Source organism: candidate division KSB1 bacterium (genome assembly GCA_022566355.1).
In the GTDB taxonomy this organism is placed as follows: domain Bacteria; phylum Zhuqueibacterota; class JdFR-76; order JdFR-76; family DREG01; genus JADFJB01.
Genome location: JADFJB010000004.1, coordinates 1 through 57,671 on the forward strand (window position 1 = coordinate 1; position 57,671 = coordinate 57,671).

Annotated in this window: 59 protein-coding genes and 1 tRNA gene; 54 read left to right on the top strand and 6 right to left on the bottom strand. The window is 36.7% G+C overall.

Going from position 1 to position 57,671, the window contains the following annotated elements:
- Positions 1–146: 146 nt before the first annotated feature.
- Positions 147–1,259 carry a tetratricopeptide repeat protein gene (locus tag IIC38_01430; protein MCH8124613.1) on the bottom strand — a complete coding sequence of 371 codons (1,113 nt, stop codon included), beginning with the start codon at positions 1,257–1,259 and terminating at the stop codon, positions 147–149.
- 420 nt (positions 1,260–1,679) lie between these two features.
- The gene (locus IIC38_01435; GenBank protein MCH8124614.1) at positions 1,680–2,975 is read right to left on the bottom strand and encodes a hypothetical protein; all 1,296 of its coding nucleotides are present in this window, start codon (positions 2,973–2,975) and stop codon (positions 1,680–1,682) included.
- Between the two features lie 232 nt (positions 2,976–3,207).
- Here IIC38_01435 and IIC38_01440 point away from each other — a divergent pair, with 232 nt between their 5' ends.
- Complete coding sequence (locus tag IIC38_01440; protein MCH8124615.1) at positions 3,208–4,590, top strand: PQQ-binding-like beta-propeller repeat protein; 1,383 nt, start codon at positions 3,208–3,210, stop codon at positions 4,588–4,590.
- Positions 4,591–4,751: 161 nt separating this feature from the next.
- On the opposite strand, the gene IIC38_01445 is transcribed toward IIC38_01440, so the two are convergent.
- Entirely contained in the window at positions 4,752–5,396 is a 645-nt protein-coding gene (locus IIC38_01445) for a hypothetical protein (protein ID MCH8124616.1), read from the bottom strand.
- A gap of 343 nt (positions 5,397–5,739) precedes the next feature.
- Between IIC38_01445 and IIC38_01450 the strand changes: the two genes are divergently transcribed.
- The 23 genes from IIC38_01450 (at position 5,740) to IIC38_01560 (ending at position 27,491) form a co-directional block, all read left to right on the top strand.
- Positions 5,740–6,786, top strand: a complete 1,047-nt coding sequence (locus IIC38_01450; protein ID MCH8124617.1) for a hypothetical protein — start codon at positions 5,740–5,742, stop codon at positions 6,784–6,786.
- A gap of 36 nt (positions 6,787–6,822) precedes the next feature.
- Positions 6,823–6,895 (top strand) — tRNA-Gly (locus IIC38_01455).
- A gap of 133 nt (positions 6,896–7,028) precedes the next feature.
- The gene (locus IIC38_01460; GenBank protein MCH8124618.1) at positions 7,029–7,940 is read left to right on the top strand and encodes a hypothetical protein; all 912 of its coding nucleotides are present in this window, start codon (positions 7,029–7,031) and stop codon (positions 7,938–7,940) included.
- 345 nt (positions 7,941–8,285) lie between these two features.
- Complete coding sequence (gene der / locus IIC38_01465) at positions 8,286–9,611, top strand: ribosome biogenesis GTPase Der (protein MCH8124619.1); 1,326 nt, start codon at positions 8,286–8,288, stop codon at positions 9,609–9,611.
- Positions 9,612–9,634: 23 nt separating this feature from the next.
- Positions 9,635–11,380, top strand: a complete 1,746-nt coding sequence (locus tag IIC38_01470; protein ID MCH8124620.1) for a hypothetical protein — start codon at positions 9,635–9,637, stop codon at positions 11,378–11,380.
- Between the two features lie 244 nt (positions 11,381–11,624).
- Positions 11,625–12,044 carry a flagellar basal body rod protein FlgB gene (gene flgB, locus IIC38_01475; protein ID MCH8124621.1) on the top strand — a complete coding sequence of 140 codons (420 nt, stop codon included), beginning with the start codon at positions 11,625–11,627 and terminating at the stop codon, positions 12,042–12,044.
- Positions 12,045–12,062: 18 nt separating this feature from the next.
- A complete protein-coding gene (gene flgC, locus IIC38_01480) occupies positions 12,063–12,563 on the top strand; it encodes a flagellar basal body rod protein FlgC (GenBank protein ID MCH8124622.1) in 501 nt (166 codons plus the stop codon).
- Between the two features lie 43 nt (positions 12,564–12,606).
- Positions 12,607–12,918, top strand: coding sequence for a hypothetical protein (locus IIC38_01485; protein MCH8124623.1), 312 nt, complete (start codon positions 12,607–12,609; stop codon positions 12,916–12,918).
- 5 nt (positions 12,919–12,923) lie between these two features.
- On the top strand, positions 12,924–13,226 hold the full coding sequence (gene fliE, locus IIC38_01490) for a flagellar hook-basal body complex protein FliE (GenBank protein ID MCH8124624.1): 303 nt from the start codon (positions 12,924–12,926) through the stop codon (positions 13,224–13,226).
- Positions 13,227–13,245: 19 nt separating this feature from the next.
- On the top strand, positions 13,246–14,790 hold the full coding sequence (gene fliF, locus IIC38_01495; GenBank protein MCH8124625.1) for a flagellar M-ring protein FliF: 1,545 nt from the start codon (positions 13,246–13,248) through the stop codon (positions 14,788–14,790).
- Positions 14,777–15,814 carry a flagellar motor switch protein FliG gene (gene fliG, locus IIC38_01500; protein ID MCH8124626.1) on the top strand — a complete coding sequence of 346 codons (1,038 nt, stop codon included), beginning with the start codon at positions 14,777–14,779 and terminating at the stop codon, positions 15,812–15,814. The genes fliF and fliG overlap by 14 nt, the downstream gene beginning before the upstream one ends.
- On the top strand, positions 15,801–16,499 hold the full coding sequence (locus IIC38_01505) for a hypothetical protein (protein MCH8124627.1): 699 nt from the start codon (positions 15,801–15,803) through the stop codon (positions 16,497–16,499). Before fliG ends, IIC38_01505 begins: the two co-directional genes overlap by 14 nt.
- On the top strand, positions 16,492–17,844 hold the full coding sequence (locus IIC38_01510) for a FliI/YscN family ATPase (GenBank protein ID MCH8124628.1): 1,353 nt from the start codon (positions 16,492–16,494) through the stop codon (positions 17,842–17,844). Before IIC38_01505 ends, IIC38_01510 begins: the two co-directional genes overlap by 8 nt.
- The gene (gene fliJ / locus IIC38_01515; GenBank protein ID MCH8124629.1) at positions 17,841–18,290 is read left to right on the top strand and encodes a flagellar export protein FliJ; all 450 of its coding nucleotides are present in this window, start codon (positions 17,841–17,843) and stop codon (positions 18,288–18,290) included. Before IIC38_01510 ends, fliJ begins: the two co-directional genes overlap by 4 nt.
- Positions 18,287–18,883 carry a hypothetical protein gene (locus tag IIC38_01520; protein ID MCH8124630.1) on the top strand — a complete coding sequence of 199 codons (597 nt, stop codon included), beginning with the start codon at positions 18,287–18,289 and terminating at the stop codon, positions 18,881–18,883. Before fliJ ends, IIC38_01520 begins: the two co-directional genes overlap by 4 nt.
- A gap of 122 nt (positions 18,884–19,005) precedes the next feature.
- The gene (locus tag IIC38_01525) at positions 19,006–21,837 is read left to right on the top strand and encodes a flagellar hook-length control protein FliK (protein ID MCH8124631.1); all 2,832 of its coding nucleotides are present in this window, start codon (positions 19,006–19,008) and stop codon (positions 21,835–21,837) included.
- Positions 21,838–21,858: 21 nt separating this feature from the next.
- Positions 21,859–22,539, top strand: coding sequence for a flagellar hook assembly protein FlgD (locus tag IIC38_01530; GenBank protein MCH8124632.1), 681 nt, complete (start codon positions 21,859–21,861; stop codon positions 22,537–22,539).
- Between the two features lie 10 nt (positions 22,540–22,549).
- Positions 22,550–22,957 (top strand): hypothetical protein, encoded by a 408-nt coding sequence (locus IIC38_01535; protein ID MCH8124633.1) that lies wholly within the window; start codon positions 22,550–22,552, stop codon positions 22,955–22,957.
- Between the two features lie 133 nt (positions 22,958–23,090).
- The gene (locus IIC38_01540) at positions 23,091–25,130 is read left to right on the top strand and encodes a flagellar hook-basal body complex protein (protein MCH8124634.1); all 2,040 of its coding nucleotides are present in this window, start codon (positions 23,091–23,093) and stop codon (positions 25,128–25,130) included.
- A gap of 51 nt (positions 25,131–25,181) precedes the next feature.
- Positions 25,182–25,403, top strand: coding sequence for a flagellar FlbD family protein (locus IIC38_01545; GenBank protein ID MCH8124635.1), 222 nt, complete (start codon positions 25,182–25,184; stop codon positions 25,401–25,403).
- An 18-nt stretch (positions 25,404–25,421) separates the two neighbouring features.
- Positions 25,422–26,198 (top strand): MotA/TolQ/ExbB proton channel family protein, encoded by a 777-nt coding sequence (locus IIC38_01550; GenBank protein ID MCH8124636.1) that lies wholly within the window; start codon positions 25,422–25,424, stop codon positions 26,196–26,198.
- Positions 26,199–26,225: 27 nt separating this feature from the next.
- The gene (locus IIC38_01555; protein MCH8124637.1) at positions 26,226–26,984 is read left to right on the top strand and encodes an OmpA family protein; all 759 of its coding nucleotides are present in this window, start codon (positions 26,226–26,228) and stop codon (positions 26,982–26,984) included.
- A 9-nt stretch (positions 26,985–26,993) separates the two neighbouring features.
- Positions 26,994–27,491, top strand: a complete 498-nt coding sequence (locus IIC38_01560) for a flagellar basal body-associated FliL family protein (GenBank protein ID MCH8124638.1) — start codon at positions 26,994–26,996, stop codon at positions 27,489–27,491.
- Positions 27,492–27,930: 439 nt separating this feature from the next.
- On the opposite strand, the gene IIC38_01565 is transcribed toward IIC38_01560, so the two are convergent.
- The 3 genes from IIC38_01565 to IIC38_01575 are packed head-to-tail and all read right to left on the bottom strand — an operon-like array spanning position 27,931 to position 29,865.
- Complete coding sequence (locus tag IIC38_01565; GenBank protein MCH8124639.1) at positions 27,931–28,956, bottom strand: hypothetical protein; 1,026 nt, start codon at positions 28,954–28,956, stop codon at positions 27,931–27,933.
- Positions 28,957–28,960: 4 nt separating this feature from the next.
- Positions 28,961–29,461 (bottom strand): chemotaxis protein CheX, encoded by a 501-nt coding sequence (locus tag IIC38_01570; GenBank protein ID MCH8124640.1) that lies wholly within the window; start codon positions 29,459–29,461, stop codon positions 28,961–28,963.
- A gap of 29 nt (positions 29,462–29,490) precedes the next feature.
- Entirely contained in the window at positions 29,491–29,865 is a 375-nt protein-coding gene (locus IIC38_01575; protein MCH8124641.1) for a response regulator, read from the bottom strand.
- 442 nt (positions 29,866–30,307) lie between these two features.
- On the opposite strand from IIC38_01575, the gene IIC38_01580 reads away from it, so the two are divergent.
- The 30 genes from IIC38_01580 to IIC38_01725 all read left to right on the top strand — a co-directional run bounded on the left by IIC38_01580 (position 30,308) and on the right by IIC38_01725 (position 57,372).
- On the top strand, positions 30,308–32,611 hold the full coding sequence (locus IIC38_01580; protein ID MCH8124642.1) for a chemotaxis protein CheA: 2,304 nt from the start codon (positions 30,308–30,310) through the stop codon (positions 32,609–32,611).
- Positions 32,612–33,112 carry a purine-binding chemotaxis protein CheW gene (locus IIC38_01585; GenBank protein MCH8124643.1) on the top strand — a complete coding sequence of 167 codons (501 nt, stop codon included), beginning with the start codon at positions 32,612–32,614 and terminating at the stop codon, positions 33,110–33,112.
- 90 nt (positions 33,113–33,202) lie between these two features.
- A complete protein-coding gene (locus IIC38_01590; GenBank protein MCH8124644.1) occupies positions 33,203–35,479 on the top strand; it encodes a HAMP domain-containing protein in 2,277 nt (758 codons plus the stop codon).
- A 90-nt stretch (positions 35,480–35,569) separates the two neighbouring features.
- Positions 35,570–36,385 (top strand): protein-glutamate O-methyltransferase CheR, encoded by an 816-nt coding sequence (locus IIC38_01595; protein MCH8124645.1) that lies wholly within the window; start codon positions 35,570–35,572, stop codon positions 36,383–36,385.
- A gap of 2 nt (positions 36,386–36,387) precedes the next feature.
- Positions 36,388–37,449, top strand: a complete 1,062-nt coding sequence (locus IIC38_01600) for a chemotaxis response regulator protein-glutamate methylesterase (protein ID MCH8124646.1) — start codon at positions 36,388–36,390, stop codon at positions 37,447–37,449.
- 1 nt (position 37,450) lies between these two features.
- Positions 37,451–37,927: a chemotaxis protein CheD gene (locus IIC38_01605; protein MCH8124647.1), complete on the top strand. Its 477-nt coding sequence runs from the start codon at positions 37,451–37,453 to the stop codon at positions 37,925–37,927.
- Complete coding sequence (locus IIC38_01610; GenBank protein ID MCH8124648.1) at positions 37,924–38,784, top strand: HDOD domain-containing protein; 861 nt, start codon at positions 37,924–37,926, stop codon at positions 38,782–38,784. Before IIC38_01605 ends, IIC38_01610 begins: the two co-directional genes overlap by 4 nt.
- A gap of 59 nt (positions 38,785–38,843) precedes the next feature.
- Positions 38,844–39,170 carry a response regulator gene (locus IIC38_01615; GenBank protein ID MCH8124649.1) on the top strand — a complete coding sequence of 109 codons (327 nt, stop codon included), beginning with the start codon at positions 38,844–38,846 and terminating at the stop codon, positions 39,168–39,170.
- Positions 39,171–39,219: 49 nt separating this feature from the next.
- A complete protein-coding gene (locus IIC38_01620) occupies positions 39,220–39,597 on the top strand; it encodes a chemotaxis protein CheX (protein MCH8124650.1) in 378 nt (125 codons plus the stop codon).
- A 307-nt stretch (positions 39,598–39,904) separates the two neighbouring features.
- Positions 39,905–40,858 (top strand): FliM/FliN family flagellar motor switch protein, encoded by a 954-nt coding sequence (locus IIC38_01625; GenBank protein ID MCH8124651.1) that lies wholly within the window; start codon positions 39,905–39,907, stop codon positions 40,856–40,858.
- A gap of 13 nt (positions 40,859–40,871) precedes the next feature.
- The gene (gene fliN, locus IIC38_01630) at positions 40,872–41,294 is read left to right on the top strand and encodes a flagellar motor switch protein FliN (protein ID MCH8124652.1); all 423 of its coding nucleotides are present in this window, start codon (positions 40,872–40,874) and stop codon (positions 41,292–41,294) included.
- The gene (fliO, locus tag IIC38_01635) at positions 41,294–41,785 is read left to right on the top strand and encodes a flagellar biosynthetic protein FliO (protein MCH8124653.1); all 492 of its coding nucleotides are present in this window, start codon (positions 41,294–41,296) and stop codon (positions 41,783–41,785) included. The genes fliN and fliO overlap by 1 nt, the downstream gene beginning before the upstream one ends.
- Positions 41,786–41,790: 5 nt before the next feature.
- Positions 41,791–42,561: a flagellar type III secretion system pore protein FliP gene (fliP, locus tag IIC38_01640; GenBank protein MCH8124654.1), complete on the top strand. Its 771-nt coding sequence runs from the start codon at positions 41,791–41,793 to the stop codon at positions 42,559–42,561.
- A 7-nt stretch (positions 42,562–42,568) separates the two neighbouring features.
- Positions 42,569–42,838, top strand: a complete 270-nt coding sequence (fliQ, locus tag IIC38_01645; protein MCH8124655.1) for a flagellar biosynthesis protein FliQ — start codon at positions 42,569–42,571, stop codon at positions 42,836–42,838.
- Positions 42,839–42,917: 79 nt separating this feature from the next.
- Positions 42,918–43,628 carry a flagellar biosynthetic protein FliR gene (fliR, locus tag IIC38_01650; GenBank protein ID MCH8124656.1) on the top strand — a complete coding sequence of 237 codons (711 nt, stop codon included), beginning with the start codon at positions 42,918–42,920 and terminating at the stop codon, positions 43,626–43,628.
- Positions 43,629–43,636: 8 nt separating this feature from the next.
- On the top strand, positions 43,637–44,701 hold the full coding sequence (gene flhB / locus IIC38_01655; protein ID MCH8124657.1) for a flagellar biosynthesis protein FlhB: 1,065 nt from the start codon (positions 43,637–43,639) through the stop codon (positions 44,699–44,701).
- A 3-nt stretch (positions 44,702–44,704) separates the two neighbouring features.
- Complete coding sequence (gene flhA, locus IIC38_01660; GenBank protein ID MCH8124658.1) at positions 44,705–46,774, top strand: flagellar biosynthesis protein FlhA; 2,070 nt, start codon at positions 44,705–44,707, stop codon at positions 46,772–46,774.
- Positions 46,764–47,975: a flagellar biosynthesis protein FlhF gene (flhF, locus tag IIC38_01665; GenBank protein ID MCH8124659.1), complete on the top strand. Its 1,212-nt coding sequence runs from the start codon at positions 46,764–46,766 to the stop codon at positions 47,973–47,975. Before flhA ends, flhF begins: the two co-directional genes overlap by 11 nt.
- Positions 47,972–48,829 (top strand): AAA family ATPase, encoded by an 858-nt coding sequence (locus tag IIC38_01670; GenBank protein ID MCH8124660.1) that lies wholly within the window; start codon positions 47,972–47,974, stop codon positions 48,827–48,829. The genes flhF and IIC38_01670 overlap by 4 nt, the downstream gene beginning before the upstream one ends.
- Positions 48,830–48,848: 19 nt before the next feature.
- A complete protein-coding gene (locus tag IIC38_01675; GenBank protein MCH8124661.1) occupies positions 48,849–49,655 on the top strand; it encodes a FliA/WhiG family RNA polymerase sigma factor in 807 nt (268 codons plus the stop codon).
- A gap of 20 nt (positions 49,656–49,675) precedes the next feature.
- Positions 49,676–49,987: a hypothetical protein gene (locus IIC38_01680; protein MCH8124662.1), complete on the top strand. Its 312-nt coding sequence runs from the start codon at positions 49,676–49,678 to the stop codon at positions 49,985–49,987.
- Between the two features lie 15 nt (positions 49,988–50,002).
- Positions 50,003–50,962, top strand: a complete 960-nt coding sequence (locus tag IIC38_01685; protein MCH8124663.1) for an HDOD domain-containing protein — start codon at positions 50,003–50,005, stop codon at positions 50,960–50,962.
- A complete protein-coding gene (locus IIC38_01690; protein ID MCH8124664.1) occupies positions 50,943–52,187 on the top strand; it encodes a HAMP domain-containing histidine kinase in 1,245 nt (414 codons plus the stop codon). Before IIC38_01685 ends, IIC38_01690 begins: the two co-directional genes overlap by 20 nt.
- Before the next feature lie 5 nt (positions 52,188–52,192).
- The gene (locus tag IIC38_01695) at positions 52,193–53,650 is read left to right on the top strand and encodes a hypothetical protein (protein ID MCH8124665.1); all 1,458 of its coding nucleotides are present in this window, start codon (positions 52,193–52,195) and stop codon (positions 53,648–53,650) included.
- A gap of 19 nt (positions 53,651–53,669) precedes the next feature.
- Positions 53,670–54,353 carry a hypothetical protein gene (locus IIC38_01700; protein ID MCH8124666.1) on the top strand — a complete coding sequence of 228 codons (684 nt, stop codon included), beginning with the start codon at positions 53,670–53,672 and terminating at the stop codon, positions 54,351–54,353.
- Between the two features lie 24 nt (positions 54,354–54,377).
- Positions 54,378–54,743 (top strand): response regulator, encoded by a 366-nt coding sequence (locus tag IIC38_01705; protein MCH8124667.1) that lies wholly within the window; start codon positions 54,378–54,380, stop codon positions 54,741–54,743.
- Positions 54,740–55,018 (top strand): EscU/YscU/HrcU family type III secretion system export apparatus switch protein, encoded by a 279-nt coding sequence (locus tag IIC38_01710; protein MCH8124668.1) that lies wholly within the window; start codon positions 54,740–54,742, stop codon positions 55,016–55,018. Before IIC38_01705 ends, IIC38_01710 begins: the two co-directional genes overlap by 4 nt.
- 136 nt (positions 55,019–55,154) lie before the next feature.
- Positions 55,155–55,646, top strand: a complete 492-nt coding sequence (locus tag IIC38_01715; GenBank protein ID MCH8124669.1) for a GAF domain-containing protein — start codon at positions 55,155–55,157, stop codon at positions 55,644–55,646.
- Positions 55,625–56,689: a response regulator gene (locus tag IIC38_01720; GenBank protein MCH8124670.1), complete on the top strand. Its 1,065-nt coding sequence runs from the start codon at positions 55,625–55,627 to the stop codon at positions 56,687–56,689. The genes IIC38_01715 and IIC38_01720 overlap by 22 nt, the downstream gene beginning before the upstream one ends.
- Positions 56,690–56,913: 224 nt before the next feature.
- Complete coding sequence (locus IIC38_01725; GenBank protein ID MCH8124671.1) at positions 56,914–57,372, top strand: dTDP-4-dehydrorhamnose 3,5-epimerase family protein; 459 nt, start codon at positions 56,914–56,916, stop codon at positions 57,370–57,372.
- Positions 57,373–57,671 lie beyond the last annotated feature (299 nt).

Consider the following 57,671-nt stretch of genomic DNA (forward strand, 5'->3'; position numbering starts at 1 on the left):
CTTTGTCATATCAAGTAGAATAACAAACCGGAATATTGAAAACGGATAAAAAATTTCAAATCATTTCTCAATAAAAAAAGGACAGAATTGCGAGATTATCCAATGCGGATAATTTCTATAATGTTTCCGGCAGAACGGGTAGAGCGCTAAATCTGTTTTTTAAGTTTTTTGATCTCTGTTTTTACGCTTAAGATTTGCCTTCTGTGTTGCTTAGGGGCGAGGTCCAAAAAGACCTCAAAAGCACGAATTGCTTGTTTGGATTGACGTAAACTTTTATGGCTAAAACCCTTTCGATAATAAGCCCAGAGATCCCGGTTATCAATCTTTATGACTCTATCAAAATGTTGAATTGCCTTGCTGTACTTGCCTGAGTAGAAATAACTCTCGCCTAATTTGAAATGCAGATCCTTATCCCCCGGATCTAATGTTAATGCCGATTGCAAATCTTGTTCAGCTTTAACGTAATTTCTGCGGCCATAGTGGATCATGGCCCGTTGATAGAAAGCTTCCATAGATTTAGGGTTTGTTTTTATAATGTAGCTAAAATCTTTAAGAGCTGTAGAATATTTTTTTAGATTTTTATAAGCACGGCCACGATTCAAATATGCGTTCAGGTAATCCGGGTTGATTTCAATGGCTCGATTGAAATCTTCCACAGCTTTATGATAGGCTTTCTTCTGTATTCTTTCGATACCACGATTGTGAAAGGCTTCGAAGACAATAGTGCTCTTTGCCCATTCCGGATTAAGCTGATTAACTATATCAAAATCTTGGATTGCTTCATCATAGTTTCTGTTTAAGGTGTTGATAAATCCCCTTTCAAAAAAACTGAGAGTGTAGGAAGAATCACGACTTATGGCTTCAGTAAAATCCAGGATAGCCAGATCTACTCGATCTGTTTTTGCGTAGAACTTTCCCCGGAAAACATTAGGCAAGGCTGAATGAACCTCCAGAGAAATTGCCTTTGTGAAAGCTTCTTCGGCCTCTTCATTTTTATCCCAGTTGGAAAAGATGTCTCCTTGAATAATGAAAGCAGGAAAATAGGCTTTGTTCTTTTTTGCGACCTTACTGATTGTCTTAGAAGCCTTTTTAGATTCACTTTTATTGACCTGCTCAATGGCTTTAAAAATATCCCTCGCTGTATTTTTTTTTAATTTATCCGCTTTGACGTCATCGAGTATAATTGTATACAACGATGTTATATGGTTGGATTGCCAATATCCGGAGGCCTCATTAAATTTCTCTATGGCTCGATCCAATTTTTTTTTCTTCCCTAAAGTTACACCCTCGCTTAAAATGGTTTTGGTGAGCAGCCAGATATCATCGCTGTTGTGCTCTGTCCGAAAACCGTGACAGTGGAAGTTAGAAAAAAAGCAGCTAGTAAAAGGTTGAGAATCGCTTTTATTTTCATTGCTATCCCTTGCAATTATTACTCATGACTAGAGAATCATTCAACTGACAAATCATAGAGAGATCCAAAAAAGTAAACCTCAAAAAAACGAACCTGAATGTAAAAATAATTAGAGTCCTGAGCAAGGAAAGATGGTAGTAATTTTTCTAAATTTTAAGGATCGATGAAAAAATGAAAAAAACTTGCTCTATTAAAAACGCCTATGGATACTAAATAACCAGTTAAATATTATGAACTTAAATCAGGATAGCGAATAAGAGTTTTTCTCTCATCTGCGTTTTGCCTTGATAAGGACATCGATATTTCCAGGCCTGTCGTTGACATAATAAAGGCGAATCTTACCATCATCTGTTTCACTTATTATGGCAGGAATGGAATTGGTCGTTACGTACCAACCTTCGGGAAGGATTACACTGTTTCTCGGCCGGCCAAAACTTCGATCCCAAATAAGCTCGTCTCCCAATAACAAGTAGCGATTTGGATCAGTGTAAGTTTCTGAAATCCGCAACCTGACGGACTGTCCTTTTTTTACCGGATCAAACCAGATGATAACAACCTCGGTCTCGAGATCGACTTCGCGTCCTATTTCAATGCCCTGTTCTTTGATCTGTTTTCCGGTATATTTTTCAACTTTAAGTTCTTGTCCGGTATCTAGAATGAATGCAGACGGCTCGGATGCTTTGCTGCCTTTGCGTACTATATTTAGATATTTGTCAACCCCTTGCCGGGATTCGGTATAATCATGATATAGAAAGAAAGAATGTGATTCGGGTTGTTTTAGAAAATAGACAATCTCACGATCCTGGAAGGCTCGTTCGCTGAAGGTGTAATCGAGTCTGGCAGATGAGGCAACTGACCTGGTTTGACTTATATTTGTAGCTGATTCTTGCCTGGTTTCGTGCTGAACTTCACTGACTTTATTTATTCGTCGAGGCAGGAGACGGGCACTTACGGTAAAAGGAACAGATGCCGGTCCCCGGTTCATAAAACTAATTCGAATCCGGCCATCTGATTCGGTGCGAACCTGGGAGGGATAGTTACAAGTAATCAATTCATAACCAGAAGGCAATACAACCGAATTACGCTTTATGCCCAAAGATCTGGAAAATACAATACTATTATTATTATCAATGTAATAACTTTTTTTATCCTTATAAGTCTTGTCTATCCGTAGTCGAACCTCTCCGCCTTCAGGAACCGGGCGAGGAAGTTTAATCCTGATATAATGCCTTTCCGGATTGGCTGTTTCGTGGCCGCTACTTTTAGCTGTTGCACCATCCACAACGTCCCATTTTAAATTTACTCCGGACATCAAATCAGAAACACCATGCACGATGGCTTCGCTGCCCTGGCGAATAGAATTGAAGTAATAATTTGCACCAGCTGTGGTTGCGCTTACATCATAATAAATTCGGAAGCTGTTGGATTCAGGATCCAGCAATTCATAGCGGGTATAGGAATCTTTCTGTGTTTGACGAAACGTCTGAGAAATAACGGTATTATTTGAACACAGAATCAAAATAATTACTACGATTACTATATTGAGATAGGATGGTTTTTGCATTCTACTGTTTACTCCTTTTGAGTTTTTGAATCATCAAAATCTATAAAACATTGCTTTTTTATTATTGCTTCACACCAATTATTGCCTTAATTTTTGGCAGAAGAATAATTTTTAATTGGAATGATTTTCTATAATACCAATTTGCTTTTATGAACGCAAGATAAAAAAATAACTTCAGACTCGTTTAGTACGTACCAATAAATATTTTCTCACCAGGTAAAAGGAGTTGATTGTGAGTAAAAAAATTGTGAATAACAAAATTTACTTTTTATTGTTTTTAACCACTATCCTTTTAGCAACTAATTTAATTGCCCAGGACACAAAAATCAGTTCGGATGGCGTCAATTGGCCGAGTTTCCGTGGTATGAATGCCAGTGGTATTGCCGAAAATTACTCGACTCCCACAACCTGGAATGTAGAGAAATCCGAAAATATTAAATGGAAAGTTCCGGTTGAAGGTCTCGGCCATTCCAGTCCTATTATTTGGGGAGATCAAATCTATGTCACAACAACAATTAGCGGGAAAGACAATCCACAATTAAAAGTTGGATTATATGGAAATATTGCCTCGGTTGAAGACGAAACGATTCACAAATGGAAAATTTATGCGATTAATAAAAATAGCGGGGAAATTGTCTGGCAGAATTTAGGATATGAAGGAGTGCCGAGAGTTAAGCGGCATACTAAAGCCACCCATTCAAATTCAACACCGGCAACAGATGGGCGCTATATTGTCACATTCTTTGGTTCCGAAGGTTTATTCTGTTACACGATGGATGGGAAACAGCTTTGGCACAAAGACCTTGGTTTGCTGGATTCCGGTTATTACAAATCTCCAAAAGCTCAATGGGGCTTTGCCAGTTCTCCTGTAATTTATAAAGATAGGGTGATTGTACAATGTGATGTTCAAAAAAATTCGTTTATTGCAGCATTTGATATAAAAACCGGCGACGAGCTTTGGCGCACCGGACGCGATGAGGTTCCTACCTGGGGAACTCCAACTATTCATATTTCACCACAACGATCACAGGTTATCGTGAACGGCTATAAGCATATCGGTGGTTATGATTTAAATAGTGGCAAAGAACTGTGGAAACTCGTCGGCGGTGGAGATATTCCGATACCGACACCCGTCATTGCCCATGACCTGATTTTTATCACCAATGCGCATGGGAGGGCAGCGCCAATGTATGCCATTCGGTTGAATGCAAGCGGCGATATCTCTTTAAATGACGATGCCAGCTCAAACGATTATATTGCCTGGAGTGTACAACGAAATGGCGCTTATATGCAAACGCCCCTGGTTTATGGAAATTATATTTACAGCAGCCGGAATAACGGAGTATTAAAATGCTACAACGCAAAAACAGGGGAGATGATTTATCAAGAACGTATTGGCAGTGGAAAAACCGGTTTTAGCGCTTCCCCGGTAGCAGCGAATGGTAAGCTCTATTTTACCAGTGAGTATGGCGATATTTACGTGCTCCAGGCAGGTCCTGAGTTCAAAGTGCTTGCGATAAATCCGATGGACGAGATATGCATGGCAACGCCGGCAATTTCGGCAGGCGTCCTATATTTCAGAACCCAGAATCATTTGGTTGCAGTGGGGGAGTGAGATTGTTTAACTGAAAATATTCAACGCAGGATCGCAGAGATTAAATAAAAACAAATAATTAAACGAAGATGTTAGTTTTAAATTGTTGATTTTCAATTCTCAATGCAGAAGGTTATTCAGACTGAATTACAAAATGCGAACCTGCATCCACATTCGCAAACTCACTTAACAATTGCTGATATTTTCTTTTTTTCTCGAACCCTTTCAATCTCTTCTTGCAAAGATTCTATCCGGTCTCTCATCACTTCAAAATGATCCCTTTGTGTTTCTTTTTCATCCCTGGCTTCTTCAAAATAGTCTCGATCAGTTTTGAATTTATCCCTGGCTTCTTCATAATAGTCTCGTAAAGATTCTTTTTCATCTCTGGCTTCTACAAACCGATCTCGAATAGTTTCGAATTTATCCCTGGCTTCTTCAAAATGGTCTCGTAAAGATTCTTCATGTTCATGAATTCTTTCCTGATGTTCACTCATACCTTCTTGGTGATCCCTGGCTCGTTCCATGTGTTCCAGGCTGGATTCTCGGTGATCCCTTGCTTGTTCCATTTGATCCCTTGGAGATTCTTCCTGGTCACGAAATTTATCCTTTGCTTCAATAGTGTTGAATTTATCCATCCAAAATGCATACTCTTCCGATCCATTTGAATAAGTATTGGTTTTACCATCCTGGATTACTTTTAAAAAATCTTTTTCGATTCTGAGTTCAAAAGAATCAGTCTTAAGAATTTGTTGAGCATAAATACCATTACTTGCGACAAACAAAAAACAAAGACACAACAATAAAGATAGGTATTTTCGGTTTTTCATGGCTGGATTTTCCTTTGATGATATTATTAGGGATTGATTTTTTCATTTTGAGTGATTAGACGAGCATTCCGGTTGGAAGGTTTACATTTAAAAAATAAAAAAATTTGAAGTGTCATGTTCATTTTGCTGTATTTTATCCCACAAATCGTCGAAAAACTTTGATTCAAATTCAAAGGCGGTATAATAATCCATAGTGCAATTCAACCGAAAAAATCACAGGTCTTAAATATTTTCAAAAATAATTTGCTCAGGAAAAATAATTGCTTACATTCATTTAGACATCCACGAAAATCAATATTTAATAGAGCAAACTCAATCAATTTTATAAAGAAGGAGATATACTATGAAAAAGCTTTTATTCATATTCATTATCTTTTCAATCTTCACTGGATACTCTTTTGCAGATGTAAAGAAGAAGACTAAATCCAAAGTTGAATTTAATAAGTTTGGTACCTATACAATTGAAGTGAAGGCTAAAATCTCCAAAACCATAAAACGAACAGATACTAAAAGTAATTTTAAGGGAAAGGGTATAGCCGGAAAGCTGGTTGGTAAATTCATCAAAAAAGGCAATTCGGGAGAAATTCTAAACTTGTCTGAATTATTGCGATACAGCTTGAATCACAAAAAAAAGGAATACACCGTTAGCCCTATCGAAAAAATAGAGTGGCCGGTAGTAGCGGGAGGAGAGAAGGGGAATATGGATAAAAATAAACCAGAGAGTATGGAATACAAGAGTAACGACCAGGTAAAGATCATCCGCAGCGAATTTCGGGTGGATGATACCGGTGAGAAAAAGGAAATAAACAAATTTCCGTGTCAGAAATTTATTCTCCTTGTGCTGACAGAATGGGAAGATACTCGAACCGGCCAAAGAGGAATAGACAGCTTATCTACGATTTTATGGATGACAGAATTCACCGATGAGCTAAATCAAGCAAAAGAAGAAGAAATGGAATTCACCAAAGCTCATTTGAAAGCTATGGGAATGGATGCCGACCAGATGTATGATGATATTCTGGGCACCAACTGGCTTTCTCTCTTAGGCAAATTTAAGAAAGAGGAGAAAGAATCCAAACCGCCAAATCCAAAACTAGTCAAAGAAATGGAAAAATTAAAAGGATATCCTGTTATAATCGATGGAAAATACTTTAATATTCGCCCAAAACTCGAGGGCGAAAACCAAAATATGGATAATCAGGAAACAGATGACACCGATGTAAAGAAATCCCTGGGCCGATTTGCCAGGGGTCTTTTAAAGAAAAAGAACAAAGGACCGAAAGGACCACAGCCATCGTTTTCTTATCGGACGGAATTAATTGAATATTCTTTAACTAATTTTAGGGACGATGATTTGCAAGTGGATAAGAAGTACAAAGAGAAAAAATAGTTATACAAATCATAAATAAAATTAGCAATTACTTAAGCGAGCGTAACTCAGTTGGTAGAGTACTAGCTTCCCAAGCTAGATGTCGCGGGTTCGATCCCCGTCGCTCGCTCTAACAAATCATCGAAAGTTTTTCCTTTCAATTCCTCTCTCTTTTGATTAAATTAGTTTGATTGTCGCTTCAAAATTGTCTTAATAATAAACTGTTCATAAATTAATGATCAAAAAATAAAACAATAATAATCATGAAATCATACAAAATATTCTTTATTGCCATTGGATTTGTCCTTATTGCTGCTACTTTCTTAACCGCTCAAGATGTTGAAGAAATCATTTCGCAGATGGGGACCATTAATTGGTCAGATCAAATTATTCGTGCAAAAGGCAAAGCTTTTCCCGATACGTCTCACGGCCTTTCCGTAAGGCGAGCACAGACCATCGAAAAGGCGAAAAAAGATGCCTACCAAAATTTACTCAGGATTATCCGGGTTGTCAGGATCCATGGCGAGTTGAAAGCCAGTGATCTTCTAGCAGAAAGTGACAAGCTTAAGAAGAGATTGGAACTTATTGTCAGACATTATACGGTTGAGGATATTCAAAGTCTGGAAACAGGAGAAATCGAGGTTAGTATTAGTTTTCCGATGTACGGCGCTTTATCAGACTTGCTTCTGGTTAATAAATCTGAAAAGGGTGAGATTATTGTTCCGGATAAACCACTTTGTCCGGTTTGTGGGCAATACTGGCCGGAGGGTAAACCTGTTCCGGATGGCATTCAATTAATAGCGCCATGGAGCGGTTTGGAAAATAATGAAAGGTATTCATACACCGGTTTAATTATCGATGTTCGTGGTTATGGATTTAATCCTGCTTTGGCTCCACGGATTTTCAATCAAGCTGGGCAGGAGATTTACAACATAGGATTCGCAAACCGCAGGTATGCTGTTGAAATTGGATTGGTTGGTTATACTTTAAATGAATCTGATTTAAAAGAAGATAACAGGGTTAAAGATAATCCATTGTTCGTTACAGCTACCGGAGTGGAGGGGAATTATGGTTCCGATATTATACTTTCAAATGAAGATGCAAGAATCATTCATGGGTCAGCCCTAAATAAAAATTTCTTTGAAAGATGCAGAGTTTTATTGTTGATTGATTAACCTGGATAATTCATGAATTGCAGTTTTAAGCATAAATTCATCTTAGTTGTCATCCTGAAAGTATCTTGTTTGATATGATCGAAAAAGCTCAAAAGTAAGTATAGAATAAAGGGTTAAATAGATCCATCCTGGATGACAGTGATAAGGTTTATGAATAGATCAGGTTAAATAAATAGGGCGTATTCATTAAGAAGAAAATTATGTTTAAAAAAAATAACTATTTTGCTAATCCTAATAAGGCCTGATAAAGGGCCTTTTGTATATGTGTAAAAAGATTAATTTGTTATGAATGAACTTTATCTATAAATTAAGCGTTTTGAGAACAGTTTTGGATGATAGTGTTAAATGTCTAAATCGAACAAAAAAATAGCAAGAGTAGTCATTGTCGGCCGCCCCAATGTTGGGAAATCTACGCTATTTAACCGATTGATAAAAAAGCGATTGGCAATAGTAGATGACCAACCGGGTATTACAAGAGATCGAAATGAAAGCTTAGTCGAATGGAATGGCGCCTCTTTTATGGTCGAAGATACCGGTGGCTACCTCCCCGGGGACGGTGATGTGTATATTGAAGGGATTCGGGAACACGTCCAACAAGCGGTTGTGGATGCGGACGTGCTGGTGTTTGTCACAGATGCCATTTCCGGCATTACACCGGTAGACCAAGAGATTGCCCGCTTATTGATCAAAGCCGATCGAAAAACGATTCTGGTCGTTAATAAAGCCGACAATGAAAAATTGGAATATTCTATTTACGATTTTTATAGCCTGGGATTTGGAGACCCATTGCCGGTATCGGCGGAAAGCGGGCGTCGAACCGGAGATTTATTAGATATGATGGTTGAATTACTTCCTGACAAAACTGTTAGTGCAAAAGAAAAAGAAACAATTCACCTAGCAATTGTTGGCAAGCCAAATGTCGGTAAATCTACCTTCGTGAATGCTTTGTTGAATAAAGAGAAACTCCTGGTTTCCGATATACCAGGAACCACCAGGGATTCGATTGACTCTTATTATACATATTTTGGTTCAGAGGTTGTGTTAATAGATACAGCCGGTCTTCGAAAAAAAGCTCAGGTCAGCGACAATATAGAATATTACAGCGTTGTCCGGGCATTGAGGAGCATTGACCGCAGCGACGTTACAATTGTCTTGATAGATGCCATGGATGGGATTACGCACCAGGATAAATTGATCATTAATGAAGCAATAACCAGGAAGAAAGGGTTGGTTCTGGCGGTTAATAAGTGGGACTTAAAAGAAAAGGGCAATAATGATGGAAGTGCATATGAAAAAAATCTGCGTAATCAACTCGGCAATTTGGATTATTTACCTATTTTGTTGATATCCTGCAAACACAACCTTAGGTTACACGATGTAATTCGAGTGGCGTTTTCAGTTTGTCAAGAACGGAATAAAAGGATCAGCACTTCAAAAATTAATGAAATACTGAGTGAAATATTAAGGGAAAAACCACCATTAACAAAAGATACGAAACCAATCAAAGTTCATTATATTACCCAGGTGGCTACATCGCCGCCAGTCTTTACTCTTTTTACCAACCGGCCAAAGGCGATTGCGGCGAATTACAAACGGTTTCTCGAAAAAAAAATTCGTGAGAACTTTGGCTTTTTTGGTGTTCCCATTTCACTTGCCGTTCGACAAAAATGAATATTCAAACTTAGGCAATTTATATGATTATAATTCAACGGTTCCTGCTTTCTACTTTAGTTATTCTACTTTCCTTTCAGTTTATATTTGCACAGCAAAAAAATATTGAAATTGTAAATAATCAGGGAGATGTAAATGTTGTCGAAAATGCGGTTTTAAACGGTTATCGCCTTTTTTCTCCTGAAAAACTACCGATAGAATTCCAAATCCAATCGGATGTACCCATTAAATGTGGTACAACCATTCTTAGAGAGATTCAGACAAATTTTAGCAAAATGAATGAATCCGATCAGCGATTCTTTTCCCCTCATTTAGCCCGGCCGAATCTACCCTTTTTTTATATAAGCCCGGAAGGGATATTTAAGCTACATTTTGCATTAACCGGATTTGATGCAGTCTCCGATAGTGACATCACCGCTACAGGCGTCCCGGATTACATTGAAGAATCTGCTCGTAGTTTTGAGTTCAGCTATCACATCCTGATAGATACGCTTGGTTATAATCCACCGCCATCAGATTTTGAGGTAGATGGCCCTGAAATTGACGTGTACTTTCGGGATATAGGTTTTTATGGACTTACATTTTTTGAAACTGAAATCACCTCGACACCCAATACAGATTATACTTCCTATATGATATTAGACAATAATTATGAAGAATCCATCTTCTATTCAAAAGGGCTGAGCGGAATGCAAGTCACTGCTGCGCATGAACTATTCCATGTGGTTCAGTTAGGCTATCATTTTCGAGACATGGATACAGGTTTCCTTGAAATGTCTGCCACCTGGATGGAGGATAGGATTTTTGATGATGTTAACGACTATTATCAATACTTATCCTCTTTTCAACTTAGTACTAATTTTCCGGTTGGATATTCGAACGGCAGCCACGAGTATGGCAGTTCAATATTTCTAAAATATATTCAAGAAGCTCATTCGGAAGATATTATTCGCCGAACTTGGGAGCTCATACCCAATTCCCATAGTATGAAATCAATGAATTCAGCCTTACAAGAAAATGGAAGTAACCTTGCCTCCGCATTTGCGGAATTTGCAATCTGGAATTATTTTACAGATGATCGAGCCGCGGATCTAAAATTTTTTAAAGAGGCCGAGAACTATCCTAAAATTTTAGTCAACCCGGTAATCACTTTCCAGGAAGATACCACAATTGTCGATTCCAGTGTTTATTTAACTTTGAAATACTATCGCATTCAACCTGAGACTTCAGGATTTTATATTGCCTTGCAACAACACGACCAACCGGAGATATGGCAAACCGGCGTTATCACGGAAAGTGGTTCTGGATACGAACACAATATATTTTCCGGAAGCCAGGTGGGACAAATAGGATTAATCCAGGGATTGTCTGAATTTATTTTAGTCGCAGCCAATGGTTCGATTCCGGAGGATCTAAGCGAGCGATTATCCAGGTTAGATAAATCGACATTTTATTACCTGATTGAAAAACAGATATTGGGTGAAAGTAAGAGGATATTCCCAAATCCATTTAATTCTGATAAACATTCCAATCTTTCAGTGAGAATTAATCTTCCCAGTACTTCTTTGCTCGATGCATACATTCTTACCGAAGGTGGCTTGAAAATCGATAAAATTCAACTTGGCAGGTATGAAAAAGGGGATACATTGATCCAGTTCCCATGGGATGGTTATGATAATCAAAGCAGAAGGCTAGCCAATGGTGTCTACATTTGCGTAATTAGTGGGGAAAACTTTTCTATTCCTGTAAAATTTGTTTTAGTCAGGTAGCCATCCAAATTTTACTATAAATATCCTTTCTTGAATCGGCAAAGCTTGCCGGACATTTGCGGTAACAATTTCCTCAAAATCGTTTTTTTATCAGACCAATAATAATAGGGTGCGTCAAGTTAATTATCATATTTACAATAGGTTACGGTAGTAAAATATTCTTGAACATTTTCTGGCATAAAGCTTGCCTGAATGAGCTGCAATAATTATAAACGATTCATAAAATGGCGGAATTAAATATAAGATGATTCTGGAAAGATTATTTCAAAAGGCAGGTATTCAACTTTTAAATAAGAGCCTTAAAGCTGCTTCTTTAAGGCATGAAGCTATTTCCGGTAATATAGCAAACATTGGCACTCCCGGTTATCAGCGCAAAGAAGTAGGGTTTGAAGATAAGCTCCAGGAAAGTATGCAAGCGGTGCATATAAGAGGCAAAAGGACTGATTCACGGCATATTGAACTTGGGAGATCAAGATTTACAGAAGCTACTCTGCAAATAATAACTGATGAATCTAATGATTCGGACAATGGAATTAACAATGTGGATATAGATATGGAAATGGCGGATTTAGCCAAGAATCAAATTCATTTCATAGCTTCGGCAACATTAATGGCAAGAAAATTTAGAGGATTAAAATCGGCTATTCAAGGCAGATCCCGTTAATAGATCAAGGAGAAAAATATGGGCATTCGTAAGATATTATCCGCTTTCGACATTAGTGCTTTAGGAATGCGTGCACAAAGAAAACGAATGGACGCAATATCCAGCAATCTGGCGAATATCGAAACAACCAGGACCGAAAAAGGCGAGCCATACCGAAGAAAGATTGTTAAAATGGAAACCGCTAAAAACACAGGGACTTTTCAGCAAGTGTTGTTTCGTACACATCAAAAATTGGCAGTAACGAATCCCAAACATATTCGAACTTCACATATCAATTTGTCAGGTGCAAACACTGGTAATATAGTCGACGCTCAAGTTGTAGAAGTACAGGAAAATGCATTCAGAACCGTATATGATCCGGATCACCCGGATGCAGATGTCGAGGGTTATATTCAATTTCCCAATATCAACCTGGTAACTGAAATGGTGGATATGATTGTTGCATCAAGAACCTATGAAGCCAATGCCACGGCCCTTGAAGCCAACAAGGCGATGGCAAAGAAAGCGTTGGAGATTTAAATCAAATGAATAAACAATTAACATTTTATTTGGGAGTTAGAAAATGAAAATTCATTCAGCGTATTTACAAAATCAAATACCTGATAACTCACCGGTTCGACCCATCAAAGAACAAACTGTCGAACCATTTAAGGAAGTTTTAAAAAACCAACCTATAAAGCAAAAAGAAAATGTTAATGAAGGAGAGGTCAAACTTGAACTCAGTGAGGTAAGCAATCGGATTCTTTCAGCATCGGAAAAAGATGCAATCTCTCAATTGTTCCTGGAGGAGAAACAAGAAATAACCTATGACCGACTTGGAAAACGTGGTAACCCAGAATTACCCATCGGTCAGAGAATAGACGTAAAAGGATAATTAAAATGGTTGATAAATTAAATGGTATACAATCGATCTTACTACCCAAACAAACGCCTAAAGTTCCTGAAAAGATAGCAAGCGGGAGTGAAGACTTTTTTTCAACATTGAAGGGATTCATGTCAGATGTAAACAATTTGCAGCAAGAAGCCGGTGAATCCATCAACCGATTGGTTAGCGGTGATGTGAGTAATATTCAGGATGTTATGGTGGCAGTAGAGAAGGCATCTATCAGTTTTGAATTGATGATGGAGATAAGAAATAAGGTTATTGAAGCGTACCAGGAAGTAATGAGAACGCAGGTTTAAACTAAAGGAATAGTATAAAGTGGACTGGAAAAAATATTTAGAAAATATAAAGGAATTTTATGAAAGACTAGATAGCCGTCAACGTGTTCTATTAATGATCGGGACAGGGATCACATTAACGGTCTTTATTCTGTTGACTTCTTTAGCAACAAGGACCTCCTATGGAGTATTGTATACGGAGCTTGATGCTGCTGAAGCAGGAACTATCGTACAAAAATTAAAAGAAGAGAATGTAGAATTCAAATTGGAAAATGGAGGAAGCACAATTCTGGTTTCCAAATCCGAAATCTACGACTTGAGATTACAATTAGCAGCCCAGGGTTTACCGCAGTCCGGTGGGATCGGCTACGAATTATTTGATAAAAACAATATTGGGATGACAGATTTCCTGCAAAAGATGAATTACAAAAGAGCCCTGGAAGGAGAATTGGCGCGAACAATTACCACGATATCAAAAATCAAAGCTGCCAGGGTTCATTTGGTTATTCCGGAAGAACGATTATTTGATGAGAACCAGAAAGAGGCTACTGCATCAATTACAACGAAGCTAAAGCCCGGATTAAGACTTTCCCAAAGTGAAACTAATGCAATTGCCAACTTAGTAGCGGCTAGTGTAGAGGGTCTTTCCCCGGATAATATTACTATAGTGGATACCTATGGAAAAATATTAAGTCAACCACAAGAATCAACATCGCTTCTGGCTAAAACTTCTAATCAGATAGATCTACAAAATAAAATTGAACAATATTACAAAAATAAAGTCGAATCGATTCTAGAAAATGTAATTGGGAGTAATAGAGCGGCTGTGCAGGTATCAGTTGAGCTTAATTTTGACCAGGTTGAACGAACAGCAGAAAAATATGATCCGGACAATTCTGTTATTGTAAGCCAGGAAAAAAACACACAAACCGGTGAGGGTGGAAATGGAAAAATTCCTCAAAAGACTGAGAGTTTAATATCGAATTACGAATCCAATAAAGTTGTAGAGCACATTGTGCAAGAGGTTGGAAATATTAAACGTCTTTCTGTAGCGGTATTGGTAGATGGCAAGTATGAAGTTCCTCCTGGCTCACCTGAAGGAACAGAACCGCAATACTTACCTATGAGTGTGACTGAGTTGACCCAAATTCAAAATATTGTCAAAAATACCGTCGGATATTCAGAAGTAAGACAAGATAATGTTGTGGTGGAGAATATGGCTTTCGATCGCTCATTGATTACGCTTGAAGCTGAAAGTCTGTCAAAAATGGAAAGACAATTATTCTGGGAAACCTGGATTACCAGGTTGATTTATGGATGTCTTTTAATTTTAATTGCTTTTGGATTAAAGAAATTCTTTAAACAATTCAAATCAATATTTAATTCAAAATCGAGTAACAGCCCATTATTTGCTCTTGAATCGCCAGCGCCGGCTGGTGATCCCTTTGATTTTGAAATATCGGCGGATTCTGCAAATAGTGCACGTTTACAGCAGACCATATCAAATTTAACTAAAGAGCAGCCAACTGATGCTGCCAAGCTTCTGAAAGCCTGGTTAATAGAGGATAAGCATGGGGCAGCATAACCCATCAGGGGCTATTGAATCCTTAACCGGGCAGGAAAAAGCAGCCATATTAATGGTCGCCATAGGTCCGGATGCTGCATCCAAAATCCTGAAGAATTTAAGCCTGGAAGATGTGGAAAAAGTAACCAAGGAAATATCCAAGCTAAGAAATATTCCCTCATCACTGATAAATGAAGTTGTTCAAGATTATTACAAAATGGTCTTGGCGCAAAATTATATTTCCGAGGGTGGTTCCGATTATGCTGAACAACTTCTTGAGAAAGCGGTTGGTACTGAACAATCGGCTAAAATTCTGAAAAAACTAGATAATCTGGAGCATGAGCAGCCAAAAGGATTTCAACGCCTGCTAAATATAAACGTCGAACAGCTTGTTAATTTTTTAATTAAAGAACACCCCCAAACCATAGCTCTGGTGTTATCTCATATGGAGATGCCAAAAGCAATCTCAATATTCGGAGAGTTCCCAGAGGAGCTGCAAGTAGATGTAGCTTTTAGGATGGCCAAACTTGATCGAATATCACCCGACTTAGTGGAAGAAGTAGAAAAGTACCTGGAAAATCATTTTAAAGGGCAATTTGGCAAGGGGCTGGGGGATGTTGACGGACAACGAATAGTAGCTGAGTTATTAAATCTCTCCGGCAAATTTATTGAAAAATCCGTTATGGAGGGTATTGTCCAAATTGACCAGGATCTAGCTACAGAAATTAAGAACTTAATGTTTGTCTTTGATGATTTGATCTTGATGGATGACAGATCGATCCAGCGAATTATGAAAGAAATAGATATGCATGAGCTGGGGATAGCTTTGAAGGGAGCTAGCGATGAAATTAAAGAAAAGATTTACAGAAATATGTCGAAAAGAGCAGCTAGTATGTTGCGTGAAGAACTTGAATTTATGGGTCCAATGCGGGTGTCTGAAGTAGAAAATTCCCAGAGGAATATTCTTACAGTTGTGTCTAATCTTGAAGAAAGCGGTGATATTGTTATTAACAGGGAAGGAAGTGATTCAGATGTCATCGTTTAGTATTCCGGTGAAAAGGAAAGTTAAACAAGTCGAGCTTATTTCTCAGAAGATAACCTGGGAGGATTTTAGCATTCCGCTTAAGAATGTCTCTAAAATAACCAAGCAAGAAGACGAGTTTTCGGAATCAGTTGAGGAGAAAAAGGATTATTTTTCAGATGAAATCCTCAAAGAAGTTAAAGAGGAGGCCTATTCAAGAGGATTCAATGATGGAAAGAAAGAAGGATATGATTCCGGAAAAGAAGCGGGCATATCAGAAATAGAGCCTAAAAGCCGGGTCCTTGAAAATTTGATAAAAGTACTTAAAGACGGGAAAGAGTCATTCTATCGAGAAAATGAGCTTTTTATTGTGAAGCTAGCAATTGAAATTTCAAAAAAGATCATCCATCGAGAACTGAAGCAAAGTCCGGAAATACTGATCTATGTCGTCAGGGAAGCTTTAAGACGAGTAGCCAACAGTGGACACATTCTCGTGAAAGTAAATCCGGAAGATTTGAAGTTGTTCCAAGCCTTGGATAAAGAAGTGGGGGATCAACTTTCCGCCTTTGAAAGTGTAGATTTTATTTCTGCGGAAGAAATCCAAAGAGGAGGTTGTACTATTGAGTCTGAAGTCGGGATCGTAGATGCCCAATTGGATGTCCAGCTTGAAAAAATCGAACAAATGTTAATTGGAGATATGGATGACTAATACCAGTTCATATTCTACTAACATTTATGAATTCTATAAAAAACAATTGTCGCAGATAGACCCTATTGTTCAGCGTGGAGAAATATTAAACATTACTGGAAATATAATTGAATCTCGAGGACCGACGGCGGCAATAGGAGATCTTTGCTATATTTTTCCTAAAAACAATAAACAAAAGGGAAAAGCAGAGGTTGTTGGATTTAGGAACCATAAAACGTTATTAATGCCATTGCATGAGATGACCGGATATCAACCTGGAACCAAGGTTGTTTCCAGCCAGGAAAAAATAAATATCTCTGTTGGTGATGAACTATTAGGCCGTGTTTTGAATGGTTTAGGTAAGCCAATTGATGGAAAAGGCCAGGTTCATTTTACAGAAAAAAGATCTATCTATAGCGAGCCACCCTCACCACTGCAAAGAAAACCCATCAATGATCCGATCTGGACAGGCATTAAATCTATCGATGCATTTACTACCTTCGGTACGGGACAACGAATGGGGATTTTTTCCGGGAGTGGAGTAGGCAAAAGTGTTTTGCTGGGTATGATCGCGAAAAACACTTCAGCAGATGTCAATATCATCGCAATGATTGGTGAAAGAGGACGGGAGGTTCGTGATTTTATCGAAAATGATTTAGGCGAAGAAGGGCTTAAAAAATCAGTTGTGATTGTGGCCACATCAGATGAAATCCCTATCGTCCGTGTGAAAGCAGGATTGATAGCTACTACTATAGCGGAGTTCTTTCGGGATTCTGGTAAGAAGGTAATGTTGATGATGGATTCTTTAACACGGGTTGCAATGGCACAAAGAGAAATTGGACTTGCTATTGGAGAACCGCCAACGACAAAAGGCTATACTGCATCCACATATTCATTGCTGCCAAAAATGCTTGAAAGAGCCGGTAATACGGCAGTTGGCAGCATAACGGGTTTATATACCGTTCTTGTGGAAGGAGATGATTTTAATGACCCTATAGCGGATATGGCTCGTTCTATCCTTGACGGTCATATTGTTTTGGATCGTGATTTAGCCAATAAAGGCCATTATCCGGCTATTGATCCTTTGCAAAGCAAAAGTCGCGTTATGCCGCAAGTAGTTTCCAAGGAACATCTGAATTTGAGCTATCGATTGACTCATTTGATAGCGACATACAAAGAAGCGGAAGATTTAATCAATATTGGTGCATATGTGAAGGGCAGTAATAAAAATATTGATGAATCACTTAAACACATTGACAGTATAAATCGGTTTTTAAAACAAGATGTTAACGAAATCATTCCAAAAGATAAAATTCTAGACTTAATGGAAGCATCCATCCAAAATGATACAGGTGAAAAGCCATGAAGAAATTTTCTTTTAAATTAGCGAAAGTTGCAGAGACAAAAACAATTCAAGTTAAACAAAAATCTCTGGAATTAGCAGAAATGCTCCGCAGTCTTGAAAGCGAGGAAATGGAATTCAATAGAATGTCGAATGAGCTGGAAATACTGCACGAGGAAGTTCTGCAACAAAGTGTAAACGGTTGTTCAGCAAAAGAACTCAGGGATTATCAACGCTACATAAATAAGGTAAGTGCAGAAATTCGTGACCAAAAAAATAGTATGGATAAAATTCAGGATAAAATCGAAGAACTTCAAGTTGGTTTGATGGAGTTGTCAAAGGAAAAAGAAGTTTTAGAGAAATTGCGAGAGAAGAGATACTTAAAACATTTAAAGGAACAAATCAGAGAAGAACAAAAAATGCTCGATGAAATGACTTTGATCACAAAAGGGATTAAGAATCTGTTATGAGAAGGGAAGAAGGGAAAAGCCCGGTCTTTCTTGCAATTGTTCTTTTGCCGTTTTCCTTTTTGGCAACACTGGTATCAGTCTATGTGGCAATATATGGATTTGAATTACCATTTGAAATTCATATGAAAACGGAAATTTCACAGGGTAAAACGGTATCGTTCGATGAGTTAACATTGTATCGAGCCACACTTCTTGACAGCATTAAGTTACTCAGGAATCAAATTGGAACATTAAAAGTGGATAAAGATTCATTTGCGGTCGAAACGGGTGTTTGGCAAGATTCGCTGTTAAATTTGCAAAATGACAAAAGTCTCATTGAAAGTGAGATTCAGCAATTAACAAATAATTTGAATAAAGTCAAAAATCAGTTTGAGCAAGAGAAACAAAACAGAATGAACCGCCTTACCAAAATATTTCAATCAATAGAGCAAGAACAAATTGACTCGGTATATGTTGCTCAATTGGACGACGAAACTCTCATGGATATTTTAGCGCTTGCAAGAGCACAACAAGCTGCTGTGATTTTACAAAAAATTGAACCCAAACGCGCTGCAAAACTAACATCACAATACATTAACCCGAGGTTACAATGACACAACTACTATTTATCCCGGATTCAGCGATCCAGAACTCAAATCTCGGAAATAACATTCAAGATCAAAAGAGTAGCAAAATTGACTCATCAAAAAACGAATTTTGGCAAGTATTTGAAAAATTGATTGGTAAATCGCATGTATCATCTTCATTTGCCGGACAAATCGATAGTGATAATTTTAACTTCGTGGGAAAGAATTCTTTGTCGGTAATTAAATTTAGCTCGGGAAGAGCTCCATTAACTGGTTTGCAGTCAGTAGAAGCACTTGACTTACCGTTAGAATCGTCCAATAGTGCAGTGAAGAATAATTCGTGGTCGTCTATTATTGACCAACTAAAGTCTGAAATTCAAATTACAATTTCGATTAACGATAATAAATCTACCGAGTTTAATACTAATAGCAATGAAATTGAAACAGAACCGAAAAAACAATCCGGCAAATTGGAAAGCAAAAACTGGTTGGGTGTTTCACTTTCAAAAGGTCTGGCAGAAAAGCTTGAAGAAATTCTAAAGCAACATTCCGATCAACCTCAAGTACAATTTTATTCTTCAGTAAATGAAACAAAAAGTTCGAGTTTAGTAAATGAAAATCCCAGCGAAGAGAAAAAACCAATCGTTCAATCATTTGTATTGCGACATAATAACCAACCTATTACTAATAGCCAAAATACTCAATTAAACATTGATGAAGTTCCTTATGGAAATGAATTACTATCGCTATTGGATGGTGAATTTGAATCAACCCCTATCTTGAATAAAACATCTACTGAGTCTTCCCAGGTGATAGCTTTAATACGTGTGTCAAAAGAAAAATTAAATCAACTGCAGAAAATAAATGTGGAGTCACAACCTTCTACAAACAATGAATTAATTTTACCGATAAATGAAAGCCTTTTAAAGACTCAATTAACTACCAATGCCAGCGATTCTCCTAATGAATCACAAGTTAACTTTCATCCTTCTAAATTAAATGAAGGCATTTGGTTACTTTTTACTGATAAATCAAACTCTCCGGATATCTCGGGCAAAAGTAATGCACAGACTGTTAATGAAAGTATAGGTTATGGAAAAATATTGTTGGATTTGGATAGCACAACTTTACCCAAAATCGATGAACAGTATTTAGCGGAATTACCTAAACAGGTTCTGGAGAATTTATCCGAAACACTATTACATAATTCTGATGTTAAAGTGAATGAAGAAGATGGAATACAAGAAATTATCCGGGTCTTAAATTCAGCAGGTTCTGGTGATGATAAAGCTCAAAACATAGAAGAGAGTTTAAAGCCGAAAAGTACTAATCAGCAAACCACGGCACCTATTCCAAATACTGATAAAGTGAGCGAACTCAGAAATTCAGCAGGTTCTGGTGATGATAAAGCTCAAAACATAGAAGAGAGTTTAAAGCCTAAAAGTACTAATCAGCAAACCACAGCACCTAATCCAAATACTGAAAAAGTGAGCGAACTCAGAAATTCAGAAGAAAATGAAGTTACACTTGAAAAAATTAATTTTCCTGAAAAGGTAAAGACAACTGGCTCTGAAGTTCAAAATAGCGAGGATATTGAATCCAAAGACAAAATCAAAGGGCCTAACAAATTTGTTTTTATTTCAAACGAAACAATGAAATCTCTATCCAATTTGGCGAGATCTGAAAAAAAGTCGATGAATTTTACTACGACTGAGGAGGTTAATTACAAACTGTCTACAGTGAAACTAGATTTAATGAGTGATGTGAATATGCCAAAAGTAAGTTTGGCACAAGCTCAAAATACTAGCCAACCAACCAGTAGGACTTTGGAAAATAAACCAATTCCAAGTAAAGAGGGATTGACTCCTGTCGCTGAACTTATCCTTAATTCAGATGAAACGTCTATTGTTAATAATGAAATTGGGCCACGCGAAAAGAAGTTGAATTTAAAAGTTTATAGTGAGCCATTCAATCAAGTATCAAATCCACAAAAGAATGCCGGAAACTTGGAAAAAGTTACTCAAACTCGAGAATTCACTTCGGAGGAAATACAGGAAACTTTAAAAAAACCATTCACCCTATTAAATAGTGAAGATGCGAAAATCGATACTAATAACAAAGAGAAAAACAAATTGAGCCGGAATACAAATATAAATAGGATTTCAATAGCACAACCTACCCATTCAAACCAGGCGAAAGAAACACCTACTCAAATGAATAGTTTTCAAGGAATTTCCAGTGAGAAAATAGAAATTACATTTCAGGAGAATCTTCCCAAAAATATAAAAGAATTTGAAAATGCAATAAATTCAGGCAAGGATGATCAAAAAACTGACTCAATCGGAATTAAGAGTGAAACTGTCATTAATGCTTTGACAAAAGCTCAGCAGGATAAAACTATTGGCAGTGAGAATAGGCCAACTCAGCCAACACTTAAAAACGATGTCATACAAATGAGTTTTCAGAAAATCGATCAACCGGATAATATTCTCAAAATCCAAAATAATTTTAACAAGCCGGCTATTCCATTGAGTAGTGAAAATATCAGAGATGCTATCGAACAGATTGTTCAATCCACCAAACTATATCTCACAAAAGATGCCCAAAAAATTTCGGTTCTGCTGAAGCCGGAATTTCTAGGTATGGCAAAAATTGTGGTTGAAAGCTCTGAGAAAGAAGTGAAAGCAATACTGTATATTGAGCGACCCGAAGTTCGAAATGTATTGGAAAGACAAATAATTCAAATCCATAAGTCATTGCAGGATCAAAATATTCGAGTGGACAAAATAGAAGTTATGGATTTTTCATCCCAATTTTCGAAGAATGGTACAAATACAACTGGACAGGATGGAAGGCAAATGTTGGAGGCCGATAGACATTTACATGAATTAGGTTCCAAAAATGCAATGGTTAATCCAGGCATGGGAGACGATTTTAATAAAAGAGATTTTGGTTATAACACAATAGAATTAACAGCTTAAAATTGAAAGGAGGTGAGAAAAATGGAAGTTCAATCAACTTTGTCAACTTTACCTAATCAAGAGCTGCCGATCTCGGCTGCATCGCAGGATATAATGGGTAAAGAAGATTTTTTGTTGTTACTCGTGGCACAGCTTAAAAATCAAGATCCTTTAAGTCCAATGGAGAGTACGGATTTTATCGCACAGTTGGCCCAGTTTAGCTCACTGGAGCAAATCCAAAATATGAATGAGAAGCTGGGCTTGGGTATTGAAACGGATTTGCTTACCGCTCAATCCATCAACAATTCGATGATTACCTTTCTAATTGGAAAGGAGGTACAAGTTGCCACCGACCAGGTGCAATTAAGTTCAGACACTGAAGTTGAATTGGGATATATAGTGAGCGAAAGTACAGTAAAAGCGAATTTAAAGGTCTATGATAAAAATGGCACGTTGGTCTTTCAAAAGCAAATGGAAGGGTTTAAGCCTGGAACCAATAGTTTTACCTGGGATGGTAAAAATGAAAAAGGAGAATTCATTGGAGATGGCATGTACCGTTTTGAAGTCGAATTGACAGACTCAAATGAACAAAGCACAAATGCATTTACCTATTTACAGGGAATTGTATCAGCAATTCGATACTATTCGGATGGTGCTTTATTGGAAGTTAATGGTCAAACATTTAGTGTCGGCAATGTTATAGAAGTAAGGTCAGAAGGTTAAGGAAACGAAAATGTCAAATCCAATTAAAAAACCAGACATGATTATTTCGCCTTTGCCACTTAGGCAGGGCAAGAATGTTCCAGCGCCTACTACCGCTAAACCTCAAAATAGATTCAATAAAGTATTACAACGAGAGGTTCGGAAGCAGGAAACAATTCGATTTTCCGCGCATGCTGAAAAACGCCTTAAGTCCAGAAATATCAGTATAAATGAAAGCCAAAGGATGAAACTGAACCAGGCTGTCGATACTGCCTCCAGTAAGGGTGTGAAGGATTCCTTGATTTTACTGAATAACCTGGCTTTTGTGGTAAATATAAAAAATCGAATTGTTGTTACAGCGATGGAACAAAGTCAGCTTAAGGAAGGCATAGTAACCAACATTGATAGTACAATGATTATACCAGATAGTGATGAATAAATAAAAATAAACAATAATAATTCACAAATTGAGCAGGCCTCCTGGTAATGCAGTATTTGTTGAAAAGCCGGAGATGCTCAAAAGCTGTTGACCGATTGAGACAGCATCACAAAAAAAGCAGGAGGTACACACCATGATGCGATCATTGTTTGCCGGCGTATCCGGCATAAAAAACCACCAAATAAAGATGGATGTTATTGGAAATAATATTGCCAATATTAATACGGTGGCATTTAAGGCAGGAAGGGTGACATTTTTAGAAGCCTTGTCCTTGACTACAAGAGGGGCAAGCAGGCCAACTGACCAATTAGGCGGCATTAATCCCAGTCAGATTGGATTGGGGATGCTAATTGGCTCTATTGATTCTGTCTTTAGCCAGGGAAGTTTACAGACGACCGGTATTTCTACGGACCTTGCAATTAATGGCGAGGGATTTTTCGTGTTGAGTGATGGTAACAAAACATTCTTTACCCGGGATGGCTCTTTTCGATTCGATGCACAAGGACGTTTAGTGAGTCCCAGCAATGGTAAAATAGTGCAAGGTAAGCTTGCAGATGCTAATGGAATTATTCAAAAGGGAGCTGTCCTTTCAAATATCATTTTGCCTTTTGGTCAACAATTGGCAGCTAAAGCCACTGCTAAAGTCAATTTTACCGGTAATTTGGATGCAAGTGATACACCCCTGGGTACTATTATGGAAACCCGTTCAATGTTAGCAATTGAAGAAGCCGGGGATAATTCTGACCTGAATGGACTATTTGCCCAGGGAAATGCAAATTCGGAAGTTATAGGGTTAAATCCAGGACTATCCAACATCACAGTCAGTGATGGAACGACTACCAAAGTTTATACATATGTGGCTGTTGATACTGGTGCTAATAATGATGATTTTAACTCTATAGATGATTTGCTTACCGAAATTAATGCAGATTATGTCGGATCATTCAGTGCAACATTACAAGCAGATGGTTCAATTTTGATGCAAGATCTTTCAGGAAGCTCCCATCAATTGACTTTTACCAGTGATAATAATACGGTAAATTCAGCGTTTATTTCTGCAAATGGGGTCGTGGACAGCTCCACGGGAGCGACAATCCGCACTGACAAGTTCTCACACATTGCAACTGCAAAGGAAGAGTTAACCAAACTAAGGAATTCGATTGGAATTTCGTTAGGACTAAATGTAGGTGATGACATTATTATTAGCGCTGCAGTAGCTGGTACTAATGTGTCCAACGCGTTTACCATTGGCGCAACCAGTACTTTGAGTGATTTATCGTCTAGTGTTAAAACTACATTTGGAATTAGTGATCTTAATGGTGTAACCATTGATTCCGATGGTTCTTTAAGAATTGCTAGTGACCCAGGAAAAACAAATGAATTAACGGCGGTTACCATCAGGGTAACAGGAAATAGTACTTTTAATACTGTCACTACAGTTAATGAACTGCAAAGTGCTAGAGATGCTTTCCACACTACAAGTATTACTGTGTATGACAAGTTAGGACAAGATCATGTATTAACAATGACATACACCAAATCTAACATTAAAAACCAGTGGAATTGGGAAGTTACTTTGGATAATAATCAAGTGGTTTCTTCCGGTAATAAGGGGATTGTTACTTTTAATTCCGATGGATCTCTTAACTCTTTTACTTATGAAAACGGTGTTCAGGCGCTTGAATTTGACCCAGGAACCGGAGCAGAAACCATGAGAATCCAGTTTAATGTTGGTGAACGAGGCGGTCTGAATGGTCTATCACAATTCTCTTCTTTCAGTAATGCTGTTGCGAATTTCCAAGACGGTAATCCCAGTGGCGATTTGGTGAGTGTGAGTTTTGACCAGTCAGGTAAAATAGAAGGCCATTTTTCAAACGGAATAAATAGAACATTGGCGCAAATTTCATTGGCAAAATTCACAAATCCAAGTGGTCTCAGTAGAACCGGTGGAAATTTCTATGTTGAAACCTCTGCAAGTGGTTTACCATTTATCGGAACAGCTACTGAAAATTTCGGTTCTCAGATAAATACCGGCACTTTAGAAATGTCAAATGTTAATCTTGCGCAGGAATTTACCGATATGATAATAGCACAAAGAGGTTTTCAGGCGAACTCTAGGGTAATAACTACTAGTGATGAATTATTACAAGAGTTGGTTAACCTTAAGCGATAATAACGCATAATGAGTAGGATGGGCAGCCCTGTTTGGGCTGCCCAAATAAATATGATTGATGTAACGCTTCTTAATAATAGAAAAATGGTGATAAACGCAGAGTTAATCGAAGTGATTGAGGAAACTCCTGATACGATTATTACGCTGACATCTGAACGAAAAATAATTGTCAGAGAGAAGTCTGATGAGATTATATCTCGAGTTATTTCATATAGAAGACGAATATATAATAATAATTTTTCCACCACAAATTGGGAAGACTATAAGAATTAGGAGTTAAATAAAAGGAACATGGATCTCGCAACAATAATTGGTATATTTAGCGGCATTGGGTTGATTTTTACCACAATTTACTTGCAGGGAAGTCTTTCATCTTTTATTGAAGTGGGATCGATTTTTGTAGTTGTAGGCGGAACTGTTGCAGCAACCCTAATAAATTATCCTTTTCGAGAAATATTAAGCGTCGTAGGAGTCGTGAAGAATGCATTTAAAGCGACTGACCAAAATCCAAAAGATGCAATAAAAACAATCACTGAATTTGCTGAACTTGCAAGAAGAGAAGGAATCTTAGCGCTTGAAAGCAAAATTCAGGACGTTGATGAACCTTTCTTGAAACAAGCACTTCAATTAGCAATTGATGGTACGGAGCCGGACTTAATGCGCTCAATTTTAGGAACAGAGCTTTCTTATTTACAACAAAGACACGACCTGGGGCAAGGTATTTTTAAATCGATGGGCACCTACGCACCGGCTTTCGGAATGATTGGGACACTTATTGGGCTTGTCATAATGTTAGCAAATATGGAGGACCCATCAACGATTGGTCCTGCTATGGCCATTGCTCTTATAACTACATTCTATGGTGCAGTGTTGGCGAATTTGATTTTCCTGCCTATTTCCGGAAAGTTAAAAGAGCGATCAAAACAGGAAGTTTTGATAAAAGAATTGGTTATGGAAGGAGTCTTTTCTCTTCAATCAGGCGAAAATCCGAGAATTATCGAACAAAAATTGGTTTCTTTTATTCCGCCAAAATTTAGAACGGAAATTCTAGCAGCAGAAAAGCCCTGATTTTTTGGAGATAACCTTTTTTAGATTATGCGAATTCAAAACCGAAGAAAAAATGATCGTCAAGCACCCTCAAATGAAGGTGGAGGTGCCCCCGATTGGACGGTAACTTATGGCGATCTAATGTCATTACTTTTGACGTTTTTTATTTTAATTGCATCTTTCTCATCAATTCAAGAGTCAGGATTTAAAAAAGCCAGTGGTTCTTTAAAAGGCGCATTGGGTGTATTGAAGTTTCATCCGGCGCCTATTGAGCCGAATCCGATAATCATAAAAGCTATCGGAGGTAATAAGAAATCGGACGACAGCGAGGTTGATCTTGAAAATTTAGTTAAATATATAGATCAAGATGATTTTAAAAATATGGTCTCTATTAAAATTGGTGAAGGAGAAGTTCTGATTCGTATGGATGCACCCATTTTGTTTGAATTGGGTCGGGCACAATTAAAACAGTCTGTTTTTAAACTTTTAGAAAAAATAGGAAAATTGGTTAGGAATTGGCCGAATAAAACCAGGATAGAAGGACATACTGATGATTTACCAATAAATACAATTGAGTATCCTTCAAACTGGGAATTATCTGCAGCTCGATCTTTGAGTGTAATCCACTTTTTTGAAAAGGTATCCTTTGTAGATCCAAAAAAGATTTACTATGCGGGCTATGGAGAGAATAAACCCCTTGTCCCAAATACCACCGCAGAAAATCGAAAAAAAAATAGAAGAGTGGAGATTTATTTAGAAAAAACCGATAATCCTATTGATTGGTATAGTGAGGTTGAATCTAATTGAGGTGCGACAATGGCAGATGATGAAAAAAATAAAGGATCCGGAATATCTATTAAAAAAATGTTAATCATATGGATACCACTTTTTCTAGTTCAATTGGTGGTATCTTATGTGGTAATCGCAAAATATTTTAAGCCAAAAATGAATCCGCAAGTAGAACAAGTCAAAAAAGAAAAAGAAAAAAAGTTGAAATATAATAAGGGTAAATTAGGCAAGTTCTTTTTAGTTGAAGACATTATAGTCAATCCCAAGGGATCGGATGGAAGAAGGTTTGTTAATTTAAGCGTCAGTTTTGAATGTGAGAATGATGGTGTAAAAAATGAAGTAGAAAAACGTTTAATATTAGTTCGGGATTATTTGATCTCTCTTATTTCGGAACGAACGATCAGTCAAATAGATCATAAAAATGGGAAAGATTCGCTCAGGTATGAAATATTGGAAAACGTGAATGAAATGTTACCGAATGGTGGTGTCATCAACGTTTATTTTGATAATTTTATCATGCAGTAGCACCTCAAATTATTTCTGCCATTATTAACAAACTGACAATTAGAACCGATAGAACGGCCATGTGATTAGGGGATTTAAAATGATTTTTCCATATAACTATTAACACTTCAACGAGTTTTATATTTGTATTATTTACTGGATGTAATTTTTCAATCTAAATACTTTAGTGCTCGGTGAAAACTGGTTATAAATTAAGAGAATTGAGAAGTCAAATATAGAATTACATCCAATTAACTAACCTGAATAATTCATGAATCATGCTTTCATGCTTAAAACTTCCAACTATGTCATCCCGTCGCGTGACGGGATCTATTTCCATACATTTTGAAAAAGCTGCATGATAAGCATAAAAATATATTAAAAAGATCATTTCCTCGGTTAGCAGTGATAAGGTTTATGAATAGATCAAGCTAATAATCTCTTAAGAATAAAGAGATTCTTAAAGAAAATATTCTTGAATTTTAGTTTCGAGCCTGGATGTGTCTGGAGGAGCTAGTGTAAGATAACTGGCACCTGCTTTCTTGGCTTTTAAAGCCAGGTCCCGGTTCCATTTGTTCCCCTGAAGCCAAATAGGAATATGGTAACCTTCGAGATCCTTATTGATTTTATTACATAATGCAATGCCTTGTTGCTCTCTATCATCAACAAGGAGTATAATTAATTTGATGGCATATTGTAAAATACGTTCTTTCAACTCTGCATACGATTCTATAAATTCAAAATCAATATTATTTCTTGTCAGGATTGTTTGTATAATAGAGTCACACTGTATATTCAATTGAATAAATAATGTTTGGACTTCTTCCGAAAGTTGCTGTTCATCTTCATCTGATGAATTGGTACTATTTGTTTGTTTTTGATAAAATAAATCCCAATGTATTTGTCGTTCAAGAAAACTATCAATAATAGAAACAGGTAAAATCAAATGAAACTTAATATTTCCAAAGTCATTTACTTTTGCTACAAACGGCATAGAAATTAAGTATGGATCATCAAACGGAAATTCCATTTCTTTTTTCCGTTCCCAAAGATTTGTATTGATTTGCTTGATATGTATCTTTTCAGGTAAAAGATCAGACATAATTCGATTCAGGGAACCAATCAATTGGTTACAGATTTCTCCAAATGCATCTTTGTCGGCTTCATCCATATCCAATTTTGAAAGTTTCTCATCAAGTATATTTTTACTAAACATGGAAAGTATACCACTCAATAGAATGGCCATACTTTTTTGGAAAACAAAAATACCCTTACTTGAATAGGATTTACTTATCTCAAGTGTACTAACAGCGAGTGGCAGAGTAAAAATGGGCAAGGTACGATCCAGCTCAATAATCGACCAATTCTGTTTTATTATAGATAGATCTTCCCCCAGTAATAAACCTAGGTTCTTTAAAAGTTCATTTGAAGAATCCGTCTGAAATTCATTAATCCATTTTTGAGCTTCTTCAAACTGTTCGTCCATGAGGTTATTTGGATTTGTTTTTAAATGTCAATTGTACATATAAAGTATGCTGTCCTCCATTGCAGGCAAACAACTTATTATTTTTCAAATCAAAATGATTAGTTGTAAAATCATTACCATCAATAACGGCAGGAATCGATTGTTTAAAGGGTTGCTTATCCGTTCCCAGTTTTGATTTAAATGTACCGACAACTAAATTTGTCAATTCACCAAGGGCATCGCGAACCTCTTCATCCACATCATCTATTTTCGAACCTAACATGCATTCTGCTATATGTACAGACAGATCACCAGAGCAATAGAGAGAAATTAATCCGGTATAATCACCTACGAAACCAATTGAAGAAACAAAATATTTGCCTGGAAAATCAACAGGACCTTTTACTAGTCGAATGTTTTGAATATCCATTATTCCGAAAGTTTCAAGCGTTTCTTTGATGGATTCTTCTAATTTGATGGATTCTTCTAATAATGTACTGGTTTCCTTTTCAAGCAATATTTCCATAGTAAATCTGTCCTAAAAATTAAAATTGTTTATCTTATGGCTCTATTTATCTTATCCAATATTTGATCCGGTGAAAATGGCTTTACTACATACCCGTTAGCACCGGCATTCATAACCTCTTCCATAATGTCAGTACCTGATTCCGTTGTTATCATAATGATTCTGCACTGATCCAGTTGACGCTTCTTCCGAATTTCTTTAACAAACTCTAAACCATCCATATTTGGCATATTTATATCACTAAGGATGATATCGCATTGCCACTTTTCGAGCTGCTCTAAACCTTCCTGTCCATCGCCCGCTTCAAGTAAATGGTCGATTTTTACTCCAGCTTGTCGTAAATTTTTTGAAATAATTTTTCTCATAACAGAAGAATCATCCACGACTAATACTGTAAATCCCATCACATCTCCTAAGTTTGATATTTAATATTATTATTATTCACAAATTATTATTTATAGTACTTCAATGCTTAATTCGGTAAAAATGGCAAAACTCTTAAGCCTATGTACTAAAAATACTTAACCTGAACTATTCATAAACTTTATAATTGTTATCCAAGAAAAGAACATTTCACCCTATTTTCATGCTTAATATTCTGCTTTTTCATATGCATGGAAATAGATCCCGTTTCACGACGGGATGACATAATTGGAAGTTTTAAGCTTAAAAATATGATTCATGAATTATCCAGGTTAATTGCTGTTATTAAGAAATAGTTTTGAATTTTCTCTAAAATTTTCATTAGGATTGCCGATTGTATACTTGCAGCAGAATGATGTTTGCACTCGGTAGAATGTTGAATTAAGTATAAACAAATTTTTATCAACGGTAATAGATCTAACCATGGAATTGCAATTAACAGAAGAAGATGCAGAAATACTTCAGTCATTTATTAGTGAAAGTAGTGAAGGAATTGAAGAAACAGAACCCTTACTTATCGAGTTGGAAGAAACAGTATCCGAATGCGGACATGTAGATTCGTCAAAAATAGATAAGATTTTTCGGACCTTCCATTCAATAAAGGGCAGCGCTGGTTTTATAGGATTGACAATAACCAATAGAACCACCCATCACGCTGAAACGCTGTTGGACTTAATTCGCAAAAATAAAATACCTCTCATCAAAGATCATATAGATATTTTTTTGGAGCTTTGCGATTTCTTTCGAGGCCTTTTTGACCATCTTAAATCGAAAGTATCAGAGGAAGGATTTGAAGAGAGGGCGCAAGAATTAGTTGAGCATCTTGATAGAATGGCAAATGAAGCCCCAGCTCCTGAAAGTGTCGAACCCAATTTAGACGAGCAGGTTGAAATTGATTCTCAAGCTCAAACAGAACCAAGAGAAACTGAAGGAAAAAAGCAAGAGCAAGATAAAAGCTATTCTACTGAATTGCAAGAATTGCTGGGGACAGATGAAATAATTAAACAATACTTAGCCGAAACAGATGAACTACTTGATTCTCTTGAACAAGAATTATTAGAGATTGAGAAAAATCCTGGTAATGTGGAGTTAGCCGATAATGCTTTTCGTTCTTTACATACTTTGAAAGGCAATGCCGGATTTTTAGACTATACGGATATTGTTACCATTACACATATTTCGGAGAATTTTCTGGAATTTGTGCGCTCTGGCGAATTAGAACCATCTCATTCCCAGATATCCATATTGCTCGAAATTCCCGATAAAATCAGGAATGCTCTGCAAAATCTGTCGTCGAACAAGAAGCCAGTTATCGAGAACCTGAATGATTTCATAACATTAATGACCAATTCTTTTAATGGACATGAAGAAGAAAAACCTTTAGAGAGTCCGCAACAAAAAATCGATTTGGATGGACTGCTGCCACAAAAAGAAAAAATTGAACCACAAGAAGCCAAAACTAGTCCAGTGAGATCTAAACCTGAAGAAATACCTAAAAAGGAATCGGTGAAAAAGGCTGTCGTTTCGAAAAAAAGTGTATCAAATGAGTTCATCCGAGTAGATGTAAACAAATTAAATGAACTAATGGATTTGGTGGGTGAGATAGTTATCGCAGAATCGATGGTTTCACAACACCCCGATATCATAGAAAAAGATTTACCCGGTTTTGAGAAATCTGCAATGCATTTACAAAAAAACATTCGCTATTTACAAGAAATTTCAACTTCTATGAGGATGGTTCCGATTTCCGGTCTCTTCCGAAAAATGATACGTCTGGTACGGGATTTAGCTAACAAAAGTGGAAAAAGAGTCGAGCTTTCTATTATCGGGGGCGAAACTGAAGTAGACCGTTCTGTCATTGAACATATTTCCGATCCACTGGTGCATATCATCCGGAATTCCGTTGATCATGGTTTAGAGTCTAGCGATGAAAGAAAACAAGCTGGTAAAGATCCTGTTGGCAACGTTTTTCTGGAAGCAAAAAGAGTTGGTGGAGAAATCTGGATTGTGATTCAGGATGATGGAAAAGGTCTGAATCGTGAAAAAATTATTGCGAAGGCAATTGAAAAAGGTATTATAACAGGAACAGGGGAAGAGCTTACGGATCACCAGGTTTATAATATGATTTTTGCACCGGGTTTTTCAACTGCGGACAAAATAACTGATATTTCCGGGCGCGGAGTAGGATTGGATGTTGTGGTGCGAAACCTTGAGAGCATACGGGGAAGAGTTGAGGTTACAAGCAAAATGGGTGAAGGGTCAACCTTTAGCCTTAGAATTCCATTAACGACCGCAATTGTGGAAGGTATGCTCCTTAGAGTAGGGCATGCAGTATATGCAATTCCAACTTTGGATATTCGTGAATCATTGAAAATACAACAATCGAGTGTCACGAATTTATTGGATGGACATGAGGTAGTAAAAATCAGAGATGAGCTTTTACCTGTCCTGAGAATTCATGAACTGCATGATATATACGATGCAAAAACAGATTTAAATGAAGGACTGATCATTGTTGCAACGAAAGGTGGTAAATCTGTTTGCTTGTTTGTTGATGAAATAGTAGAGCAAAAGCAACTCGTTATTAAATCACTTCCACCCTACATGGGAGATGTGAAAGGTGTTACAGGATGTACAATTTTGGGTGACGGAAATATATGCCTTATCCTGGACGTAGCGAATATAATCAAACTAGCCGAAACGCAAACAGAATTAGTGGAGGGTTAAATGGCTGAGGAACTAACTGCAATAGATACAGATCAAGGTCAAAATACTTTGAATTGCAAATACTTAACATTTGCTATTGAAAACGAGGAATACGGAATTGAAATACGTGATGTTACTGAAATCATTGGTATACAAACCATAACTGGTTTACCTGATACGCCACAGTACATAAAAGGTGTTATTAATCTTCGAGGAAAAGTAGTACCCGTTATTGATGTTAGGCTCAGATTCAATTTTGAAGAAAGAGGATACGATGACAGAACTTGTATTATCGTTGTCAATATAAATAATTCTTCAATTGGATTAATTGTGGATACGGTGTCTGAAGTTATTGACATTCCTAGCGAGGATGTGGATCCGCCTCAACTCATTAATAAAGATTCTGAGAATAGATATATTGCGGGTTTTGGTAAATTCGAAAATAAAGTGAAAATTCTTTTGAATACAAAAAAATTACTTTTCGAGGAAGATTTACCAAGTTTACAATCGCGACAAAATTAAATTAACTGAAAGAAGTGAGAAAGGTGACGATGGGACCACTAACCCATTAAATATACTGACAGTGTAGGTTCAATTATGCAATTCAAGAATATGAATATTAAGATCAAAATTTTAATCACTTTTATTAGTTCGATAGTCATCCTAATGTTGATTGCGACAATCATCAACCATGGTTTGACGAAGAGAGCTTTAACATCGAATTTACAATCCTCCCTTGAAGTGATGAGTGCAATTGCAGGAAACGCCGTAAAAGCCGGCTTAGAATTTGAAGACGTAGATGAAGTAGGTTCTTCAATGAGTGCATTTACTGGCCTAGACTTGTTTTCTTACATACTCGTGCAAGATAAAAACAAAAATAATGTGTTTGAGTATCGCAAAGAAGGTTTGCCAAAAATAGATATGGTTGAGATCTCACTTATTACAGATGAAATAAATGATGAAATGTTTTACACCATTCCTGTTGAAGCGAATGGTCAGGAAATGGGTTCATTAACGATTGGAATTTCGCTAGAAAATCGGAATAAAACTTTAAACTCGACAAAATGGGCATCGATACTTTTGGCGCTGGTTATGATTGCAGTATTTACTTTGATTACAACAATCACTTCTAATTATATTTCCAAACCTATTCAACAGATTACAATTATAGCACAAGAATTAGAAAAAGGGAATTTGGATCAACAAATTAATATCCAGAGAGGAGATGAAATAGGTAAACTTGCTGATTCATTACGTACAATGATTGATGCGCAAAAGAACAAAGCTTATGTTGCAGACCAGATTGCACAAGGGAATCTCTCAGTTCAATTTAATGCAATTTCGAATCAAGATGTTTTAGGCAATGCTATGGTATCGATGAAGCATAGTCTAGATTTGATGCAGACAGAGCTTCAAAATACTATAGATGAACAGAAAAATGGTAACTTGGATGCCAGGTGTAATCCCGGGAAACTCAAAGGAGTTTATGCTGAATTACTTTCAGGTGTTAACGATTCTTTGGATGCAGTGATCCAACCATTATCTGAAGGGATTCATATTTTACAAGAATATGCCAATGGTGATTTAACAAAAAAAATGCGTTCGCTTCCAGGTAAACAGGTCTTTGTAGCACAAGGCTTGGATTCCATTCGCAATACCCTATTGTCTCTTATTGAAGAAAGTAAGTCAATGGCAAAGGCTGCGGAAGAAGGTGAATTAAGCAAAAGAGGTGATGCATCTAAATTTAAAGGAGAATATAGAGAAATTATTCTAGGCATGAATAATACCCTTGATAATATCCTTCGGCCAATAAATGAAGCGATTGATTGTCTGGCTATGATTGCTGAAGGTAACCTAAAGGCTACTGTAAATGGTGAGTATAAGGGCGATCATGCAATTATAAAAGAATCTATTAACACTACATTTAATTCAATTAATGAAATACTTGGACAGATGAATAATTTAGTAGATATTGTATCTACAGGTGCACAACAGGTGGCCGATTCCAGTCAATCCCTTTCTTATGGATCTACCCAACAGGCAAGTTCGCTTGAGGAGATCAGCGCATCTATGGGTGAAATTGGAGCTCAAACAAAAATAAATGCAGAAAATGCTCTTAAAGCAAATAAGCTTGCATCAAATTCGCATGTTGCTGCTGAGCAAGGTAATCAACAAATGAAGAAGATGTTGCAAGCAATGGATGAGATTAATAATTCGTCTAATGAAATTTCAAAAATAATCAAAGTCATTGATGAAATTGCATTTCAAACCAACTTGCTAGCTCTTAATGCTGCTGTCGAAGCTGCCAGGGCAGGAGTGCATGGCAAAGGTTTCGCAGTAGTAGCTGAGGAGGTTAGAAACCTTGCACAACGTAGCGCCAAGGCTGCACAAGAAACTACGAATCTTATCAGTGGATCTGTAGAAAAAGTTGAAAATGGTACAAAGATAGCTAACGAAACGGATAAAGCGCTCAGTGAAATTGTAAAAGGTGTTACTGAAGTTACGGAATTAGTCGGAAAAATTGCCGAAGCTTCGAATGAACAAGCACAGGGAATCGATCAGGTCAATTTAGGCCTAAACCAGATTGATAGTATAACCCAGAAAAATTCAGCTAGTGCTGAAGACAGTGCAAGCGCAGCAAAAGAATTGTCCAACCAAAGTGAAAATCTAAAGATGATGCTGAAGAGTTTCAACTTATCAAGTCAGAAAATTGAAACCCCGCGAATGCCTAAGGCTAAATCAAAAGATATTTTAAAATTAGAGGTTTCTGATGTTAAAGTGAGTTCAGGCAATCTGGCAGATAGACTGAAGGACGGAAAAGTTGATGATGAGGATATAAATCCATCGGACATCATTAAATTTGATGAGGATGAATTTGGTAAGTTCTAATGTTTGATAAGTCCATTAATTGAAGAATCGAATTTCCCGATTTAAAAGTAGTACACAAAAATCAGGTAATCATTGAATTTACAATTAACAATTACAAATAATGAGTTCAAACTCATTAGAAACCTTATTTATGATCAATTCGGGATTAACCTCTGCGAACAAAAAAAAGGTTTGGTTGTTGGTAGATTGCGAAAAGTTCTTAACCAAAATGGATTTAATAGTTTTGGACAGTATTATGACTATGTAAAGTCAGATACAACTGGTGAAGCTCTGAAAACCTTAATCGATAAAATATCCACGAATCATACATATTTTTTTAGGGAGAAGGCACATTTTGATTTTTTAATGAAAAATACTTTTCCTGAAATAGCACAAAAAATTGCAGGAAGTAAGATAAATAATTTACGAATTTGGTGTGCAGGTTGCTCATCCGGTGAGGAACCCTATACCTTGGCAATGATTTTGTTAGAATACTTTGGTATGAAGATTAGTAATTGGGATACAGGAATTCTTGCAACAGACATATCTTCTGAAATATTAGAAAAGGCGAACGAAGCGATTTACGCGACTACTAATGTTGCGAATTTACCAAATACTTACCTTCATAAATATTTTAAAGAAATTTCCAAAGAGACCTGGGCAGTTAAGGATAAATTAAAGAAGCTCGTTTTATTCAAACAGTTAAATTTAATGAGAGAAGATTATCCTTTTAAAGGGAAATTCGACGTTATCTTTTGTCGCAATGTAATGATTTATTTCGACAATGTGAAAAGGGAAAATCTGATCAATAAATTCTACAAATACACCCAACCAGGTGGTTATCTTTTTGTTGGGCATGCTGAATCACTGACAAGATATCAATGTCCTTATCGATATATTAAACCTGGGGTATATAAAAAGGAATAATGATGATAAACAAAAAAATTCGTGTTTTGATTGTGGATGACTCCAGATTTGTACAGACAATTCTTACTAAAGGTCTTTCTTTGGATCCGGAAATTGAAGTAATCGGAAGTGCAGCAGATCCTTATGAAGCGCGAGACAAAATCGTTAATCTTAAACCGGATGTTTTGACCCTTGATGTTGAAATGCCAAAAATGAATGGATTAGAGTTTCTAAAGAAGTTAATGCCACAATACCCGATGCCGGTAATTATGGTGAGCTCTCTAACAAATAGAAGCTCCCAGATAACCCTGGATGCCTTATCTGCGGGAGCAGTAGACTTTGTGGTAAAACCATCCCCTAACCTGGATGGTGGGTTAAGTGGACTCATTGAAGTCATTCAAGAGAAAATAAAAATTGCCTCTAAGGTAAATGTTAAAAACCGTCAAAGCGGAAAAAGTAGTTCAAAAGAAATTCAATCGATTGAAGGATGTTCCGGGCTTGCATTACATAGCAAAATCATCGCAATCGGGGCATCAACCGGAGGTACGGACGCAATTGAGACAATTATTAAAACATTTCCTAAAAATATGCCTAGTACAGTGATAGTGCAACATATGCCTACAGGATTTACCAAGTTATTTGCCGATCGAATCAATTCAAAATGCCAGGTTAATGTCAAAGAAGCTGAGTCGGGAGATATTCTCTCTCCAGGTACAGTCCTGATTGCCCCGGGTGGTTATCAAATGACTTTAGTTAAAACCAATTTGGAATATCGAGTTTTGTGCAGGCAGGGAGAGTTGGTATGCGGACATGCACCATCAGTTGAAGTTTTATTTAATTCAGTTGCCCAGGTAGCAGGTCCAAATGCAATTGGAGTAATGTTAACGGGAATGGGTCATGACGGCGCTGATGCCATGGTTAAAATGCGGAAAGCCGGGGCAAAAACAATGGCTCAGGACGAAGCTACATCTGTTGTATTCGGAATGCCAAAAGAAGCTTATGAACGGGGAGGTGCAGAAGTATTGGTTCCATTGGACAGAATACCTACAAAAGTGAATCAATACTTATTCACAGGTGATAAATAGGATGATTTTAGTGGGAATAGGTGAGATTGTAATTTCAAATAAACCTGGGGAAACGATAAAGACAATGGCATTGGGATCATGCGTTGGTATCGTCATGTTATCAAAAAAGAAAAACGTTGTTGCGATGGCCCATGTGGCATTGCCAGATTCTTCAATTAATCACAACCTAAGAAATAATATACCCGGGTATTTTGCAGATCAAGCAGTACCTAACTTGTTAAAAGAACTTAAGAGATTTGGCGTAAGCACGTTTGATATTACAGTGAAATTAATTGGTGGTTCAAGTATTATGGACCCGGTTGGCATATTTAATATTGGTAAAAGAAATGTGCTAACCATTCGGAAATTGTTGTGGAATTCTAGGCTAGGTGCAACTGTTGAGGATGTGGGAGGAAATTATAGCCGGACTTTATGGGTAGAAATAGACACAGGCAAAGTCTTCATCTCATCCCCAAAGAGAGGTAAGTGGGAATTATGAGTGAATTATTAACATGTATTCTTGACAAAGTAAAAAAGATGCCTCCTATAAGATCCGATACGTATAAGATTATTCAGATTTTATCTAAAGATAATTATTCTATTAATGAAATTGCTAAAATCGTAGAAGCTGATGTTTCATTGACAGCCAGATGTCTGAGAACAGTGAATTCGGCAAGTATGGGCTTGAGAAAAGAAGTGATTTCGATCCGGCATGCTCTTAATCTCCTTGGCTCAAAAAGCTTTCTCGGTATTGTACTTAGAGAGTCAGTTCTAGATATTACTCCCAATCCAATTGAAGGGTACTACACGAAGACAGAGGAATTTTGGAATGATTGTCTTCGATCTGCGATTGCATCAAGAATTCTTTTAACAAGAAGTACATTAAATATAATGCCCGAATTAGCATACACAGCCGCTCTTTTGCAGGATATTGGGAAAATTGTTATTGATGAGTTTTTTGATCGTGCTGATTTTGATAATTATAATTTAATGGCACCTGAAAATGATAAGAACTTTTTGGATGTTGAAAAAACAGTATTTGGAACCGATCATACAATAATAGGAGAACAAATTGCTGAAGTGTGGCAGTTCCCAGATTCTTTGACAAATGTTATTCGTTATCATCATACTCCAAGCTCGGCGCCAAAAAAATATAGAGATCTTGTTGTTGTTGTGCATCTTGGTAAAGTCTTGGCAACTTTTACTGATACGATTGGAGGTGTTGGTAGTTTTGAATATCGACTGGATCCGATTATAGAAGAATATTTTAAAATGGATAAAAAAATTGTAGCTGAGTTAATTTGTAGTATAGATATGGAATTTATATCAACCGTGAGAAACTTTGGGTGGTATTGAAGGGAAAATTACGTTTAATCGTATTTTTGATAGTGGATGAATCTGCTGTAGCAAGAAAAATGATCAAACGTTCGTTAGAAATCGTGGGTCTCCAGGATTCTGATTTTTCTGAAGCCGAGAATAGTGTGGAAGCTTTAGAAATTCTTAAGGATTCAGAGTTCGATTTAGTTTGTACAGATCTGAATATGCCGGAGATGGATGGTACGCAGCTTCTTAAAAGAATAAAAAACTCTCCAAAATTAACGGATACCCCTGTTATCATAATTTCGAGCCTCACGAATGCAACCAGAGAAAAACAATTGCTTTCTGATCATGCGTTAAAAGTATTCAAAAAGCCATTGTCTTTACCGGAATTTAGCGGCTTTTTTAGTGTTTATTTAAATTAAAATTAAGGTAGAACTGTAAAGATGAGTAGTGGGAAAAACCAATTGATTAATGCTTTATCCGGGGCTGTCGCTGAAACTTTTGAGGGATTGGCCTTTGCTGAAGTTGAAAAACCCGGCAAATGGCGCGCTACATATTGTCATCGGTGAAAATTTGTCTTTTGAACTTACTAAATCTTTATCAGGTGAAGATAGGCAAGAAATAGCAGACTCATTAGTAAGAGATTCCATAGCAGAAATTGCCAATATTATTGGTGGTAGTTATTTGCGCTTTATAACCCTGGAAAATCATAAATATGAGTTAGGTATTCCTGTTTCGCGTAGAATAGCCGATAAGAAGTCAGAGTTTAATGAGAAATCTGCAATTTATATGGCTTTTGATATTGAAGGGAATAAAATTTATGTAATGTTGACTAATTCACAAAATTGAGCTTATACTGGCAGAAAACTAAATAATTAGTATAAAATCACCTTATCATTCTTGGCTTAGAATAGAATATCTTAAAAGGGGATAACAACCTTTATTATTCTACTCAATAAGTTCTTCTTCGGGTAATACTTGCCGATTTGCTTGGTAAGAATTGCCTACTCTCAAGTTTTACCTTCCTTGTAAGACTAAGACATATATCTATATATCAATAATAAACAATAGGTTATGGTTTAAAATATTATTGAAATAATCTGGCATATGTCTTGCTAAAGAGATTCAAATAGTTACCAACCGAGAGGATTTATAATTGGAATATATAAAAGATCAAGAAGAGCTTGATGCAATTTATCAAGACATCCAAAAGGAAATTGAAGAAAAAAGTTTATATCAGCAGTCAATTAGAACGTTTGATTTTAAGCAGCCAGACCGCATTACCCGCAATGCAAAAAAAATTATTGAAAATATACAAGATAATTTTTCAAAGGAAGTTGCGTCTCACCTGAATAACAAACTTCGGGCAAATGTTAACATTCAGTTAGTTTCCTTAAGTCAGCAGTCTTTGTCAGAATTTATAGAAGGAATGGACGTACAATCTTGTTTCTATGTGTTTAGGATAAATGAATATGATAGGGAAGCTGTTCTTGAGATACATCCTCACCTGGCATTTTATATAGTAGATCGGGTAATGGGTGGCCCGGGTCATGGTAACCAGTTAGACCGGGAATTGACAAAAATAGAACAGATAATCATGAAGCAAGTGGTCGCCGAAATTCTGGAAATAAACCGAGTGGCTTGGAGCCGGATAGTTTCTTTTACGATTGGCTCACAAAATTATTATAGTAGTTCAAATTACATTCAGTTTGCAAAAACCGGGGAAACTATTGTTTCGGTAACTTTTGAAGTTTCTATTGAAGATACTCAAAGTATGCTGGTGCTTAGTTATCCGTATTACTTAATAAATGATTTAGTGCCGGATATAAGCTCAAATAGTGAAAAAAATCAAGTAAGTAATGTTCGTAGTAAGGCGTTAATTAATAAAAATTTAGAAACCTCAAAAACACCAATTTCTGTAAATTTAGGTCAATCAAAATTATCTTTAAAGGATCTGATTAATTTGAAAAACGGGGACGTAATTCTTTTGAATAAACAAACAACAGATAATCTGGAACTAATTGTTGGAAAAAAACCTCGCTTTTATGGTAAAGCTGGTATTATAAAAAATCGCTTTGCTTTTAAAGTAGCTCAAAGATCTCAAAGCTAATAAGGATAAGCAAATGGAAGAAGAAAACACTGATATGGAAAATCCGCAGGAAGGTACAGAAGTCGTTCAGGAAAAGGATGCTGCACAACAGAAATTATTTAAAGAGGATTTAAGTGCATTACCCATGAGCGATGATGAAGATAAAAGTGACTCATTATTAAATTCCAAAACTCTGGAATTCTTATTTGACCTGGAGTTACTAATGTCCGTGGAGTTGGCAAGAAAAGAAATGAGGCTTCAGGATATAGTCAATTTGGATGAGGGGTCTATCGTAGAATTTGATAAACTCGCAGGTGAGTCGGTTGATATTCTGGTTAACAACAAAAAAATTGCTGAAGGAGAAGTTGTTGTGATCGATGACCGATTTGGTGTTCGAATTGTTGACTTGGTTAACCCAACAGATCGAATCAAAGACCTTACCAAGTTAGCCTCATAATGAAGAAGAAGACGCGCAAAAAAATTACAATTGTTCTCGTTGTACTGGCTTTTTTGATGGCAGGAGTGAATTATATATTGCTTGGACATGGGCAAGTTCCAGCAGAGCAGCAAAGTCCTGCAACCGTACCAAATTTCACTGAACTCATTTTCCAATCTATTATTCTTTTGGGCTTCATCATTCTGTTGATTTATTTCATCTTGTATCTACTCAAAAGATTTGTTTATAAAAATCCTGCCCAACATTCAAACAATGCATTCGAAATCCTGAGTATTACACCACTTATACCTAAAAAATCAATATGTGTCATAAAAATGGTTGACCGTATTTTGGTTTTAGGGTTAACCGAAAACGCAATCAGTCCTATCACACAAATTGATAACCCGGATCAACGCAGGGAATGGGAGGCTGCTTTTAAAAATTCTGGCGGTTCTACTGCCAGATCATTTTCAGCTCAGTTAGAAAAAATATTTCGTGGAATTAAGAAATAGATTCAATGAAAAAATATGCATCTAAATCTTTATTGATTATAATCATCCTATTTACCGGAATAGTTGTTTCAGGTATAGGAGATGTAATTGCACAGCAGCCTATCCCTAGAATATCAATCTCAATTGATGGGGCGAAAAGTCCAAAGGACGTAGCTGTAACCCTGGAAATTCTCCTTTTAATGACTGTGCTGACGTTAGCTCCGGCTATTCTTGTTCTAACAACTTCTTTTACCAGGATCATTGTCGTTTTTCACTTTCTTCGCCAGGCAATGGGTTTGCAACAAATGCCTCCTAATCAGGTATTAATTGGACTGGCCCTCTTCCTGACTCTATTCATCATGAACCCGGTCTATACTCAGGTATACCAAAACTCCGTGAAACCATATCTAGCAGAAGAAATGTCTTTTGATGATGCCGCTGCAAGTGCAATCAAGCCTATAAGAGAATTCATGCTAAAAAATACGCGAGAAAAGGATGTAAGCCTTCTTGTAAGTATAGCGAATATCAATAAACCATCAAACGAAAATGATTTGCCGACTCATTTACTGGTTCCGGCTTTTGTAATCAGTGAGCTCAGGGTAGCCTTTCAAATTGGATTTGTAATTTATATGCCCTTTCTCGTCATAGACATTGTAGTTGCTAGTATTTTAATGTCCATGGGTATGATGATGTTACCACCTGTAATGATTTCACTGCCATTCAAAATAATGCTCTTTGTTCTCATTGATGGTTGGTACTTATTGGTCGGTTCGGTAATTAAGAGCTTTGTAATTTGAGGAATTTATGACACAAGAATTCGTTATTGAAATTGGAAAATATACACTATCAACTGCATTTATGGTGGCAGCGCCAATGCTTTTTTCTGGATTAATCATCGGTGTTAGCATTGGAATATTTCAAGCAGTCACACAAATACAAGAAATGACACTAACATTCATTCCAAAAATATTAGTAGTAGTTATGACTTTGTTCATTTTTTTGCCCTGGATATTAAATGTATTGACTTCATTCGCAACTGAATTATTCAACATGATTGAATTGATGAGTAAATAAGAAAGTAAAATCGGTGTTTGGTTTAACGCAGGTAGACATACTTAAATTCTTTATTATTTTCGTCAGGATGGGAGCCATCATGTTGATCTTACCCTTTTATGGCGAAAAAGGAGCTCCGGTACAGATAAAATTAGCTTTGGCTATTATGATTACGGTAATTGTATTTCCATTGATCTCTGTAGATGCAAGTTTGCTTAGATCGGTTACGTTTTTGGGCACGTCTATTTTATTAATCCAAAGCCTTTTGGCTGGATTGCTAATTGGCTTTATTCCTGTTTTATTATTCACAGGATTTCAACTGGGTGGAGAGATCGCGGGATTTAATATTGGATTTGCAATAGTTAGTGTGGTGGACCCCCTTTCTGAAAGCAGAATATCGTTAATAGCTCAATTCAATTATATCATCGCAATTTTGGTTTTTATTTCAATTAATGGCCACTTCTACCTGCTTGAAGGTGTTGTAAAAAGTTTCCAAGTTATGCCATTGATTGGTTCGACATTTCCTGAGATTGCCGGACAAATGCTGCTTCAAACCAGTGCAAACATTTTTGTCATTGGAATGAAAATAGCGGCGCCAGTCCTTGTTGCCATTTTACTGACAAATACAGGATTGGGTATTCTAGCAAGGACGATCCCCCAATTAAATATTTTCATCATTGGTTTCCCACTTCAGATTAGTGTTGGATTAATAACCCTTGGGTTGTCTATTCCAACATTTGTCTTTTTGTTCGAAAAAACATTTAAAGCAGCTTATCGTGATTGGTTGTTTTTTATCAAAGCATTTAAATGAGATAGAGTATGCCTGCAACAGCAGCAGAAAAAACTGAACGAGCTACATCGAAGAAGCGTGAAGACAGCCGAAAAAAAGGTACAGTTGTTAAAAGTACAGAGGTCAACACAGCTGTCATCCTCTTGACTGGTACATTGGCTCTTTCATTCACGGCAAGTTATTTCGTCGGGAATATCCGTTTTTTTATGACAGATGTCTTTACTCATGCCACAGAGTTTGAGATTACGGCAACGAGCATCCAGGGTTACAGCTATAATGGTATCTTGTTGCTGTTGAAAACCGTTGGTCCAATCCTCCTTAGTATTTTTTTACTTGGTATAACAGCCAATGTTATGCAGGTAGGATTTATGGTTTCAGGACAAGCGCTTAAATTTGAACTTAAAAAGATAAGTCCCTTAAGTGGATTTAAACGGATGTTTTCTGCCAAATCCGTTGCCGATCTTGTTAAGAGTATTATCAAAATAATTGTTGTAGGTTTTTTGATTTTCTCTGCTATCAAAAGTGCATCTGAAGATTTCATTCCGCTTATGGATCAAAATGTCGCCTACATATTTGCTTTTATCGGGATGACGATGCTGAAAATCTCTTTACGGGCTTCAATTGGTATTGTGGCTTTAGCAGCATTTGATTATGCATTCCAAAAATGGGAATATGAAAAAAGTTTGAGGATGACTAAGCAAGAAGTCAAAGAAGAAATAAAAGAGCAAGAAGGTGATCCGATAATGAAAGCCCGCATTCGCAGTATTCAGCGGGAAGCCTCAAGAAAACGAATGATGACTGAAGTGCCTAAGGCTGATGTTGTGATCACGAACCCAATTCACTATGCGGTTGCTTTGAAATACAAGTCAGAAGAAGCCGAAGCTCCTATAGTTATTGCGAAGGGCGCTCGGAAAATGGCCCATAAGATTAAAGAGATTGCCAAAGAGCACGGTGTGCCCATCGTTGAAAATCCAAAATTAGCCAAAACAATTTACAAGATGTGTGACCTGGGTATGCAAATCCCATTGGACCTTTACCGAAGTGTTGCAGAGATATTGGCATATGTGTATGGCCTAAAACAGAAAGCAAATTAGTAAGTGAATCAACCAGCAAGAAATTTGATCTCCCGGATTACGGGCCATAGCGATATCCTGATGGCATTTGGCATCATCTTGATTTTGACGATCATGATTGTGCCGATACCCACCGCTTTCATGGATTTGTTATTGGTTATAAACATCACTTTCGCACTAACTGTGTTATTGGTCACACTCTATATAAATGAACCACTCGAATTTTCTGTTTTCCCCGGTATGCTTTTGATATTGACCCTTTTTAGACTTTCGCTTAATGTGGCTACGACAAGACTCATTTTGGGAGATGCATACGCAGGTAATGTAATTTCGGCGTTTGGTGATTTTGTTGTTGGCGGTAATTATGTAGTTGGATTTATCATTTTCCTGATTCTTGTGATTATTCAATTTGTGGTTATCACTAAAGGTGCTGGTAGAATTGCAGAAGTAGCCGCACGATTTACTTTGGATGCCATGCCCGGAAAACAAATGGCAATTGACGCTGATTTAAATGCGGGCATTGTAGATGAAATGGAAGCGAGATCAAGGCGTGAAAAAATTTCAAATGAAGCTGATTTTTACGGAGCGATGGATGGCGCCTCGAAATTTGTAAGGGGCGATGCAATTGCAGGATTGATTGTAACTGCAGTAAATATCCTGGGTGGGTTCATCATCGGGGTATTTCAAAAGGATATGGATTTAGCAGGTGCTTTACAAACTTATATGCTTTTGACAATTGGTGACGGATTGGTATCCCAAATACCCGCATTGATTTTGTCAACTAGCGCTGGTATAATTGTAACAAGGGCATCTTCGGGTTCTAGTTTAGGTGAAGATTTAACCAAGCAGATCCTGAGTCAACCGAGAGCGTTATACATTGTTGCAGTTTCATTATTTATGTTTGGTTTTGCTCCGGGTTTACCTTTTTTTCCATTTTTTATTTTAGCAAGTTTAAGTGCAGTTGTGGCCCGAAGTTTAATCTCTTCTCAAAAGGAAACTGAACTACAAAAACAATCAGAGCTGGAAGAGAGCAAAGAGCCGGAAGAAGAAAACTTCAACCGTTACTTACAAGTGGATCCATTAGAGATCGAAATAGGCTACGGATTAATACCATTAGTAGATGAAGACAATAACGGGGATCTTTTACACAGGATAACCTCTATTCGAAAACAATGCGCATTAGAAATAGGCATTATCGTTCCGCCAATTAGAATTAGAGACAATATTGGGCTGGGACCAGAGGATTACGTGATTAAAATAAGGGGAGCTGAAGTTGCCAAAGGAGAAATTTATCTGAATAGAATTATGGCCCTTCCGGCTGGTGAATTGACTAAAAAGTTTGATGGAATTGAAACAAAAGATCCGGCTTTTGGATTGCCTGCTATCTGGATATCGACGAATCAAAAAGATGAAGCTGAAAAAGAAGGATACACAGTTATCGAGCCGGGTGCTGTGCTTGTAACTCATTTGAAAGAAATTCTAAAAAAGCATGCTGATGAAATTTTGACCAGGGAAGATGTCAATGACTTAGTTGAAAATGTCAAGCAAGAAAACAATACAATTGTTGAGGAATTAATTCCCAATCTTCTTACAATCGGGAAAATCCAGAAAGTGTTACAAAACCTTCTTAGGGAAAGAGTTTCTATAAGAGATATGGTCTCAATTCTGGAAACCTTGGCTAATCATTCAAATTTAACCAAAGAGCCAGATATATTGACTGAATTTGTAAGGAGCAACTTAGCGAAGACAATCTATAAACCCTATTTATCAGAAGATAATGTGGTTTATACTTTGACTCTCGAGCCTTCGTTAGAAAAATACCTGGCTGATAATTTAGCACAAAATAAAAATATCGGCCTCAATTTACCTCCGGATACCCTGAAGGCTCTATATCGCACTGTTGAAAAGGAATCAGGAGTCATGGCACACAGAAGTTTAAATCCTTTGATTTTATGTTCTCCAGCAATACGGTCCTTTTTAAGAAAGCTATTAGAGCTGGCGTTCCCACAAACTGCCGTATTGTCTTATAATGAAATCCCAAGCGAAGTAGATATTCAATCAATTGGAATAGTAAGGTTAGAAAATGAAAATTAAAAAATTCTCTGCTCCAGATACCAAGGTTGCGATGCAGCAGGTTAAAGAAGTTTTGGGTGACCATGCAATTATTTTGCATGTACAGGAGAAAGCAGATCCCAAAACTAAGAAAAAATTTGTGGAAGTTACTGCTGCCCTGGATGACGATTATCAAAAATATAATAATATCGCCGATCAATTATTTACAGCTACATCCAATAATTCAGCTGCTTCAGTTTCCAGGATAAATACGCTTCTCGGTAAACCGGAAAGGCCAGGTTCGTACACGCACAATTATTCAAATCGAGACCCGTTTACCGGCCATTCCGATGTTGAAAAATTTTCTTCCTGGCGTGAATTTGAAGATGTAAAAAGCCAATTGGCTTCAATTACCACACTATTACAAAACAACGGCTATCCGGAATTTCCACCAATGTTTATGGATGTTTATGCGATGCTAGTTTCCAAGGGTGTGGAAAAAAGATTAGCAGCCGTCTTACTTAGAAAAGTCGAACGAGAAATTAAATCCAATGTCAGGGTAACAAGAAAATTAGTAAAGGGGATACTAGGTAAGAACATTGAAAAATTTATTTCTGAATTTGACACCATTCACGAAAATAAAAAAACCGGGAAAAAAATTAAAGCATTCGTCGGACCAACCGGTGTTGGTAAGACCACCTGTATAGCAAAATTATCTGCTATTGACACGGTGTACGATAATCGTAAAGTAGGGTTAATATCAACAGATACATATAGAATTGGTGCGATCGAACAGCTTAAAACCTATGCCAATATAACGAAGACGCCGCTAGAAGTGATTTATTCCCCAAAAGAAATGAAACATGCTTTAGCAAGATTGCAGGACATGGAAACCATCTACATCGATACACCTGGAAGAAGCCAAAAAAACCTGGATGCGATCATAGAACTCTCAAAATTCCTGGACCATTGTCCAAACCTGGAAATCAGCCTGGTGATGAGTTTAACCTGTAATCTCGACAATCTGCAAGATGTTTTAACCAATTATTCAATTCTGCCTATAGATAATTTATTATTCACCAAATACGATGAGACAGAAACAGCCGGCAATATTTTAAACATCGTTCACCAAGCCCAAAAGCCTGTTTCATTTATTTCAACCGGACAAAATGTCCCTGAAGATATTAAGGAAGCTAATGCGAGGATCATTTCAAATATGATTATGGGAGAGAAAAAATCATGACTAAAGATCAAGCCTCTAAGTTACGAGATCTAATACCCGGAAAAGAAACTTTTCCCAGGGTTGAAAACTCACTTGCTACCCAAAGAATAGGAATTACTTCCGGAAAAGGTGGAGTCGGTAAAAGTATAATTGCACTCAATTTGTCTATTCTGTTAGCCAAAAGCCATCGCCCGACGTTGCTAATTGATGGGGATTTGAATTTATCGAATATATCCATCTTGACAGATACGGCTCCTGAATTCGGTTTTTTGGATGTTAAGCAAGGTAATAAATTATTGAAAGATGTAATATTCCCTTACCAGGATAATTTGTCCATTTTGACGTCAGGTTCCGGCGAATTGAAATTGTTAAATTCAAAAGATGAATTTCTAAACCATCTTCGCATTCAATTCCAACAATTAGACGGTAAATTTGATTATGTCTGTATCGATTCACCATCAGGAATTTCTTCCCTGGTTTTTGGTGAATTGGCTTCCTGCGATGAAGTATTCGTTGTTTCCACACCCGATCCGACTTCGATAACCGATGCTTACGCTATTGTTAAGATGATGACCTATTTTTATCCCCATATCCCATTATACCTGATTTTGAATTTTGTAAGGTCGGAAGACGATGCTTTTGAAGCCTATAAGAAATTTGATCTCATTACAGAAAAATTCTTGCACAGACAAATCAATTATTTGGGCTGTCTTAATTATTCGGATGAAGTAATTCAATCTGTACTGCAACAACAACCCTTAGCGCTAAGGGAGGGGTCTAGTATATTTATCGATCAACTTAAGAAGATTATGAATCGTTGGCTGGAATCGGCACATAGTGGCTATGAGTCGATTATGGAGTTCAGCACAAGCTAAACTAGAAGGAGAGCGAGTTATGACACTGCAGACAATTGCAGCAAAGGAATATAAAAGCACAAATCAGAATGAAGACCCCAGTGATTTGTGGCAAATGTATACTAAAACCAAGAATCGGGCCATTAAAGAAAAGCTTCTCATAAAATATCTTCCTTTGGTAAAATATGTGGTTGGAAGAATGATTCTTACGCTTCCCAATTCTGTGAATTATGACGATTTGGTAAGCGCAGGAACAATGGGACTGCTTGCGGCCATCGATAGATTCGATATAAAAATGGGTGTGAAATTTGAAACTTATGTCGTTCCAAGAATTCGCGGATCTATCCTGGATGAACTAAGAGCGTTGGATTGGGTACCACGTTCAGTTCGCAGTAAAGCGAAAAAGCTTGAAAAAGCCATTATGAGTATCGAATCACAGCTTGGACGTGTCGCAACTGCTGAAGAAATTGCGGATGAATTGCAAATGGACCTGGAAGAATACGAACATATGCTTTCTAAGGTGGGTGATAACTCAATGATGTCCCTCGATCGTGAATTCTATGAGTCTAGCGAAACCAACGGTACTCTTTACGATCTAATTACCAATGTTAAATCTGAAGATCCGATTAAAATAATGGAGAATGATGAGTTAAATGATATTCTGGTTGAATATTTAAATAGTCTGCCAGAAAACGAAAAATTGGTTTTAGCATTGTATTACTATGAAGATCTAACTCTCAAAGAGATTGGTATGGTGATGCAAGTTTCCGAGTCAAGAGTTTCCCAAATCCATACCAAAGCGGTTCAACGCCTTAGATTAAAACTTAAAGAGTTTATTTATTCATGAACGATTGACAAGGAGGGGCTATGGTAGCGCCCTTACATTTACAAGATAATCTTTCAAAAATTCCTTTAGTACAAAAAATTCATGATTCATCCCAAGTTATACCGCAAGTGAACAAAGATCAGATAAAAGAGCAAATAAAACAGGATGCAACTAAAGAAGCGACTACAACAAAAGAATCAAAACACGGAGAGAAAGTAGAGATTCGGGATGATAATCGGGACCGTAACAGAAGAAGAAAGAAAAGGAAATTCCGTAAAACCGGAGATTCATCAGAAGATAATACAGAAAAAATTGAATCTAAGATGGGGCAACTAATCGACATAACAGTTTAGGTTTGGAGCATATTCTTGAGCAAAAACATTAATTCAGACCAAATCAAAAATGTAATTCAGCATATTTTTGATTTACCGACATTACCCACAACGATAGCTAGAATGATTGAGGTTATTGACCATCCATCATCTTCAGCCCAAACACTGGATAGAATTATTTCAGGAGACCAGGCTCTCGCAGCCCAGATTTTAAAACTTGCAAACTCCGCTTATTATGGATTTCCAAGAAAAATAAATACAATTACTTTGGCGATAGTCGTTCTTGGTTTTGAAACGGTTAAAAATTTCGGATTGAGTGTATCAGTCATAGATCGATTTTCCTGCTATAATAATACGGCTCCATTTGATATTTATCTTTTTTGGGAACATTCCATTTGTACTGCTCTCGCCAGTCGTTTACTTGCCAGGGAGTGTGGTTACCAGCCTGCCGGAGAAGCTTTTGCAACAGGTCTCCTTCATGATTTGGGCAAATATGTCATTAGCTTGCATTTTAGAAATGAATTTGAAATTGTTATCAAACAAATGATAGAAGAAGATATTCCGATGTTTGAAGCGGAAGAACAGCAATTATCGGGAATCAACCATGCACATGCAGGCGCATGGCTTGCAGAAAAATGGAACCTATCGGATTCAATTGTGGAAGGTATCTATTTCCACCATAAACCGCAATTAGCGCTGAAACATCAAAGGCTCGTTTGGATTATCCATTTTGCAAATTACCTGACCAAAAAAATTGGTGCAGGTTTTTCGGGAGATCTTTCAACAAATTGCTTCCAGGAGGAGGCCATTCTTGCACTAAATTTAGTTTTGGATGGGAATGGCAATATTGATGAAGACTACTATTTTAAGAAAATTAGTCAGGAAATCGAAAAAGAACAAGCTTTGTTTGATTTGGTCCGAAATCGCCCGGGAGATAAGCAATTAAGCAATTACCAAGATAATCAATGGAGTGAATATGCCACTAACCATGCATGAAATTGATAAATCCATTAATACAAATGTTGATTTCATTAAATCTTTCCAAATGTTAAATAGCGTAAATAATTGGGTGATTTTTTTGGATCGTTATCGTGAAACAATTCAAAAAGTACTTCCTTGCAAAAGTATTACGTTATTTGAATATGATGAAAGAAAAAAATTGCATTTTGTCGCTGATGTATTTCCACAGAAATTTCATGGATTTGTAAATCACCAGTTGGAAGAGGGTATTATTTCCTGGGCTCAACTTCACAATGAAGTATTTATTTCAGAAACAGAGTTTTGTTATGATGAATTTCATCCATCCAAATCCATATTTATGCCTTTGCACCAGAACAAACAACCAAGAGGTGTGATTGAAATTTTACCGGAGAATTCCATTCATCTCGAAAATGGATCAGTCCTCAGCCATCTTAAAATATTATGTACTCTCATATCAGATAAAATAGAAATTCTCAAATTAAGCTCAAAATTAGCTGAAAAGGAGAGCATGCTTGAAAGAATTACCAACCAGTTTGAGATGACGAATAAAATGGTTTCGTTGGGTGAATTAGCCGGAAGTGTTGCACATGAAATCAATAATCCAATGACCACGATTCTGGGACGGCTGCAATTATTGATCGAGTCTAATTCATTACCCGATCAGGTACAAAATAAGATGAAAGTAATTGAAACCCAGGCTAATCGAGTATCAAAACTCATTCATGCACTCTTATCTTTTGCACGAGGAAATAATGAAAGTATCGACGAAGAAATAAACATCAACCAGGTAATTAATAGTTCCTTGGATTTAACGTGCCATAATTTGAAGATTAATAAAATTGAAATAAGTACAAATTTAGTGGATGACTTGCCAGTAATATATGGTAACCCGATTCAATTACAGCAGGTTTTTATTAATCTAATTAACAATGCCCAGCACGCAATGCAGGCCAAGGGAAAATTAACAATCGGGACTCGCCTTTTTGATGCAGGTGTTTGTATTACTATAAAAGATAATGGTTCCGGCATTGATCCCAAAGATCACGAAAAAATTTTTGAATTGCTTTACTCCACAAAAAAAACATCTGGTGGTACCGGATTAGGCTTATCAATATGCAAACAAATCGTACAGAAATATAACGGAACAATTTCAGTGGATAGCCAATTAGGCCAGGGAACAAAATTTGAAATTTATATTCCATTCAAAAGTAACCAAAAGAAACGGAAGTTGAGGAGATAGAATTAATGAAGAAGTACTATTCAATCTTACAAATATTAACATTTGTCTTATTAACTACAGTGAAATTATTTGGGCAAAATTATATCGAGCAAATATCTACTAAGAATGTCGATAATGGCATTCAAATAAATTTAGCAACACATGCCTCGGTTTCTCATGAAATATTAAATTTTGACTCCCGGTCAACTACACTTGTCAAGATTTTTCCACTCACCATTCAGCAAGATAATAAAGATGCTCTATTGGCTTCATTAAGTGGATTAGGTATCGATATCCAAGCTTTAGAACTCGGTAATAATACTGTACTGCTGGCTTTTAAAAATGTCCTTTCGAATAGATTATCCATAAAAACAAATGAGAGTAAAGATAAACTAAGGATCCACATTTTAGACAATCAGAAAATATCTAAATCAGTCGGGAAATCAAATTCACAATTATCTCAAGAATATTATCAAAAAGCAATGCAGCTTTTTGAAAGCGGGGAATATTCTGAGGCTTTAACTAAAGTACGTTCTGCCATAAAATTAAACCCTGGGTTTGCGGAAGCCTATTTTCTAGGTGGACAACTCCGTTATAAATTGAAAGATTGGGTAAAAGCCAAATATAATTTTAAAAAAGCAGCTATTTTAAAGGGCGAGTATAGCGAAGCCAATAAATATCTGAATAAAATTAATTCGATAGAAAATGATTCTTTGACAGCACTGTCGAATATCAAAAACAATAGTGACAATGAAAGTGATATTAGCAGAAATAACAAAAGTAGTACCAATAGGTATAATGAAAGCAATATCACCAGTACGAGCGATAGTTTATCACAACCGGATTCAACCGTTCTTGCTACAAGTGTAGTAGAAGTGCCGGAGGATCCCCGGGTTACAATAACTGACACAAACTCCGGTTTAAGCCCGGTGTCTGATTCTCCTGAAACTAATCCTTATGCACCTTTAGCAGCACGGGCTTTCAATGCGAATTTCAATAACTATCTACAACTTGGCTTTTTTCTCCTAATCATAAGCTTTCTATTGGGGTGGATATTGTATCTCAAAAAAAGTCGAAAATTGCTTCAATTGAAGAGTAAAAAACTGAATAAAAATCACTTTACAGAGGTTCTCAGTAAGATCCAGGAAAATATACAGGAAAAGAAGAAACCGAAAAAATCATTTCGAAAAGTACAAAATAAGCAACCGGGAGAAAATCGGAGTATGGAGAGCTTTAATGAGGATATAAATTCACAACGATCTTTTAAAGATGAATTCAATGAAAGACCTTTAAATCCGTTACCTTATGAAGGAGATCCAACGGAAAAGGTTTGCCAGTTTTCTTCGGTGGGGTATAGTGTTGAAGAAATTGCTCGTATGCTAAACATGGGAAAAGGTGAAGTAAAGCTAATCTTAAATTTTCGGGGACGTCATAGTCCTATGACTCCGCCCGATATGAGATTTAATCTTGCTGAAACCGTTTAATGCTAAATTTTAGAACATCATGAATGGAATTGGTTTAAAAAATTTACGAAACTTTTTTGTTAAGTCGGTTTTACCGGATGTTTTTACCCAGAAATTCCAAGAAGGTGAATTAATTAAAGGGAAAATCATCCAGGCAATGTCTAAAAACGATTTCTTTATTTTAAATACAAAAGGAATAAATTTGGTTGCCCAATCTAAAATTGCACTGTTCGCCGGAGATAAAATTGTCGGTAAAGTACTTAAAAACAAATCTCAAATAGAACTGAAATTAGTTGAAGTTAATGGTAACAAAATCCATCAGAATATGACTATTTCAAGTGAAGAAATTAATTATGCGCAGCTGCCTTTGCCGGAATCCTATTTTGGTAAGAAATCATTTTTAGAAATATATCCGGATAAAGAAAATGGCAAGCGCAATGGCGGTAATCCAGCCCGTGACTCAGTTTACTTAATCATTAACAGTTCACTATTGAACCATTTGGCAATAGATTTGAAATATGAAAATGAAAATCTGGCTGGAAAAATTTGGGTTGAACAACCAAAGTTGCGAGATTTTTTATCACAAAGAGTACCCGAGCTTGAAGAGTATTTAACCGATGAAAATATTAAATCAGTAGAATTGAAAATTCTTGACATGCAAAGAGAAATTGGTTCATTTAGAAAACAATGGATTGGTTTAGCAAATTTGGATATTCGGGCATAACTTTTTATGAAATTGAGATTAATAATGTCTAAGAAAATAGTATTATTTGTAGATGATGAAATTGAGATTCTCGAAATTATAGAGGATGTCTTTAAGGACAGCCCCTTCAATGTTATCTGTGCCGAATCAGGAAAAACCGCTTTGGATTATTCAAAGAAGCATAAAATCAATTTAATCGTTTGTGATCTAATACTAAATGATATATCAGGTTTAGAGGTGTTAACCCATTTTAAAGAAAATCATCCAAATACGTATCGAATCCTTACGACGGGATACTTGGATGAAAAGCAAGAGAATTATTGCAGAGAAATCGGTGTTTTCCAAAAAATTATACCAAAACCTTGGGATATCTATGAAATTCGGGATCAAATAACAAAGGCAGTCGCTTGACATCAAAAAGGAATAAAGCCGTAGTTCTTAAATATGAACCTAAACTGCACCAGGCTCCTCAAATTGTCGGCAAGGGAGTTGGTTGCGTTGCAGACAAAATTCTTGATTTGGCTGAAGCAAATGATGTCCCTATTTTGGAAGACAATAATCTGATGCAATCTTTATATCCATTGATGGTAGGAGAAATGATACCAGAGATACTTTATCAACCTGTTGCTAAGATTCTTTCATTCATCATGAATTATCATCAGAATGAAGGATCGCAGGTTAGTTAGCATTGAATGTAAGCAGAGTTTCCTGTGTTAGGATTCATTGAATAATAGAATTGGATTAACTCATTCAAAAAAAAAGGAAGATTAATCATGTTGGGAAAAATTGAAATTCATTCATTAAAGAAGGGAGACCTGAAAAATGTATACTGAACAATATGAAGATACCGCTGTTTTAGATATAGAACAGCTAGAGTTGGATTTCTTACAAAAGAAAACCGAACCGGGTATTCGAGAGATAATTGATGAATTAAAGAAAGAAATCGGGTATAACTGGGTGTCTTATTTCAGAAAAGATCCGGTTTCCGGAGTTTTGCAGGAAGTGGAGCTTGATGAAAGGGGATTTAATCTGATCGAAACCGTAACTTTCCGAAGTGGGAGTGGCTTATCAGCCTGGGTGGCCGAGCGCCAACGGCCGGTAGTCCTGAGCTCGGTGCATAAAAGCCAAAGATTTGAGAGTAATCCGATTAAATCGTTTATGTGTTGCCCGGTAATAAGAGATGGGAACACGGTGGGCGTGATTAACTTGGGTCATGCAAAAACCAATGCGTACAAGAAGGAAACTCTAAAAATGCTGAATCATATTCTTAACGTCCAAAATATAGAAGCCCTATGTCAAAACGAATACTCGTGATAGAAGATGATGAAAACCTTCAACTGATTGCTCGTCATATTTTAACCAATGCAGGATTCGATGTGATTTCTGCAATGACAGGAGAAGAAGGATTAGAGAAATTACTCAGTAAAAAGCCGGATTTAGTAATTCTTGATAATATGATGCCCCGTAAAAGTGGCGAGCAAGTTTTCGATGAAGTAATGGACGATCCAAAGTATCGATCTGTCGGCAAAATTCCATTTATAATGCTGACTGCTAAAGAGATGAAAAGAGAAAAAATTAGGGATTTTTTGGAAAGAGGGATGGCTGCCTTTTTATCGAAACCGTTTGGTCCAAAAGAACTATTGAATGTTATTCAGAATATTCTCACAACTCATGAGATCCAAGTTAAAGAACAGCACCTGTTTAAAGTGATCAGCAAAGCAAAAGATTTTTTAAAAAATCTTGTGAATACCATCCCCGATGCTCTATTCATCGTTGATAAAGACGGCAAAATTAATTTTTACAATGGCGGACATGTAGAAGTATTGCAATATCAAATATCCGACCTGGTTGGTCAAACATTTGATTCAATCACTAGTAAAGATTCTCCGTCGCTTTCAGAATTGATTAAATTATTGGATGACAAAGATAAATTGTGTAATGTTTCACTTAATTTAAAAGATCAAAACAATAATTTAGTGCCATTTAGTTTCTCATTGGCAAAACTTTACAATCAACAGGATGAAATGATAGGCATTATTTTTATAGGTTCTGATATTTCTGAAATTAAAAGGCTTGAAAGAGAACTTGTCGAAAAAGAAAAATTGGCAATATTTTCTGAGACTGCCATAGCTATTAATCATGAAATCAATAACCCGTTAGCTCCAATTATTGGCAATGTACAACTACTTTTGGAAGATAAAATGCTGGAAGGTTCGGCACAAAAGAAATTGAAAGTCATATTTCGAAATGCAGTTAGGATCAAGGAAATCACACAAAAACTAAGGGATATTAGGCAACCCGTCCAAACCTCTTACCTTGGAGATACAAAAATGGTAGATTTGAGTGATTCGAATTAACCTATTTAGTCTCTAAATAATCTCACATTAACGCTCTTTTATGCAAAAAAGAAAACAAGTTTTTTTAAGAAAAAATTAATCTTGATATTGAATATTGAATTAATAATTTTATGATTTGAGAATAAACAGATTTTATGTTTAGTGCGATATTTGGATAATAACAACTGATTCTTTATTTTGGTTTTTGGGATCTCACATAAACAATAACTTAAAGGAAGATAGCCTTGATTGATGGAGTTCAAGTAAAAAAGTTAGTTACATATTGCGATGAGAGAGGTTTTTTTCGGGAAATCATTCGCGTTACCGATGATTTTTTTGGAGAAGGTTTTGGGCAATGGAGCGTTTCCAAAATGTACAATGGTGTAATCAAAGCCTGGCACATTCATCCAAACCAGGTGGACTGGTGGTACGTTCATTCGGGAGTTCTCAAAGTAGTTTTATATGACAAACGAGAAAACTCTTCAACGCACAAAGAACTAGTAGAGTTGTTTATGGGTGATAACCAACAAGCCCAGGTACTGAGAATCCCACATGGCGTTGCTCATGGATGTAAATGCATAAGTGGTCCGGCAACCCTGTTTTACATTACATCGAAAACTTATGATCCGGAAGAAGAAGGTCGCATACTTTATGATGATCCTGACATTGGTTACGATTGGTTAAAAGGTTCAGAGATTACCTGAACCGAAATTTGACAATCAGACGTAAATTCTTCTTTAGTACTTCAATCATTATTCTGAATGGGGCAGTTTTGTGAATAATAAAAACAAACTTAATCGACTTTACCCCTTCTAAAACTTACCTGTTAAGGCTGGTTTCCCTTAAAATCATAGCGGAAAAACAATCCTGCTAAACTACAACAACATGGAAGAAGTTGCCGGTTTGTGTAATCTGCAATACTAGGTTAAAACTAGCTATGTTCACGGATTCTCCAGTATAAATTAATAAATAACAATTAGTTATGGGATCACAAAGTTTTTAA

Coding starts and splice junctions, on each gene's coding strand:
- IIC38_01435 (MCH8124614.1), bottom strand. CDS start 2,975: ATGCAAAAACCATCCTATCTCAATATAGTAATCGTAGTAATTATTTTG.
- IIC38_01445 (MCH8124616.1), bottom strand. CDS start 5,396: ATGAAAAACCGAAAATACCTATCTTTATTGTTGTGTCTTTGTTTTTTG.
- IIC38_01450 (MCH8124617.1), top strand. CDS start 5,740: ATGAAAAAGCTTTTATTCATATTCATTATCTTTTCAATCTTCACTGGA.
- IIC38_01460 (MCH8124618.1), top strand. CDS start 7,029: ATGAAATCATACAAAATATTCTTTATTGCCATTGGATTTGTCCTTATT.
- der (MCH8124619.1), top strand. CDS start 8,286: ATGTCTAAATCGAACAAAAAAATAGCAAGAGTAGTCATTGTCGGCCGC.
- IIC38_01470 (MCH8124620.1), top strand. CDS start 9,635: ATGATTATAATTCAACGGTTCCTGCTTTCTACTTTAGTTATTCTACTT.
- flgB (MCH8124621.1), top strand. CDS start 11,625: ATGATTCTGGAAAGATTATTTCAAAAGGCAGGTATTCAACTTTTAAAT.
- flgC (MCH8124622.1), top strand. CDS start 12,063: ATGGGCATTCGTAAGATATTATCCGCTTTCGACATTAGTGCTTTAGGA.
- IIC38_01485 (MCH8124623.1), top strand. CDS start 12,607: ATGAAAATTCATTCAGCGTATTTACAAAATCAAATACCTGATAACTCA.
- fliE (MCH8124624.1), top strand. CDS start 12,924: ATGGTTGATAAATTAAATGGTATACAATCGATCTTACTACCCAAACAA.
- fliG (MCH8124626.1), top strand. CDS start 14,777: ATGGGGCAGCATAACCCATCAGGGGCTATTGAATCCTTAACCGGGCAG.
- IIC38_01505 (MCH8124627.1), top strand. CDS start 15,801: ATGTCATCGTTTAGTATTCCGGTGAAAAGGAAAGTTAAACAAGTCGAG.
- IIC38_01510 (MCH8124628.1), top strand. CDS start 16,492: ATGACTAATACCAGTTCATATTCTACTAACATTTATGAATTCTATAAA.
- fliJ (MCH8124629.1), top strand. CDS start 17,841: ATGAAGAAATTTTCTTTTAAATTAGCGAAAGTTGCAGAGACAAAAACA.
- IIC38_01520 (MCH8124630.1), top strand. CDS start 18,287: ATGAGAAGGGAAGAAGGGAAAAGCCCGGTCTTTCTTGCAATTGTTCTT.
- IIC38_01530 (MCH8124632.1), top strand. CDS start 21,859: ATGGAAGTTCAATCAACTTTGTCAACTTTACCTAATCAAGAGCTGCCG.
- IIC38_01535 (MCH8124633.1), top strand. CDS start 22,550: ATGTCAAATCCAATTAAAAAACCAGACATGATTATTTCGCCTTTGCCA.
- IIC38_01540 (MCH8124634.1), top strand. CDS start 23,091: ATGATGCGATCATTGTTTGCCGGCGTATCCGGCATAAAAAACCACCAA.
- IIC38_01545 (MCH8124635.1), top strand. CDS start 25,182: ATGATTGATGTAACGCTTCTTAATAATAGAAAAATGGTGATAAACGCA.
- IIC38_01550 (MCH8124636.1), top strand. CDS start 25,422: ATGGATCTCGCAACAATAATTGGTATATTTAGCGGCATTGGGTTGATT.
- IIC38_01555 (MCH8124637.1), top strand. CDS start 26,226: ATGCGAATTCAAAACCGAAGAAAAAATGATCGTCAAGCACCCTCAAAT.
- IIC38_01560 (MCH8124638.1), top strand. CDS start 26,994: ATGGCAGATGATGAAAAAAATAAAGGATCCGGAATATCTATTAAAAAA.
- IIC38_01565 (MCH8124639.1), bottom strand. CDS start 28,956: ATGGACGAACAGTTTGAAGAAGCTCAAAAATGGATTAATGAATTTCAG.
- IIC38_01570 (MCH8124640.1), bottom strand. CDS start 29,461: ATGGAAATATTGCTTGAAAAGGAAACCAGTACATTATTAGAAGAATCC.
- IIC38_01575 (MCH8124641.1), bottom strand. CDS start 29,865: ATGGGATTTACAGTATTAGTCGTGGATGATTCTTCTGTTATGAGAAAA.
- IIC38_01580 (MCH8124642.1), top strand. CDS start 30,308: ATGGAATTGCAATTAACAGAAGAAGATGCAGAAATACTTCAGTCATTT.
- IIC38_01585 (MCH8124643.1), top strand. CDS start 32,612: ATGGCTGAGGAACTAACTGCAATAGATACAGATCAAGGTCAAAATACT.
- IIC38_01590 (MCH8124644.1), top strand. CDS start 33,203: ATGAATATTAAGATCAAAATTTTAATCACTTTTATTAGTTCGATAGTC.
- IIC38_01600 (MCH8124646.1), top strand. CDS start 36,388: ATGATAAACAAAAAAATTCGTGTTTTGATTGTGGATGACTCCAGATTT.
- IIC38_01605 (MCH8124647.1), top strand. CDS start 37,451: ATGATTTTAGTGGGAATAGGTGAGATTGTAATTTCAAATAAACCTGGG.
- IIC38_01610 (MCH8124648.1), top strand. CDS start 37,924: ATGAGTGAATTATTAACATGTATTCTTGACAAAGTAAAAAAGATGCCT.
- IIC38_01615 (MCH8124649.1), top strand. CDS start 38,844: ATGATCAAACGTTCGTTAGAAATCGTGGGTCTCCAGGATTCTGATTTT.
- IIC38_01620 (MCH8124650.1), top strand. CDS start 39,220: ATGCTTTATCCGGGGCTGTCGCTGAAACTTTTGAGGGATTGGCCTTTG.
- fliN (MCH8124652.1), top strand. CDS start 40,872: ATGGAAGAAGAAAACACTGATATGGAAAATCCGCAGGAAGGTACAGAA.
- fliO (MCH8124653.1), top strand. CDS start 41,294: ATGAAGAAGAAGACGCGCAAAAAAATTACAATTGTTCTCGTTGTACTG.
- fliP (MCH8124654.1), top strand. CDS start 41,791: ATGAAAAAATATGCATCTAAATCTTTATTGATTATAATCATCCTATTT.
- fliQ (MCH8124655.1), top strand. CDS start 42,569: ATGACACAAGAATTCGTTATTGAAATTGGAAAATATACACTATCAACT.
- fliR (MCH8124656.1), top strand. CDS start 42,918: ATGTTGATCTTACCCTTTTATGGCGAAAAAGGAGCTCCGGTACAGATA.
- flhB (MCH8124657.1), top strand. CDS start 43,637: ATGCCTGCAACAGCAGCAGAAAAAACTGAACGAGCTACATCGAAGAAG.
- flhF (MCH8124659.1), top strand. CDS start 46,764: ATGAAAATTAAAAAATTCTCTGCTCCAGATACCAAGGTTGCGATGCAG.
- IIC38_01670 (MCH8124660.1), top strand. CDS start 47,972: ATGACTAAAGATCAAGCCTCTAAGTTACGAGATCTAATACCCGGAAAA.
- IIC38_01675 (MCH8124661.1), top strand. CDS start 48,849: ATGACACTGCAGACAATTGCAGCAAAGGAATATAAAAGCACAAATCAG.
- IIC38_01680 (MCH8124662.1), top strand. CDS start 49,676: ATGGTAGCGCCCTTACATTTACAAGATAATCTTTCAAAAATTCCTTTA.
- IIC38_01690 (MCH8124664.1), top strand. CDS start 50,943: ATGCCACTAACCATGCATGAAATTGATAAATCCATTAATACAAATGTT.
- IIC38_01695 (MCH8124665.1), top strand. CDS start 52,193: ATGAAGAAGTACTATTCAATCTTACAAATATTAACATTTGTCTTATTA.
- IIC38_01700 (MCH8124666.1), top strand. CDS start 53,670: ATGAATGGAATTGGTTTAAAAAATTTACGAAACTTTTTTGTTAAGTCG.
- IIC38_01705 (MCH8124667.1), top strand. CDS start 54,378: ATGTCTAAGAAAATAGTATTATTTGTAGATGATGAAATTGAGATTCTC.
- IIC38_01715 (MCH8124669.1), top strand. CDS start 55,155: ATGTATACTGAACAATATGAAGATACCGCTGTTTTAGATATAGAACAG.
- IIC38_01720 (MCH8124670.1), top strand. CDS start 55,625: ATGTCAAAACGAATACTCGTGATAGAAGATGATGAAAACCTTCAACTG.